This is a genomic window from Psychrobacter sp. LFX-11D, from assembly GCF_904846475.1.
GTDB lineage: Bacteria > Pseudomonadota > Gammaproteobacteria > Pseudomonadales > Moraxellaceae > Psychrobacter > Psychrobacter cryohalolentis.
Window position 1 is genome coordinate 57,672 of sequence record NZ_CAJHAV010000009.1, and the last position, 57,671, is coordinate 115,342.

At 42.8% G+C, this 57,671-nt stretch carries 51 protein-coding genes and 1 tRNA gene (2 of these 52 cut by a window edge); 18 read left to right on the top strand and 34 right to left on the bottom strand.

The genetic code is table 11. From position 1 onward, the window contains the following. The 14 genes from rpoC to JMX75_RS08220 form a co-directional block, all read right to left on the bottom strand. Nucleotides 1–544, bottom strand: the 5' end (the start) of a protein-coding gene (rpoC, locus tag JMX75_RS08155; protein ID WP_133104815.1) for a DNA-directed RNA polymerase subunit beta'. It extends 3,677 nt beyond the left edge of the window; 544 of the gene's 4,221 nt are visible here — the first part of the coding sequence; the start codon lies at nt 542–544; its stop codon lies beyond the left edge, outside the window. A 151-nt stretch (nt 545–695) separates the two neighbouring features. Then, nucleotides 696–4,814 (bottom strand): DNA-directed RNA polymerase subunit beta, encoded by a 4,119-nt coding sequence (gene rpoB / locus JMX75_RS08160; RefSeq protein WP_201531951.1) that lies wholly within the window; start codon nt 4,812–4,814, stop codon nt 696–698. Between the two features lie 752 nt (nt 4,815–5,566). Further along, entirely contained in the window at nt 5,567–5,938 is a 372-nt protein-coding gene (gene rplL / locus JMX75_RS08165) for a 50S ribosomal protein L7/L12 (RefSeq protein ID WP_011514491.1), read from the bottom strand. 126 nt (nt 5,939–6,064) lie between these two features. Continuing rightward, nucleotides 6,065–6,592, bottom strand: a complete 528-nt coding sequence (gene rplJ, locus JMX75_RS08170; protein WP_011514492.1) for a 50S ribosomal protein L10 — start codon at nt 6,590–6,592, stop codon at nt 6,065–6,067. 403 nt (nt 6,593–6,995) lie between these two features. Next, nucleotides 6,996–7,697, bottom strand: a complete 702-nt coding sequence (gene rplA / locus JMX75_RS08175) for a 50S ribosomal protein L1 (protein ID WP_011514493.1) — start codon at nt 7,695–7,697, stop codon at nt 6,996–6,998. Next, on the bottom strand, nt 7,698–8,129 hold the full coding sequence (gene rplK, locus JMX75_RS08180; protein ID WP_010201717.1) for a 50S ribosomal protein L11: 432 nt from the start codon (nt 8,127–8,129) through the stop codon (nt 7,698–7,700). 91 nt (nt 8,130–8,220) lie between these two features. Then, nucleotides 8,221–8,751: a transcription termination/antitermination protein NusG gene (gene nusG, locus JMX75_RS08185; protein WP_011514494.1), complete on the bottom strand. Its 531-nt coding sequence runs from the start codon at nt 8,749–8,751 to the stop codon at nt 8,221–8,223. Between the two features lie 71 nt (nt 8,752–8,822). Continuing rightward, nucleotides 8,823–9,311 carry a preprotein translocase subunit SecE gene (gene secE / locus JMX75_RS08190; protein ID WP_201531952.1) on the bottom strand — a complete coding sequence of 163 codons (489 nt, stop codon included), beginning with the start codon at nt 9,309–9,311 and terminating at the stop codon, nt 8,823–8,825. 51 nt (nt 9,312–9,362) lie between these two features. Next, nucleotides 9,363–9,438 (bottom strand) — tRNA-Trp (locus JMX75_RS08195). Between the two features lie 322 nt (nt 9,439–9,760). After that, on the bottom strand, nt 9,761–10,951 hold the full coding sequence (gene tuf, locus JMX75_RS08200) for an elongation factor Tu (RefSeq protein WP_011512793.1): 1,191 nt from the start codon (nt 10,949–10,951) through the stop codon (nt 9,761–9,763). 220 nt (nt 10,952–11,171) lie between these two features. Beyond that, the gene (gene fusA, locus JMX75_RS08205) at nt 11,172–13,298 is read right to left on the bottom strand and encodes an elongation factor G (protein ID WP_201531953.1); all 2,127 of its coding nucleotides are present in this window, start codon (nt 13,296–13,298) and stop codon (nt 11,172–11,174) included. Nucleotides 13,299–13,685: 387 nt separating this feature from the next. Next, complete coding sequence (gene rpsG, locus JMX75_RS08210) at nt 13,686–14,159, bottom strand: 30S ribosomal protein S7 (RefSeq protein ID WP_201531954.1); 474 nt, start codon at nt 14,157–14,159, stop codon at nt 13,686–13,688. A 208-nt stretch (nt 14,160–14,367) separates the two neighbouring features. Further along, entirely contained in the window at nt 14,368–14,742 is a 375-nt protein-coding gene (rpsL, locus tag JMX75_RS08215; RefSeq protein WP_011281154.1) for a 30S ribosomal protein S12, read from the bottom strand. A 440-nt stretch (nt 14,743–15,182) separates the two neighbouring features. After that, the gene (locus JMX75_RS08220) at nt 15,183–16,463 is read right to left on the bottom strand and encodes an EcsC family protein (RefSeq protein ID WP_201531955.1); all 1,281 of its coding nucleotides are present in this window, start codon (nt 16,461–16,463) and stop codon (nt 15,183–15,185) included. Nucleotides 16,464–17,097: 634 nt separating this feature from the next. Here JMX75_RS08220 and JMX75_RS08225 point away from each other — a divergent pair. Continuing rightward, nucleotides 17,098–18,333, top strand: coding sequence for a beta-ketoacyl-ACP synthase II (locus JMX75_RS08225; protein ID WP_201531956.1), 1,236 nt, complete (start codon nt 17,098–17,100; stop codon nt 18,331–18,333). Nucleotides 18,334–18,336: 3 nt separating this feature from the next. Next, complete coding sequence (locus tag JMX75_RS08230) at nt 18,337–20,028, top strand: anthranilate synthase component I family protein (protein ID WP_201531957.1); 1,692 nt, start codon at nt 18,337–18,339, stop codon at nt 20,026–20,028. 114 nt (nt 20,029–20,142) lie between these two features. Here JMX75_RS08230 and hisC read toward each other — a convergent pair whose 3' ends face one another. The 8 genes from hisC to JMX75_RS08270 all read right to left on the bottom strand — a co-directional run bounded on the left by hisC (nt 20,143) and on the right by JMX75_RS08270 (nt 28,352). Beyond that, on the bottom strand, nt 20,143–21,321 hold the full coding sequence (hisC, locus tag JMX75_RS08235; protein ID WP_201531958.1) for a histidinol-phosphate transaminase: 1,179 nt from the start codon (nt 21,319–21,321) through the stop codon (nt 20,143–20,145). Between the two features lie 72 nt (nt 21,322–21,393). Next, complete coding sequence (hisD, locus tag JMX75_RS08240; RefSeq protein WP_201531959.1) at nt 21,394–22,692, bottom strand: histidinol dehydrogenase; 1,299 nt, start codon at nt 22,690–22,692, stop codon at nt 21,394–21,396. 239 nt (nt 22,693–22,931) lie between these two features. Then, on the bottom strand, nt 22,932–23,627 hold the full coding sequence (gene hisG, locus JMX75_RS08245) for an ATP phosphoribosyltransferase (RefSeq protein WP_201531960.1): 696 nt from the start codon (nt 23,625–23,627) through the stop codon (nt 22,932–22,934). Between the two features lie 139 nt (nt 23,628–23,766). Continuing rightward, nucleotides 23,767–25,035: a UDP-N-acetylglucosamine 1-carboxyvinyltransferase gene (murA, locus tag JMX75_RS08250; RefSeq protein WP_020444326.1), complete on the bottom strand. Its 1,269-nt coding sequence runs from the start codon at nt 25,033–25,035 to the stop codon at nt 23,767–23,769. 117 nt (nt 25,036–25,152) lie between these two features. Next, nucleotides 25,153–25,404 (bottom strand): BolA family protein, encoded by a 252-nt coding sequence (locus JMX75_RS08255; protein ID WP_011514505.1) that lies wholly within the window; start codon nt 25,402–25,404, stop codon nt 25,153–25,155. A 161-nt stretch (nt 25,405–25,565) separates the two neighbouring features. Then, the gene (locus tag JMX75_RS08260) at nt 25,566–26,516 is read right to left on the bottom strand and encodes an alpha/beta hydrolase (RefSeq protein WP_020444327.1); all 951 of its coding nucleotides are present in this window, start codon (nt 26,514–26,516) and stop codon (nt 25,566–25,568) included. Between the two features lie 245 nt (nt 26,517–26,761). Further along, a complete protein-coding gene (locus tag JMX75_RS08265; RefSeq protein ID WP_149409999.1) occupies nt 26,762–27,607 on the bottom strand; it encodes a BON domain-containing protein in 846 nt (281 codons plus the stop codon). A 226-nt stretch (nt 27,608–27,833) separates the two neighbouring features. Beyond that, complete coding sequence (locus JMX75_RS08270) at nt 27,834–28,352, bottom strand: YraN family protein (RefSeq protein WP_201531961.1); 519 nt, start codon at nt 28,350–28,352, stop codon at nt 27,834–27,836. 166 nt (nt 28,353–28,518) lie between these two features. Between JMX75_RS08270 and rsmI the strand changes: the two genes are divergently transcribed. Together rsmI and JMX75_RS08280 are read left to right on the top strand one after the other, a co-directional pair. Next, a complete protein-coding gene (gene rsmI / locus JMX75_RS08275) occupies nt 28,519–29,478 on the top strand; it encodes a 16S rRNA (cytidine(1402)-2'-O)-methyltransferase (protein WP_201531962.1) in 960 nt (319 codons plus the stop codon). A 58-nt stretch (nt 29,479–29,536) separates the two neighbouring features. Then, a complete protein-coding gene (locus JMX75_RS08280; protein ID WP_201531963.1) occupies nt 29,537–30,556 on the top strand; it encodes an adenosine kinase in 1,020 nt (339 codons plus the stop codon). A 115-nt stretch (nt 30,557–30,671) separates the two neighbouring features. On the opposite strand, the gene JMX75_RS08285 is transcribed toward JMX75_RS08280, so the two are convergent. Beyond that, nucleotides 30,672–31,976, bottom strand: a complete 1,305-nt coding sequence (locus tag JMX75_RS08285) for an O-acetylhomoserine aminocarboxypropyltransferase/cysteine synthase family protein (protein WP_201531964.1) — start codon at nt 31,974–31,976, stop codon at nt 30,672–30,674. Between the two features lie 224 nt (nt 31,977–32,200). Further along, complete coding sequence (gene nfuA, locus JMX75_RS08290) at nt 32,201–32,884, bottom strand: Fe-S biogenesis protein NfuA (RefSeq protein ID WP_041753256.1); 684 nt, start codon at nt 32,882–32,884, stop codon at nt 32,201–32,203. Between the two features lie 366 nt (nt 32,885–33,250). On the opposite strand from nfuA, the gene JMX75_RS08295 reads away from it, so the two are divergent. The 4 genes from JMX75_RS08295 to JMX75_RS08310 all read left to right on the top strand — a co-directional run bounded on the left by JMX75_RS08295 (nt 33,251) and on the right by JMX75_RS08310 (nt 37,810). Continuing rightward, nucleotides 33,251–34,210, top strand: a complete 960-nt coding sequence (locus tag JMX75_RS08295; RefSeq protein ID WP_201531965.1) for an alpha/beta fold hydrolase — start codon at nt 33,251–33,253, stop codon at nt 34,208–34,210. A gap of 206 nt (nt 34,211–34,416) precedes the next feature. Further along, nucleotides 34,417–35,466, top strand: a complete 1,050-nt coding sequence (locus JMX75_RS08300) for a bifunctional nicotinamide-nucleotide adenylyltransferase/Nudix hydroxylase (protein WP_201531966.1) — start codon at nt 34,417–34,419, stop codon at nt 35,464–35,466. A 110-nt stretch (nt 35,467–35,576) separates the two neighbouring features. After that, nucleotides 35,577–36,974: a nicotinate phosphoribosyltransferase gene (locus tag JMX75_RS08305; protein ID WP_201531967.1), complete on the top strand. Its 1,398-nt coding sequence runs from the start codon at nt 35,577–35,579 to the stop codon at nt 36,972–36,974. Next, on the top strand, nt 36,968–37,810 hold the full coding sequence (locus tag JMX75_RS08310; protein WP_201531968.1) for an SGNH/GDSL hydrolase family protein: 843 nt from the start codon (nt 36,968–36,970) through the stop codon (nt 37,808–37,810). Before JMX75_RS08305 ends, JMX75_RS08310 begins: the two co-directional genes overlap by 7 nt. A 118-nt stretch (nt 37,811–37,928) precedes the next feature. Here the strand turns inward: JMX75_RS08310 and JMX75_RS08315 are convergent, their stop codons facing one another. Continuing rightward, nucleotides 37,929–38,210, bottom strand: a complete 282-nt coding sequence (locus JMX75_RS08315; RefSeq protein WP_011281173.1) for a type B 50S ribosomal protein L31 — start codon at nt 38,208–38,210, stop codon at nt 37,929–37,931. Between the two features lie 434 nt (nt 38,211–38,644). Between JMX75_RS08315 and JMX75_RS08320 the strand changes: the two genes are divergently transcribed. After that, entirely contained in the window at nt 38,645–39,268 is a 624-nt protein-coding gene (locus tag JMX75_RS08320; protein ID WP_201531969.1) for a YceI family protein, read from the top strand. Nucleotides 39,269–39,388: 120 nt separating this feature from the next. Here JMX75_RS08320 and JMX75_RS08325 read toward each other — a convergent pair whose 3' ends face one another. Continuing rightward, nucleotides 39,389–39,823 carry a hypothetical protein gene (locus JMX75_RS08325; protein WP_201531970.1) on the bottom strand — a complete coding sequence of 145 codons (435 nt, stop codon included), beginning with the start codon at nt 39,821–39,823 and terminating at the stop codon, nt 39,389–39,391. 625 nt (nt 39,824–40,448) lie between these two features. On the opposite strand from JMX75_RS08325, the gene JMX75_RS08330 reads away from it, so the two are divergent. Then, a complete protein-coding gene (locus JMX75_RS08330; protein WP_227673149.1) occupies nt 40,449–42,026 on the top strand; it encodes an FAD-dependent oxidoreductase in 1,578 nt (525 codons plus the stop codon). A gap of 94 nt (nt 42,027–42,120) precedes the next feature. Here JMX75_RS08330 and JMX75_RS08335 read toward each other — a convergent pair whose 3' ends face one another. Further along, nucleotides 42,121–42,798: a TIGR00730 family Rossman fold protein gene (locus JMX75_RS08335; protein ID WP_020444341.1), complete on the bottom strand. Its 678-nt coding sequence runs from the start codon at nt 42,796–42,798 to the stop codon at nt 42,121–42,123. A 343-nt stretch (nt 42,799–43,141) separates the two neighbouring features. On the opposite strand from JMX75_RS08335, the gene JMX75_RS08340 reads away from it, so the two are divergent. Continuing rightward, nucleotides 43,142–44,035 carry an alpha/beta fold hydrolase gene (locus tag JMX75_RS08340; protein WP_201531972.1) on the top strand — a complete coding sequence of 298 codons (894 nt, stop codon included), beginning with the start codon at nt 43,142–43,144 and terminating at the stop codon, nt 44,033–44,035. Between the two features lie 10 nt (nt 44,036–44,045). Here JMX75_RS08340 and JMX75_RS08345 read toward each other — a convergent pair whose 3' ends face one another. Further along, nucleotides 44,046–44,774, bottom strand: coding sequence for a putative quorum-sensing-regulated virulence factor (locus JMX75_RS08345; RefSeq protein WP_201531973.1), 729 nt, complete (start codon nt 44,772–44,774; stop codon nt 44,046–44,048). A gap of 336 nt (nt 44,775–45,110) precedes the next feature. Here JMX75_RS08345 and JMX75_RS08350 point away from each other — a divergent pair, with 336 nt between their 5' ends. Further along, complete coding sequence (locus JMX75_RS08350; protein WP_133104877.1) at nt 45,111–45,701, top strand: M23 family metallopeptidase; 591 nt, start codon at nt 45,111–45,113, stop codon at nt 45,699–45,701. 13 nt (nt 45,702–45,714) lie between these two features. Here the strand turns inward: JMX75_RS08350 and phoR are convergent, their stop codons facing one another. The 3 genes from phoR to dtd form a co-directional block, all read right to left on the bottom strand. Then, complete coding sequence (phoR, locus tag JMX75_RS08355) at nt 45,715–46,791, bottom strand: phosphate regulon sensor histidine kinase PhoR (RefSeq protein WP_201531974.1); 1,077 nt, start codon at nt 46,789–46,791, stop codon at nt 45,715–45,717. Nucleotides 46,792–46,896: 105 nt separating this feature from the next. Further along, complete coding sequence (phoB, locus tag JMX75_RS08360; RefSeq protein ID WP_011514526.1) at nt 46,897–47,601, bottom strand: phosphate regulon transcriptional regulator PhoB; 705 nt, start codon at nt 47,599–47,601, stop codon at nt 46,897–46,899. Nucleotides 47,602–47,748: 147 nt separating this feature from the next. Continuing rightward, the gene (gene dtd / locus JMX75_RS08365) at nt 47,749–48,204 is read right to left on the bottom strand and encodes a D-aminoacyl-tRNA deacylase (RefSeq protein ID WP_201531975.1); all 456 of its coding nucleotides are present in this window, start codon (nt 48,202–48,204) and stop codon (nt 47,749–47,751) included. Nucleotides 48,205–48,390: 186 nt separating this feature from the next. On the opposite strand from dtd, the gene asd reads away from it, so the two are divergent. The 6 genes from asd (at nt 48,391) to phoU (ending at nt 54,799) form a co-directional block, all read left to right on the top strand. Further along, entirely contained in the window at nt 48,391–49,224 is an 834-nt protein-coding gene (asd, locus tag JMX75_RS08370; protein WP_201531976.1) for an archaetidylserine decarboxylase, read from the top strand. Between the two features lie 300 nt (nt 49,225–49,524). After that, nucleotides 49,525–50,679: a phosphate ABC transporter substrate-binding protein PstS gene (pstS, locus tag JMX75_RS08375; protein ID WP_149409984.1), complete on the top strand. Its 1,155-nt coding sequence runs from the start codon at nt 49,525–49,527 to the stop codon at nt 50,677–50,679. 189 nt (nt 50,680–50,868) lie between these two features. After that, nucleotides 50,869–51,819, top strand: a complete 951-nt coding sequence (gene pstC / locus JMX75_RS08380; protein ID WP_011514530.1) for a phosphate ABC transporter permease subunit PstC — start codon at nt 50,869–50,871, stop codon at nt 51,817–51,819. 83 nt (nt 51,820–51,902) lie between these two features. Next, nucleotides 51,903–52,817 carry a phosphate ABC transporter permease PstA gene (gene pstA / locus JMX75_RS08385; protein WP_201531977.1) on the top strand — a complete coding sequence of 305 codons (915 nt, stop codon included), beginning with the start codon at nt 51,903–51,905 and terminating at the stop codon, nt 52,815–52,817. A 99-nt stretch (nt 52,818–52,916) separates the two neighbouring features. Then, complete coding sequence (gene pstB, locus JMX75_RS08390; RefSeq protein ID WP_201531978.1) at nt 52,917–53,852, top strand: phosphate ABC transporter ATP-binding protein PstB; 936 nt, start codon at nt 52,917–52,919, stop codon at nt 53,850–53,852. Between the two features lie 215 nt (nt 53,853–54,067). Next, nucleotides 54,068–54,799 carry a phosphate signaling complex protein PhoU gene (gene phoU, locus JMX75_RS08395; RefSeq protein ID WP_011514533.1) on the top strand — a complete coding sequence of 244 codons (732 nt, stop codon included), beginning with the start codon at nt 54,068–54,070 and terminating at the stop codon, nt 54,797–54,799. A gap of 104 nt (nt 54,800–54,903) precedes the next feature. Here phoU and JMX75_RS08400 read toward each other — a convergent pair whose 3' ends face one another. The 3 genes from JMX75_RS08400 to fadA form a co-directional block, all read right to left on the bottom strand. Then, on the bottom strand, nt 54,904–55,533 hold the full coding sequence (locus JMX75_RS08400; RefSeq protein WP_201531979.1) for an HD domain-containing protein: 630 nt from the start codon (nt 55,531–55,533) through the stop codon (nt 54,904–54,906). Nucleotides 55,534–55,718: 185 nt separating this feature from the next. Further along, complete coding sequence (locus tag JMX75_RS08405) at nt 55,719–56,294, bottom strand: isochorismatase family protein (RefSeq protein ID WP_011514535.1); 576 nt, start codon at nt 56,292–56,294, stop codon at nt 55,719–55,721. A 264-nt stretch (nt 56,295–56,558) separates the two neighbouring features. After that, nucleotides 56,559–57,671, bottom strand: partial view of an acetyl-CoA C-acyltransferase FadA gene (gene fadA / locus JMX75_RS08410; RefSeq protein WP_201531980.1) — the 3' portion only. The gene runs 60 nt beyond the window's last position; 1,113 of the gene's 1,173 nt are visible here — the last part of the coding sequence; its start codon lies off the right edge, out of view; the stop codon is at nt 56,559–56,561.

Below are 57,671 nucleotides of genomic sequence, written 5' to 3' on the forward strand. Positions count from 1 at the left end.
TTTTGGCAGTGAATTCATCGCCAAATTCTTCAAGGGCTTTATAATAATCTTCGTCATCAAGCAGCTGATACTTCTCCAAAGAAGTCAGACCTGGCTCAGTCACGATGTAGCTTTCAAAATACAAAACGCGTTCGATATCACGAAGTGTCATGTCTAGCAATAGACCGATGCGGCTTGGCAATGATTTTAAGAACCAAATATGCGCAACAGGGCTCGCTAAATCGATATGACCCATGCGGTCACGACGAACTTTAGCGGTCGTGACTTCAACGCCACATTTTTCACAGATAACGCCTTGGAACTTACGACGCTTGTATTTACCACATAAACATTCAAAATCTTTTACTGGACCAAAAATTTTGGCACAAAAAAGACCATCACGCTCAGGTTTGAACGTACGGTAGTTAATAGTTTCAGGTTTTTTTACTTCACCATGCGACCATGACTTAATAACGTCAGGCGATGCCAAGGTAATTTGGATGCTATCAAACTCATGGTTACCATTGCTGGTAGGGCTTTGCATGATATCGAGTAAATCTTTCAAGTTGCTTCTCCGTTATCTTTATAATCATCTGACAGCGTATTATGAGCGCGGCCACGATGAATGAAGGCAATGAATAGGGTTGAGACAAATTACTAAAAGCAGCAGCAATGAGCATACTGCCTTTAGTTGACAACTAAGTTAAACAACGGATTTAGTTGCTTTGTTTTAACTCAATATTGATACCCAGTGATTTGATTTCTTTGGTCAATACGTTAAACGATTCAGGCATACCTGGATCCATATATTGCTCACCATCGACGATGTTTTTGTACATACGCGTACGGCCTTCAACGTCATCCGACTTCACAGTCAGCATCTCTTGTAGCGTATATGTCGCGCCGTAAGCTTCTAGTGCCCAGACTTCCATCTCACCGAAGCGCTGACCACCAAACTGAGCTTTACCGCCCAATGGCTGCTGCGTCACTAGTGAGTAAGAACCTGTAGAACGCGCATGCATTTTGTCATCGACTAAATGGTTAAGTTTAAGCATATACATGTAGCCAACAGTTACTTTACGGTCAAATTTCTGACCAGTACGACCATCATACAACGTCTGTTGACCATCGCGATCCATACCAGCAAGCTCTAACAGATCTTTAACTTGGCTTTCTCTTGCGCCGTCAAATACTGCTGTGCCCATTGGTACACCAGCACGCAAGTTGTCTGCTAGCGCCATGATGTCGTCATCACTCAAGCTATCAAGATCAACTTGCTCACCGCCGACTTGGTTATAGATTTTGTCTAAGAAGTCACGTAAATCTTTGATCGCTGCTTGCGATTTGAGCATACCATCGATCTTCTCGCCCAAGCCTTTTGCCGCCATACCCAAATGCGTTTCTAGAACCTGACCGATATTCATACGAGATGGTACACCAAGCGGGTTCAAGACGATGTCAACGGTATTACCATTTTCATCATAAGGCATATCTTCGACTGGCATAATACGTGATACCACACCTTTATTACCATGACGACCAGCCATTTTATCACCAGGCTGAATACGACGCTTAACCGCTAGATATACCTTAACGATTTTTTGTACGCCATGTTGTAAGTCATCACCAGCGGTTAATTTGCGTTTTTTCTCAGCAAACTTCACATCGATGTCTTTTTGCTTATCAACTAAGTACTCAGCGATTTGCGTTAGACGCTCAGAGATTTCTTCTTCAACAGGCTGAATATCAAGCAAGGTCTCAAGGCTCATATCTTTCATATCAGCCAATGCCATCACTGTACCGGCTTTTAGACCTGAACCACCACTGACTTTTTGACCATCTAATAGATTACCAATACGACCACGAGCCGCTTCTTCAAAGATACGTAACTCTTCTTTTAAATCTTTACGATAGCTATCAAGCTGTGATTTTTCAATCGCTCTTGCACGTGCATCTTTTTCAACGCCGTCACGGGTAAAGACTTGAACGTCAATAACCGTGCCTTTGCTTGATGTTGGTACACGTAGCGACGTATCTTTAACATCAGCCGCTTTTTCACCAAAGATAGCCCGGAGTAGTTTCTCTTCTGGCGTTAGTTGTGTTTCACCTTTTGGCGTCACTTTACCAACTAAGATATCACCAGCATCAACTTCAGCACCGATATAAACGATACCAGCTTCATCGAGACTTGATAGAGCTGCTTCGCCAACGTTTGGAATATCCGCAGTAATCTCTTCGGTTCCAAGCTTCGTATCACGTGCCACACAAGTCAATTCTTGGATATGAATAGTAGTGAAACGATCTTCTTTAACTACTTTTTCAGACAGCAAGATTGAATCTTCAAAGTTGTAACCATTCCACGGCATAAATGCGATGCGGATGTTCTGACCCAATGCCAACTCACCAAGATCCGTCGACGGACCATCGGCCAAGATATCACCTACAGCAATAGCATCGCCTTGGTTAACGATAATACGTTGGTTGATACAAGTGTTTTGGTTAGAACGCGTATATTTAACGAGGTTATAGATATCAATACCGGCTTCACCAGCAATCATCTCATCTTCATTTACACGAACCACAACACGTGAGGCATCAACGTCTTCGATCACACCGCCGCGCTTAGCAATAACACAAACACCAGAGTCACGAGCAACGTGACGCTCCATACCGGTACCTACTAATGGCTTATCAGCACGTAGCGTAGGAACGGCCTGACGCTGCATATTTGAGCCCATCAAGGCACGGTTAGCATCATCATGCTCTAGGAATGGAATCAGACCAGCGGCTACAGATACAACCTGACTTGGCGACACATCCATATGCGTCACTTTTTCTGGCGGCATACGGACAAACTCACCATAGCTACGTACACTAACCATTTCATCAGATAACGCGCCATCGGCAGTTACTGGTGAATCAGCCTGTGCAATGACCGTACCTACTTCTTCAATCGCTGATAGATACTCAATAACGTCCGTTACTTTACCATCTACTACACGGCGATAAGGTGTTTCCAAAAAGCCAAAGCTGTTGGTTTTAGCAAAAGTTGCTAATGAGTTAATCAAACCAATGTTTGGACCTTCAGGAGTCTCAATCGGACATACGCGGCCATAATGGGTATCATGTACGTCACGTACTTCAAAGCCTGCACGCTCACGGGTCAGACCACCGGGTCCTAATGCAGACACACGGCGTTTATGCGTGACTTCAGACAATGGATTATTCTGATCCATAAACTGAGACAACTGGCTCGAGCCAAAGAATTCTTTAACCGCCGCAGCAACAGGTTTTGAGTTAATCAAATCTTGTGGCGATAAGTTATCAGATTCTGCTGAGCTTAAACGCTCTTTGACGGCACGTTCAACACGTACTAGACCAACACGGAATTGGTTTTCTGCCATCTCGCCTACTGAACGAATGCGGCGGTTACCTAAATGGTCAATATCATCGACTTCACCGCGACCATTACGAATCTCGATAAGCTCTTTTAGAACGTTAACGATATCGGCATTGGTCAATACGCTACGTTCACGCTGAATATCAGCGTCATCGGTATCTACAAAATCAAGACCTAAACGACGGTTAAACTTCATACGACCGACATTCGATAAGTCATAACGATCCGCGTTAAAGAACATGCTATCAAAAAGCTTCTCAGCAGTCTCAACCGTTGGTGGCTCACCTGGGCGCATGACTTTATAAATTTCAATCAAAGCTTCTTCACGGCTTGACGTGCTATCAGCACGTAGCGTATCGGCAATATAACTACCTTGGTCGATATCGTTAGTGAACAGAATGCTGAACTCTTTAATAGATTCACTGGCTTCAAACGCACTTAATTTAACCAATAATTCATGGTCAATCAGCGTGTTAGCACGAGCAATAACTTCATCATTAACGATGATGTCTTCAGCTAAAATACGCTCATATAAGTATTCATCAGGAATCGAGATTTTCGTCATACCTGCTTCTTCAAGCTGACGGATACGGCGAGCATTAATACGTTTGCCCTGCTCAACAACCACTTCGCCTGCAGGAGTAACGATATCGAACTGTGCCATCTCTCCACGTAAGCGATCAGCAACCAGATCAATCTCGAACTGCTCTTCGCCTTTATAAACTCTTACTTTATCAAAGAATAAATCTAAGATCTCAGAAGTGCTTAAGCCTAAAGCGCGTAAAATAATAGACGCCAATAACTTACGACGACGGTCAATACGAGCAAAAACCAAGTCTTTAGCATCGAACTCAAAATCTAACCATGAACCACGGTAAGGAATGATACGCGCGTTATAAAGCACCTTACCACTTGAGTGCGACTTACCTTTATCATGGTCAAAGAACACACCAGGTGAACGATGTAATTGAGATACAATTACACGCTCAGTACCGTTAATAATAAAGGTACCGTTAGCGGTCATTAATGGCATCTCGCCCATATAGACGCTTTGCTCACGGATATCTTTAATAGCCGCTTTGCTGTCTTTATCTTTGCTGTCTTTGTCTTTGATGATTAAGCGAATTTTGACACGCATAGGCGCAGCAAATGTCGAACCACGTAAGATACACTCACGCTCATCAAATTCAGGCGTACCTAAATAGTATTCAACGAATTGTAGCTCTGCGTTACCAGAGTGACTCTCAATTGGGAAAATAGAAGAGTATGCAGCTTGCAAGCCAGTATTCTCACGAGCTTTTGGCTTTTTATGCTCTTGCAAAAATTGCTCATAAGAATCTACTTGGATAGACAACAAATAGGGAATGTCCATCACAGTAGGCAATTCAGCAAAACTTTTGCGAATACGCTTTTTTTCAGTATAAGAATATGCCATCGAGAGTCCTTACAGTAAACGTGGAAACAAATTAAAATCGCGGCTGGCGTGCATAAATACTATGCAAACTAAGCGACGTAAACGATAATATAAAACAGGTGTTCTTTTTAAAGCACAGTTAATCTTTTTAGGGCGTTGTATCAATTACTATCTTAACAATCAGTGCTTGCTTTGCACTCTAAATACCATCTTGCTATCGTCATTTAAGTCAGCCTATATGACTGCTCAGAGCGAAAAATTCAATCTTAAAGTGTTGGCAATATGTCACTTTTAAAGCTTAAGTGACAGTTACTTTATCTAAATATAAATGCGACTAGCATTGTGTATAAACGATTTAACATCCAAACTGGTTACTGCCAAAATCAATATCGTCGCTGATATATACTGTCTACGAGCCTATATACTGACAGTAAAATCGCGCTAGAAAGCTTATTCAATAGTTTTTGATTAGTAATAAATAGGACAATTATAATGCTTATAAATAGTAATATTCAGAGTCAATATAAGTGATAATGTTAATAGAAAACGTGCAGACACAAAAAAATGCCAAACATCTATTGACGTTTAGCCACATTATCTGATTTCAATAACTACTAAGTGTGCTTGCATGTATATCGTCTGTCCTTTTGATGGGTATCCACCGTGTTGTTGCTTACGACTGTTGGCAGACACAAAAGGTCAAGCTAAGAATTATAGTAAAAAAAAGCTGATAATGCAAGGCATTACCAGCTTTTTTTCGTACTGCTGTTAAACTATTTTAGTTCAACAGTTGCACCAGCTTCTTCAAGTTTCTTTTTCAACTCTTCAGCTTCAGCTTTGTTAACGCCTTCTTTGATTGGAGCTGGAGCGCTTTCAACCAAATCTTTCGCTTCTTTCAGGCCAAGACCAGTAGCTTCACGTACGGCTTTAATTACGCCAACTTTCTTCTCGCCAAAGCTGGCAAGAACTACGTCAAACTCGTCTTTTTCTTCAGCAGCAGCAGCAGCAGGACCAGCAGCAGCAGGTGCAGCAGCAACAGCAGCTGTTACGCCGAATTTTTCTTCCATAGCGCTGATTAATTCAACGATATCCATTACTGACATTTCAGCGATTGCGTTTAACACGTCATCTTTAGATAGTGCCATGAGAACTCTCCGTTATCTGATAAAAATTAATTGATTTTAAAATCGCTTGGATTGCTTGCCAAATTTTCAAATAGTGTTGGCAATAAAGTGCAATCGGCGATGTCAAAGTTACGTTAAAACAAGCAATTAAGCAGCTTCTTTTGCGTCTTTGATTGCTGCAACAGTGCGAACGAACTTGCCAGGAACTGCGTTCATAGTCTGGACAAGCTTGGTCACTGGTGCATTCATAGTAGCCATCAAGATAGAGATTGCTTCGTCGCGAGTTGGTAGCTTCGATACGCGCTCTAGCTCTTCTGGACCATAAACAACACCACCAACTGATACCAATTTGGTCTCTAAAGCTTTGTGATCTTTGCTGAAGTCAAAAATGACTCGAGCGGCAGATCCCAAATCTTCCATAGAGAAAGCCAAAAGTAATGGACCAGTCATACGGTCTGACATGCTCTCAAATTTAGTGCCTTCAAACGCACGTTTTGCTAGGGTATTTTTTACCACTTTTAAAACGACGCCTTTTTCACGGGCTTGTTCGCGTAGCTTAGTAAGCTTTGCAACACCAATACCATGATATTCGGCAGCTACTGCTGAGTAAGCATTAGCAGCAACTTCAGACACTTCAGCCACAACTTGTTGTTTTTGCTCTAGCGTTAATGCCATAAGTTGACTCCTTTAATCTAATCAATCATCCTGTAATCTAAATTACAAACTAAGATTGACTTGATACGACACGTTACGAGTATATTTATTAAAAACAAATGTACTCATAACGACTGATTACGGCACCGTTATCAGAATGACATCAAGTGATAGGTTGCCCTATCGGCTCTTATCAACAACTGGGTGGGCCACCGTCTGCGTAGGACAATTAAGATTTTCATCTGTCATCGATTAACAACAGCAGCTCAATGTAATGAATTTTGATCTACAAGAGTCATAATCCATTTTACCAAACCGCTGTCTACCTACGGTCTTAGACAGCATAGCGTTTGCTACGCTGACCTAATTCTTTAAAATATTTTTTCCCATTATTCAAAATCGTTGAATAACAGATCATACTTAATTATTTCGCTGTGCGGTATGGCACTGGATCGATACTTAGACCAGGACCCATGGTGCTAGACAAGGTGATTTTCTTAATGAAAGTACCTTTAGAAGTAGCAGGCTTAGCACGTCTCAAATCTGAAATAAGTGCTTCAGCATTCTGGATTACTTGCTCAGCAGTAAAACCAACTTGACCGATAGTCGTGTGAATAATACCTGCTTTGTCTACACGATACTGTGCTTGACCCGCTTTAGCGTTAAGAACGGCTTCAGCAACGTTAGGCGTAACCGTACCGACTTTAGGGTTAGGCATTAGACCACGTGGGCCTAAGATAGTACCTAACTGACCAACAACACGCATTGCATCAGGAGCAGCGATAACCACGTCAAAGTCCATGTTACCGGCTTTGATTGATTCTGCTAGGTCTTCAAAACCAACGATGTCAGCACCAGCTTCTTTGGCGGCTTCAGCAGCAGCACCTTGAGCAAATACAGCAACGCGTTTGGTTTTACCAGTACCCGCAGGTAGATTGGTTGCGCCACGTACGACTTGATCAGATTTACGTGGGTCAACGCCCAAGTTTACAGCGATATCAATAGACTCTTTGAATTTAAGAGCTGGTAAATCGTTTAGGATTTGAACCGCTTCTTCGATCGTGTATTGTTTTTCGTGCTCAATACGGCTATTGATTTCTTTTTGACGCTTAGTAAGTTTACTCATTTACACACCCTCCACGGTAATGCCCATTGAACGTGCAGTACCAGCGATGGTACGAACAGCAGCGTCAAGATCAGCAGCAGTTAAATCTGCATCTTTAGTCTTAACGATGTCTTCTAACTGAGCACGGTCAACTTTACCGACTTTAGCGGTGTTAGGTGTACCAGAACCTTTAGCAATACCAGCAGCCTTACGCAAAAGGTAAGCAGCTGGTGGTGACTTCATGATGAAGGTAAAAGACTTATCGCTATATACAGTGATCTCAGTAGGAATCGGTAAACCCGGCTCTTGGTTTGAGGTCGCAGCGTTAAATTCTTTACAGAACGCCATAATGTTCACGCCTTTTTGACCCAATGCTGGACCAATCGGTGGTGAAGGATTTGCTTTGCCTGCAGGCACTTGCAGTTTGATGTAACCATCAATCTTCTTAGCCATGATACTCTCCTAAATGGGTAATAGCGCCAAATCAATGTGGTATAAACCTTATTGACTAACAGCTCCCCGGTTGATGAACTCTTTTGCTGATTTAATCTAGCTTCTCAACTTTACTAAACTCAAGCTCAACCTGAGTCGGTCGATTAAATACGTTTACAGTTAAATGTAATTTAGACTTTTCGTAATCCACTTTTTCAACCAACCCTTTAAAGTCAGTGAATGGACCATCGATAACCAACAACTCTTCGCCCGGCTCAAATAGAGTCTTAGGACGTGGGTCAGTTTCAGTCTGATTCAAACGGTTTAGAATACGATCAGCTTCTACTTCCGTAATCGGCGCAGGCGTCTCTGGCGTACCGCCAACGAAGCCCATAATACGTGGGCAATCTTTAACGATGTGCCAAGTATTGTCGTTCATATCCATCTGGATCAATACATAACCCGGAAAGAACTTACGCTCACTTTTACGTTTTTTGCCGTCTTTCATTTCGACGACTTCTTCAGTAGGTACCAATACATCGCCGAAAAACTCAGCGAATTCACTACGATTAATACGATCAGTTAATGAACGCTGTACTTGCTTTTCATATCCTGAAAATGCTTGGACAATATACCAACGCATATCACGCTCCTGATCATTATAAGTAAGTCGTTATCCATAAATCTTAGCTAAACAGTCGCTAATACGCGCCATTAACCAATAAATATGCCAACGAACCAATTAAAAAAGTTATCTAATAGCCAAACTAATAAACCAACAACCGCAATCATGACAATCGTTTGCCATGTATATTGGAAAGTTTCGTCTTTGCCAGGCCAAGTAACGCGGCGTAGTTCTACAGCAGCGTCTTTCAATAAAGTTTTAAATGCACGGCCCTGATTCGTCATTGCTAGACATAACAGCGCAAATACAAAAAGCGCAACGATAATACCAATACGTACCCAAAGGTCATTGGCAGGTTGCCAATAGCCGGGCAGATATTGATTAACTAACGTTGCACCAATTAAAACAACTGCGGCTAGTAGCCACAAAATCACATCTTTTACTGAACCCGTCTTAGCAATCTCAACAGCAGTCGTTTGATTACCTGCTGAAATATGCTTATCTTTGGACAGCATTCCACCAGTAACTGCCTTGGCATCAGATAACTTAGTCTCGAGGTTATCTTGATTCTTGCTCATAAAGAACTCACTTCGGAGATGGTGGGGTATGACAAAGATGTGATAAGAAGATGGCAGGCGATGTAGGACTCGAACCTACAACCCTCGGTTTTGGAGACCGATGCTCTACCAATTGAGCCAATCGCCTAGGGGTGTTAAGGCTGATAATTATACAAGGTTTTACTAAGAATGCAAGTTTTAAGACGATATTTTATTTGCTTAATACAATGAATCATTGCTTTAATGAAGAAAAGTCAGAAAATTCTGTTTAAAATCAAAAATAGAAGTCAAAATCTGAGATAGATTTATTGCTTTAAATTTTTAAACATACAGACCTTATTTTAATAAATACTAAATTGATTAGCACTTCTGCGATTTAGCAAACCATACCAAAAAAAAGCCACCCTCTTTCGAGGATGGCTTTTGACTAATTATTAACGACAATCAGATTACTCTGACAGCGTTAAGTATTAGTTCAATACGTTAGCAACAACACCAGCGCCTACCGTACGGCCGCCTTCACGAATAGCAAAGCGAAGACCTTTGTCCATAGCGATTGGGTGGATAAGCTCTACGCCCATCTCAACGTTATCACCAGGCATAACCATTTCAGTACCGTCTTGTAATTGGATTGCGCCAGTTACGTCAGTGGTACGGAAGTAGAACTGTGGACGATAGCCGTTTAGGAATGGTGTGTGACGACCACCCTCTTCTTTTGACAATACATACACTTCAGCGTCAAACTTAGTATGAGGAGTGATTGAACCTGGCTTAGCTAGTACTTGGCCACGTTGTACGTCTTCACGCTTAGTACCACGGAGTAGTACGCCACAGTTTTCGCCTGCACGACCTTCGTCAAGCAGTTTACGGAACATCTCTACACCAGTACAGGTGGTTTTTTGAGTGTCACGGATACCGACGATTTCGATTTCGTCGCCAACGCGTACGATACCAGATTCAACACGGCCAGTTACAACAGTACCACGACCTGAGATTGAGAATACGTCTTCGATTGGCATTAGGAATGCTTTGTCGATGTCACGCTCTGGCTCTGGGATGTAGGTGTCAAGAACGTTTAATAGTTCTACAACGGCTGGTTGACCATATTTTTCTTGTGAGCCTTTTAGGGCTTCAGTTGCAGAACCGTGGATGATTGGGGTGTCATCACCTGGGAAGTCATAGTCGCTTAATAATTCACGAACTTCCATTTCTACGAGTTCAAGCAATTCTTCGTCATCAACAACGTCGCACTTGTTCATGAATACGACGATGTACGGTACGCCAACCTGACGTGAAAGCAGGATGTGCTCACGGGTTTGTGGCATAGGGCCGTCAGTTGCAGATACAACTAGGATTGCGCCGTCCATCTGAGCGGCACCGGTGATCATGTTTTTAACATAATCGGCGTGACCTGGGCAATCAACGTGAGCGTAATGACGTGATGGGGTGTCATATTCTACGTGTGAGGTGTTGATGGTGATGCCACGTGCTTTTTCTTCTGGTGCTGAGTCAATAGACGCGTAGTCTTTGGCTTCGCCACCAGAGGTGATTGCAGCTACGGTTGCGATTGCAGCGGTAAGGGTGGTTTTACCGTGGTCAACGTGTCCGATGGTACCGACGTTAACATGTGGTTTTAGACGTTCAAACTTGGCCTTTGCCATGGGTATTTCCTCTTTTTTTAGGGTCAACTGCTTAATTTATATAAAGTAATTAAGTGAATACTGACCACATTAAGATAACTGTTAAAAGGGTGCACATACTAATGTGCAGATATTATAAGAAAATCACGAGCAATAACAAGTCTTTTAACCAATTATTGCTCGATTATCTACTGACAATATAGAGATATGTCCTATATTGCCATTATCGATAGATTTTTGCTTATTCGTCATCATCTTTATTGTTGAATTTAGAGATGATAGCTTCTGCAACTGATTTTGGAATTTCAGCGTACTTTTGGAATTCCATAGAGTAAGTTGCACGGCCCTGTGACATTGAACGCATTTGTGTGGCATAGCCAAACATTTCCGCTAATGGTACTTCAGCACGAATCTGCTTAGTGCCGCCAGGTAAGTCTTCCATACCTTGAACCATACCACGACGACGGTTAAGATCGCCCATGATATCGCCCATATAGTCTTCAGGTGTTTCAACTTCTACTTTCATCACTGGCTCAAGTAGCGTTGGGTTTGCAGCCATGAAGCCTTTACGGAATGCGATAGAACCAGCCATTTTAAATGATAACTCATCCGAGTCAACATCATGGTAAGAACCATCATACAAGGTCGCTTTTACGCCAACGATTGGGTAACCTGCAAGTACGCCGTTTTTCATGCGCTCTTGAATACCTTTATCAACCGCACCGTGGAATTCTTTTGGTACCGTACCACCAACAACTTCTTCTTTAAATTCATAAAGAACATCGCCAGCTGGATCCATAGGCTCAAGACGTAACCAAACGTGACCGAATTTACCACGACCACCAGTCTGACGTACGAATTTGCCTTCTTGCTCAACCGTGTTACGAATCGTTTCGCGATAAGCAACCTGAGGTGCGCCGATGTTAGCTTCAACACCAAACTCACGCTTCATACGGTCAACAAGAATCTCAAGATGCAGCTCACCCATACCACTGATGATAGTCTGACCAGATTCTTCGTCAGTATGTACACGGAACGATGGATCTTCTTTCGCCAAACGACCTAAAGCGATTGACATTTTTTCTTGGTCAGCTTTGGTTTTAGGTTCAACCGCTAGACTGATAACTGGATCTGGGAATTCCATACGCTCAAGCGTAATAACATTTTGCTCATCACACAACGTATCACCAGTGGTTACATCTTTCATGCCAACCAAGGCTGCGATATCACCAGTACGGATTTCTTGCAACTCTTCTTGAGAGTTTGCCATCATCTGTACGATACGGCCAACGCGCTCACGTTTCATTTTAACTGGGTTGTAAACGCTGCTACCTTGCTTTAGAACACCTGAATAAACACGAACGAAGGTTAAGTTACCAACGAACTTGTCATTCATGATTTTGAATGCTAAAGCTGAGAATGGTGCTTCGTCTGATGCTTCACGAGTACCTTCAGTTTCATCTTTGTCATCAAGGATACCTTTAATAGCAGGTACATCCATTGGTGCAGGAAGATACTGAATAACAGCGTCCAACATCTTCTGTACACCTTTGTTTTTAAAGGCAGTACCACAAAGAAGTGGAATGATTTCGTTATCAATAGTCAACTGGCGAATAGCAGAGTTAATTTGATCAACAGTTAATTCACCGTTCTCAAGATACTCATTCATCAATTCTTCAGTCGCTTCAGCAGCGCTTTCTACTAGATACTCACGATATTCTTCCGCTTTTTCTTGTAGTTCTGCTGGGATTTCGCGCTCTTCAAATTCCATGCCTTGAGACGCTTCATCCCAATACAATGCTTTCATCGTTACTAGATCAACAACGCCTTCAAAATCATCTTCTTTACCAATTGGGATAACCAATGGTACTGGCTTGCCGCCCAGACGAGTTTTGATCTGTTCTACTACGCGGTAAAAATCAGCACCAACGCGATCCATTTTGTTAATGAATGCAAGACGTGGCACTTTATATTTGTTTGCCTGACGCCATACGGTTTCAGACTGTGGCTGAACGCCGCCTACTGCACAGTAAACCATGCAAGCGCCATCAAGTACACGCATAGAACGTTCAACTTCAATCGTGAAGTCAACGTGACCTGGGGTGTCAATGATATTGATACGGTGTTCGTCAAACTGTTTTGCCATACCTGACCAAAAACAAGTTGTCGCCGCTGAGGTGATAGTAATACCACGCTCTTGTTCTTGCTCCATCCAGTCCATAGTGGCTGCGCCATCATGTACTTCGCCAAGCTTGTGGCTAACACCGGTATAGAACAAAACACGTTCAGTAGTGGTCGTTTTACCAGCATCAATGTGCGCAGAGATACCAATATTGCGATAGCGCTTTAGGGGAGTTTTACGAGCCATAGTGTTTTCCTAGGGAAATTCGTGTATATATTAATGTGTTGTGTCTCTACCTCTACTCTATGACAAAGCCATTCAGCCCTGCAATATTACTAATCATTGAACCTAATACGGGCAAAAAAGAGTAACTACTAAGAATAGTGCGGCATCAAACTCAGGAGACTTTCTTTACAGAATAGCATCCCTTTTCAGAACAGCATCTTGACAGATGTCCGCCATCTAAATGATCAATCTATTTATTATCTTACGATAACTATGTTCAAATCATTTACTAACAATGGCGACAATCAATAGAATAAATAAACTGTATTTGGATGACTGATATACACCAGTCATCCAAAACTACTTTTAAAAAGCTATATTTAAAAGAACAGCTTAATTAAGAGTAGCTTAGAAACGGTAATGAGAGAATGCTTTGTTCGCATCTGCCATGCGGTGAACTTCGTCACGCTTCTTCATAGCATTACCTTTACCATCAGCAGCATCATTCAATTCGCCTGCTAAACGTAAAGACATTGATTTCTCAGAACGCTTTGCAGCAGCTTCAGCTAACCAACGCATAGCCAAGGCGGTACGACGGGAGGGACGTACTTCCATTGGTACTTGGTAAGTGGCACCACCAACACGGCGAGCTTTTACTTCAACCATCGGGCGAACGTTTTCTAATACGTCTTCAAAGAAAGATACTGGATCTTCGATGTTACGTTTTTGTGCAACTGTCTCAAGTGCACCATAAACGATACGCTCAGCAGTAGACTTTTTACCATGGCTCATGACATGGTTGATGAATTTTGCAACAGTTTGGCTACCAAACTTAGGATCCGGTAGGATCTCACGGGTAGCAACGACGCGACGTCTTGGCATAATAAATATCCTTTTCTTCAGGAGTGTCTGACATTCACAATCTCGCACCAATTAATATTGGATGGCGTTATATCGAGTTGTCAGTCAGCCTTACTGCATGGCGCTATGTGATAAGGGTTAATGACTCATTTGGTCAAAAATTATTCACATTAGACCCATGCACAGTTAATGTTTGATACAAAGAAACTCAGTTAATAACGTTTGGTTATTAAACCTTAGGTTTCTTAGCACCATATTTAGAACGACCTTGCTTACGGTCTTTAACGCCTGCGCAATCTAGTGCACCACGAACGGTGTGATAACGTACACCTGGTAGATCTTTTACACGACCACCACGGATAAGAACAACACTGTGCTCTTGTAGGTTATGACCTTCGCCGCCGATGTAGCTTGATACTTCATAACCTGAAGTCAAACGTACACGACATACTTTACGCATGGCTGAGTTAGGTTTTTTAGGGGTAGTAGTATATACGCGAGTACATACACCACGGCGTTGTGGGCACGCTTCCAACGCAGGAACTTTTGACTTTTCCTTGATGGTTTTGCGACCTTTACGAATCAATTGGTTAGTTGTTGCCATGAGGCATCCTTCTCCCGTTTGGTAAAAAACAAAAAAATAGGGAAACGCACCATCCATCTGACTTTAACGACAGATTTTGGCACACCCATTTTTAGGACAGTGTATTATAAAGACTTGTTGCTGCTATTTCAACCACTTATGAGCAGTTGGACTTTACAGCAGCGGATAGATATGTATTCAGTCTACTACTATACCACTTTATCTGTTTTTAACGGCATAACCGAAAAAACAGCTAACTAAATACGGTATCAAAAGTAGATGCTTACATCATTTAGATAAGATATTTAGAGATAAAAAACAGTCATTTACCTGAGCTATATGGCGATATCGGTTTAATTTTCAATAGAAGTAAGCCGATATCGCCAACATTAAAGATAAATAGCAATTACGTAGATCTTCAATATTCTAAAACGAAATAATCAATAAACCTTAATAGCTTATTATTTACTCGACTTAGCAGCTGCTTTTTTTGTTTTGCTGTCAGAAGATTTATCTGCACTATTCTGCTTATCATTCTTAGTGCTGTCGACTTTCTTTTCACTAGTCTTCTTTTCGTCAGCTATAGCATCAACATCGTTTTCTTTATCGTCAGCTTTTTTCTGAGTATCTTTTGCATCCTCTTTTGCAGCATTGGCGTCTGACTTTATGTTTTTTGATGCTGCATCTTTTGATTCTTTTTCTTTAGATTCCTTCTCTAGTGATGCGGCATCTTGAGCTTTGTCTTCTTTCTGCTCAGTGCTGCCCGTTGCCTTACTAACCTTTACTTCGCTACTACTGTCATCCGTAATAGCGCGATTGGCAAGCTTAGCTTCTGGCGCAAAAGTTGCTTGAGCAACGCCAATGACCTCATCAATCAGCTGACTGTTATAGCGCATACCAACGATAACGGCAGTGGCTGGTAGGAATCGGCGTATCCATGTTAAGTTAATTTGATCCAAATCAACACCGACCTGACTGGCAATACTGTCCACTTGCTCTGCGTAAAAATTAACTTTTTTATTCTGCAAGCCTAAGTTTTTGAGCTCATTGTGCAAACCACTGCTTTGGGCACTATCCAGTAAACCTTTACCAATACCAATACCTGCCAGCAATGCTTGCTTCTCTTGCATTTTGCTGAGATCTGCATTGGCAAGTAACTCATATGCCATTTTGACGCCTTGCTTACCAGTTAACGGCTTATTATAAACAGCGCCCAATTGATAAACCGTGCGTAGAGAAACCAACAATAACCATAACGTATCCGCAAGCAAGCCCGGCAAACCTGCCAAACCTGTAACACCGCCAAGCGTCGCTAATGCACGGTTTTGATTGGCGATATCGGTCGCTAACGCGTAACGCTGCTCGTCGTCTAAGCTCACAATATTGGCAAAGCGATGCTGATTCGGTAAATCAATTTGACTCCAGTTGTCGGCAAGCTTAGCAATTTGAGCAAAAGCGCCATCAACGGTCGATTCAAAGAAGCTGTTCGGCACCACTTTTTTGGCATATTTACCATAAGCAGCAAAGCGTGTGCCCAATAGCTGCTGAGTGGCTTTTAACGTTTGCTCACGGAACAAATCTTGTTGGTAATCTTCATCGCCTAAGTTCACCGCTTTAAATTGACGCGGTTTGCCAGTTTTTGCATTCGCGCTATCAATCATGGCACCCATACGCTCTAAATTGCCACGCGTAAAAGAGCCAACCGTACTAATACCTTTCGATAAAGTGCTACGCTTTCCCATCTTGATATCCTTAATATGATGTTTGTTATAAAGTAATATGGTTAAAGTACTAAGTGTTAAATCACTATTGTTAAAATGCTGCTCTAACACTCTTTTTATAATAATACGCTGTTTGCCATTCTAGCGAACCCCTATTGTGAGTGTCAGTGCGAACAATGTTATCGCTATCAGCCCTTTTGTATCTAAAAGTGTCATTTATCGATGACAACTTAACCATCATAGTATATCTATTACATCAGCTCATATTAAAGAAGCTTTTACCATGGCATGCATCACCCTCATTGTTTGCTTCTTAATAACAAACTGCATAAAACTATAGAACAACCATTGTTGCTGATAAGCCCTATTTTATTATTATTTTGCATTTACTCAAACATTTTGCCACCTCGATACGGTATCATATGCCATAATTCAAAGTACACTTGTACCATTATTTACCTGCATTCTATTTCTCTCAACTCTCTATGAATCCATGATAACGTTAGCGTCCGCTGTTAGCACTTAAATGCCTTGGTATAACAACACCTTTGTTATCAAAAACAGATAGAGATGAAGTGATATGGTAGAAGTAGATATTTTAAAACGATGATTAAAAGTAATTATCAAAAAAATCGTTACTAATAAGGAATATTGTATGCGCCGCGTTGTTATCACTGGAGCAGGGATTGTATCTTGTATCGGACATGATTTGGCTACTGTCACAGAGGCTCTTAAACAAGGACGCTCTGGCATCACATTCAACGAATCTTATGCTGAGCACGAGTTCAAATCACACGTCAGCGGCAGTATTGATCACTCACAGCTTGATACCTCAGCTATTGACCGCAAACTAAAACGGTTTTTTAGTGACGCAAGCCTATATGCTTATGTCAGTGCGTTAAGTGCGATTGAGCACGCTGGACTCTCTTTAGAAACCATCAATAACAATCCGCGTGTGGGCGTGGTCGCAAGCTCTGGCGGCGCGTCAACAGAAAATATCGCCAATGCAATAGACGCCATGCGAGAAAAAGGGTTACGCGGCGTTGGTGCGATGGCTGTACCAAAAACAATGGGCAGCTCAGTATCGGCGGCGCTTGCTACTGGTCTAAAAATCCAAGGTATCTCATACTCATTAACCTCGGCTTGTGCCACGTCAACGCATTGTATCGGTCATGCTGCCGAGCTTATTCAATTGGGTAAAGCAGATGTGATACTCGCTGGTGGTAGTGAAGCAGAACATTGGACTCAGTCTTGTATGTTTGATGCCATGGGCGCTGTCAGCACTCAATACAACGGTACCCCAGAGCTTGCCTCAAGAGCTTATGACAAAGACCGTGATGGTTTTGTTATCGCGGCAGGTGGCGCGATGGTAGTCGTTGAAAGTCTTGAGCATGCCCAAGCACGCGGTGCCAATATTTTGGCTGAAATTGTCGGTTATGGTGCCAGCTCTGATGGCGCAGAAATGGTCGCGCCAAGCGGTGAAGGCGCAGTACGCTGTATGAAGCTAGCACTTGCTGAAGCGGGTTTAGAAAGCGTAGATTATATCAATAGCCATGGTACCAGTACGCCACTTGGTGACATCACTGAGCTAAAAGCCATTGCCAAAGTATTTGATAACGATATCAGTAAAGTGCCTGCCATTAGCTCAACCAAGTCTATGACAGGTCATAGCTTAGGTGCGGTTGGTGCACAAGAGCTGATTTATTGCTTACTGATGTTACAAGACAGCTTTATTGCACCAAGTATCAATATTACAGAATTAGATCCAGCTGCCAAAGGCTTTGATATCGTCACTGAAAAACGTGATGTTGAGCTTGAAACTCTTATGAGCAATAGCTTTGGCTTTGGCGGTACTAATGCAACACTGATCATCAAAAAGTTTGACGCTTAAACTATGGTTGTAATAGATACTCATACCACTGTGCAGACAGATTCTGCCCTACCGCCAGCTAGCAAAACTAGCTGGCGTTTTGGTGACTTATCTGCTGCCGAATTAATGCCGCACCTGCAACGACATTTGTTAGAACAAAATAGCAAAGCAAACTGGCAATTGGTTTGGCTCAATAATGATGGGCGACCTGTGATTGGCTTATTACCAAAGACGAGCTGGTGCGTTTATCCTGTGACTAATGACACGCTGCATGCTACTAAACAGGGAAACCTTTATAAAATCGAGAAAACACGGCGTGGGCATGTTCACCTTTATAGTAATTCCAGTGATAGTGCGGCTACAAGCTATATGAGTTATAGCGACTGGCAAGAGGAATTAATTACTTACAGTCGGGCTCATGAAATAGATGGCATTCACGGTAACGGCTCGTTCTCAACTAAAGACGTCGATCAACAACCAAGTTATCAGCACGGCTTAATAGGTTTTATCAGTTATGACATTAGCGCTCACGAACTCAGTCCAACCGTTAATATAGAGATGGCAGCACAGCCGTGCGCGTTATTGGGGCATTATGATATTTACTTAACCGCTGATTCAGACAGTCAAAGCAGTTGGCAGTTAAAGGTAAATAATGATAATAACCCTGACAGCAGCTCAGTCCAGCAGGATACAAATGCACTAATCAGAGTGCTAACATCTTATTTAAATAGTTTGGATAATCAACTATCGAATGAGAATGTCACTAAAAAATACTCCTGTAAAACGCCGCCTTTATTACTAGAAGCTCAGTGGAGCAAACGACACTATCAGCAGGCGTTCCATCAAACGCAAAATTATTTGCAACAAGGCGATTGTTATCAGATTAATTTAACCCAAGCATGGAGTGGCTATTTAAGCACTTATGAAGATAATTCAGTCACAAGCCTCATTGACTATTTACCTGCTTTGCACGCTAATACCCAAGCGCCTTTTGCAGGATATATAGCCATTGATAGCTATAATCATGAAAGTAAAGTAAATACATCAAACCATCAGTTTGAATTATTAAGCTGTTCGCCTGAATTATTTTTTACCTTTAGCAAAGATATTGAGACTGGCAAGCATCATATACGTACCAAGCCAATCAAAGGAACCATGCCGCGCGGCTTAACAATCGAAAAAGATAATGACTACAAGCAGCAGTTAATCAACAGCGAAAAAGACCGTGCAGAAAACGTTATGATTGTGGATTTGTTACGCAATGACTTGGGTAAATACGCCAAAATCGGTAGCGTAAAGGTACCACAGCTATTTGCGATTGAGAGCTTTAGTAATGTACATCATATGGTCAGCACCATTACCGCCGAGCTCAAGACAGATACCCATCCGTTAAGCGTCTTATTTGGCAGTTTGCCTGCAGGATCAATTACTGGCACGCCAAAGAAACGGGCAGTGGAGATTATCGCAGAATTAGAAGCTGAACCGCGTAGTGCTTATTGTGGCACCATGGGTTATATGAACTTTGATGGTAGCGGTCAGTGGAATGTACTGATTCGCACACTACAGACAACCAACACAACAGACAACCCTAAACAAGTCAGTTTATGGGCGGGCGGAGGTATTACCGTTGCCTCTGACTGCGATGCTGAATATCAGGAATGCCTAGATAAAGTCGGCAACCTATTATCTGTCCTTGTTAATACAGCTAACCACTGAGCTTTATATTGAAAAACAGCTTAAAGCGGCGCAAAAGAGCCTGCTAACATCATGTGAGCAGGCTCTTTTTATTACTTATGAAACATTGTTTTAGTACTATAGTTGAGCTAGGTATTAATTTGCCTCGACATCCGCTACAGCCTGTAACGCTTTTAACGCTTTTAACGCTTTTAACGCTTTTAACGCTTTTAACGCTTTTAACGCATCAATTAAACGCTCGTTCTGGGCAGCGGTGCCAATCGTAATGCGCAAATACTCATTAATACGCGGCTTATCAAAATGACGAACAATGATACCTTGCTCGCGTAATACTTCTGCTATTTGACTGGCAGCACCATCATGAGGACGCGCAAAGACAAAGTTGGCATGTGACGGCAGTACGTCATAACCTAAGACCGTCAACTCAACCGTCAACGATGTACGCAAATCAATGACCTGCTGGCGGGTTTTCTCAAAGTATTCAACATCTAAGACGCTAGCTGTTGCACCAGCTTGTGCCAACTTATCAAGTGGATAGCTATTAAAGCTGTTTTTCATACGCGTTAATGCTTCAATCAATGAGGCATTACCAAATGCCATACCGACACGCAATCCAGCAAGCGAGCGCGATTTTGAAAAAGTCTGGGTAACTAGCAAGTTATCAAATTCATCAATAAGGCTAACCGCTGATACTTCTACGTCTGGACTACTCTCTTCTAGCTGAGCAAAATCAATATACGCCTCATCAATCACAATCACTGAGTTTGAGTGCTCGCCTGCAAGCTTACGGATATCAGCAAGCGACAATAATAAACCGGTTGGCGCATTTGGATTGGCAATAACGATACCACTGCAAGGTCGACGATAGGCATCAGGACTGATACTAAAATCTGCTTCTAATGGGATTTGTACAAGCTCTATACCAAAGGTATTGGCATAAACGGGATAAAAGCTGTAGCTAATATCAGGCGCTAAAATTGGGCGCTCTTTTAAGAAGAAGCTGGCAAATACCAATGCCAATACTTCATCTGAGCCATTACCAACGAACACTTGATTGATATCAAGATCATAAAGCGTGGCCAATGCGCCGCGCAATTCTTCAGACTCAGGTGCAGGATACAAGCGCAAATCATCCGCTTGCTGCGCTAAGACTTTAATAATCGCCTCACCTACTTTTGGTGAAGGCGGAAATGGATTTTCATTGGTGTTCAACTTGCACAAGTCGTCATGCTGGGGCTGCTCGCCAGGAACATACGGCGATAAATTACGCGCTTTAGATGACCAAAGTCTGTTATCTATCTTTGATTCACTCATAAGTTATCCTACTATTAATCACAGAAATGGTTATTTCTAAAACTGTTATTCCAATAATTGTTTTTGAGAAAATTAGGACTGGTAACGATAACGGGCTGAAAGCGCATGGGCTTCTAAGTCCTCATGCTGCGCTAAAATATCTGCCGTCTCAGCCAAAGGCTTACTGCCCGCTTCACTACAATAAATAATAGATGACTTCTTTTGAAAATCATAGACGCCAAGCGGTGACGAAAAGCGTGCTGTACCCGATGTCGGTAGCACATGATTCGGTCCTGCACAGTAGTCACCGATTGCCTCTGGCGTATGACGTCCCATAAAGATAGCACCTGCATGACGAATACTACCAAGCAACGCATCTGGATTATCAACAGACAGCTCCAAATGCTCAGGCGCAACGCGATTGATAACTGCCATGCCTTCTGCACGGTCTTTAACCAAGATAAGCGCGCCACGATTTTTTAGCGAATCACGAGCGATATCTGCCTTGGGTAATTCAGCCAAGGCTTTTTCAATTTCAATGGCGACTTCTTTAAGCTGTTTTTCACTTGTGGTCACAAAAATCGCTTGGGCAATACGGTCATGCTCTGCCTGTGATAATAAATCCATCGCTAACCAATCAGCACAGTCTTTCGCCGTGCCTTCTGCATAAACCAGTACCTCAGAAGGTCCGGCAATCATATCGATACCGACTTGACCAAATACCGCGCGTTTGGCGGCTGCAACATATTTATTGCCCGGTCCAGTGATTTTATCTACTGCCGGAATCGTTTCAGTACCATATGCCAATGCCGCTACTGCTTGTGCACCGCCAATAGTAAAAACGCGATCAACTTGTGCCAAATGCGCCGCCGCTAATACCAAGGGATTGAGCACACCTTTTGGCGCTGGCACAACCATAATGACTTCTTTGACGCCAGCAACTTTGGCAGGGATGGCGTTCATTAATACTGAAGAAGGATAAGATGCCAGACCGCCCGGCACATAAATGCCGACACGGTCAAGCGGCGTGACCTTTTGACCTAAACGATTGCCGAACTCATCTTCATACTGCCATGACTCTTGTACTTGGCGCTCATGAAAGCTCTGCACGCGCGTCGCTGCTGTGGTCAGAGCGCTTTTCACGACATCATCAAGATTGGCAAATGCTTCAGCAAGTGCCTCTTTGGATAATTCTAAAGCCTTCATCGTCGTTGCTGGATGTTGATCAAACTGCTGCGTCAATTCTAGCACCACACTATCCCCGCCATGACGCACTTTACTAATAATGTCATCTACCGTTTTGAGTAAATCGGCATCATTAACGGTTTCAAAAGCAAGCAGTTCTGTCAACTGACTGTCAAAATCGGCGTCTTGCGTACTTAATTGGCGCATGGCTTTGTCCTATATTTGAGCATGAATACGGCGGTAAAAAGGATGATATGAGGGCTTAAATGCCAGCTTATTTATAACAATCACATTCAGACTATACAGTGCTTTTATTAGCTGACATGCAAATACAATAAAACCAGTTTAGCACGCTATGTTCTCCTTAGAGCGCTAAACTGGTTTGGAATTTTGTATAACCATACTTGATATTATCAATCTACGATACGCTTTTATCATGTACTGATTTATGAAGTACTGCTGATACTGTTTTTAAAACTATCTAATATCGGCTCAAGCAATGAAAACTTGCGCTTATAACTGACTTGGTTGACGATAAGACGGGAAGAGACATCACAGATATGATCGCGCGCTTCGAGTCCATTAGCACGTAAGGTATTGCCCGTATCAACCACGTCGACTATCAAATCACCTAAACCAACCAAGGGCGCAAGTTCCATCGAGCCGTACAGCTTGATCACATCAACTTGCTGTCCTTGACTTGCAAAATAAGCACGGGCAACATTCACGTATTTGGTGGCAATACGTAGGCGACGGTTTGGCAAAGGTGCATCCTTTACGCCAGCGGTCATGAGCTTACACTGAGCAATTTTTAGATCTAATAATTCATAAACATGATTGGCGCCATGCTCAAGCAACACATCTTTACCTGCCACACCAAAATCCGCTGCGCCGTGTTCAACATACGTTGGCACATCGCTTGCGCGTAAAATTAATACTCGGACATTGGGATTTGAGGTTGGAAAAATAAGCTTGCGTGAGGCTTCAGGATCTTCCAATAATTCAACGCCAGCGGCACGCAAAAGTGGCATCGTCTCTTCTAAGATACGACCCTTGGATAACGCCAGTGTTAAGCCTGAAAACTCATCATTTACTTCGTTCAATAAACCACTGGTTGGTAAGCTGTTGGTTACTTCAGTCATAGTGACGCTGGTCCGTGTGCTGATGGTGCTGAAAGTTGTCGCCGTCAAAGGGCATTTTTTAATATTACACTAGGCTTAAAATTTATTTTGATTATAACGCCAGTGTTAATACTAGCGTTATAACTTTTAGCAAGCTATATTAATCGTTGCTATTAATACGCTCGATATTGACACCAAGCGCACGCAATTTGTCTTCAACGTGCTCATAGCCCCGGTCGATATGGTAAATGCGGTCAATTAAGCTCTCGCCTTCTGCTGTTGCGGCTGCCATTACCAATGACATCGAAGCACGCAAATCAGTCGCCATCACAGGTGCGGCTGTAAAGCATTCAACCCCTTTTACCACAGCCGTATGACCGTCTACTTGGATAGAGGCACCCAAACGATTAAGTTCAGGGACGTGCATATAACGGTTCTCAAAGATATTTTCGATAAAAGTGCTGGTGCCATCAGCCAAACAAGCTATCGCCATCACCTGTGCCTGCATATCCGTTGGAAAACCTGGATGCGGCTGGGTACGAATATCGACCGCTTTTGGTCGACCTTTCATTTGTGCGCGAATCCAATCATCACCCGTAGTGATAATTGCACCCATGTCTTCAAACTTTTCTAGCACAGGTGTTAATAGTAGCGCAGAAGTATTCTTAGTCAATACATCACCGCGTGTCATCAAGGCACCGGCAAGGTAAGAGCCTGTTTCGATACGGTCTGGCACGACTGAATACTCACAGCCATGCAAACGCTCAACGCCTTCAATCGTCATGGTTGCTGTACCAATACCACTGATTTTAGCACCCATTGCGACCAGCATATTAGCCAAATCAACCACTTCTGGCTCAAGTGCACAGTTGCCCAAAACAGTCGTGCCTTTAGCAAGTGCTGCTGCCATGATGACGTTTTCAGTACCGCCTACCGTCACCATGTCAAATGAGAACTTACAACCTAACAGCTTACCGCCCTTTGGGGCTTGCGCAATTACATAGCCGTTTTCCACTGTAATACTAGCACCCATTGCTTCAAAGGCTTTAAGATGCTGATCAACGGGGCGCGAACCAATCGCACAACCACCCGGCAAGGATACTTCTGCCTCACCAAAACGTGCCAACAATGGACCCAGTACTAAGATTGAGGCGCGCATGGTTTTAACCAAATCATAAGGCGCATAAAAATTATCGATACTCTTGGTATCGCAAGTGACGGTATCACCCTGCTTTTGGATTTTGATACCCATGCCACCAATCAACTCAATCAAAGTGCGCACATCTTGTAGCGATGGCACATTGTGCAATGTCGTCGGCGTTTCAGCCAATATCATAGCCGCAAGCAACGGCAACGCGGCATTTTTAGCGCCTGAAATGGTGACTTCCCCTGCGATACGACTACTACCAGTGATTAAAAATTGATCCATAAAGGTGACAACCTAACGATAAGTATAAAAATAATGAAAAACCGAATCGGTTATTAGCGGCAAAAATACTTGCTCGTGATAAACAATCCAGTCGTAAATAAAAAGCTTTAACCTACTCTAGCCTTGCGATTGAACATCCCATTCAGCAGGCGTTAACGCTTGAATATTGAGCGCATGAATATCACCACTGGCGATTTTATCATTGACCAAAGCATAAACGGCTTGCTGACGCTGCACAGCGCGTTTGCCCTCAAAACTGGCATCAACCACACGCACATCAAACTTAGTTCCTTGATTGGCAGCTTGAATAAAGGCATCTGGAAAATGCGTTTGTAAAAATGCAATCAAATCGTCAGCGTTCATGCTCATAGAATATTCTGCCTTAAGGTTTTAGATAGGGTATAGAGGTAAAGTGACGACATTATAACAAGAGTTTGACCATCTTACAGCACTGTCTTACACAACGATGCTTAACCATTATTAGCCTAAAATAGAATCAATACCCATGTCGGAATTATTAATTGCAACCCTTATTTAAGGGTTTTATCCAAATAACTTAATACTTGTGCGCGTACATCATTGACCCAGCGCAGAGGTGGTGCCATCGCGCCAATACTGGTGGCATGACTGGCACCGGCAATTTCACTTGTCTGCACGGTAACACCTGCCGCTTTTAACGCCTGTGTCATTTTGATGGTATTGGTCGCATAAACAACTTTGTCTTTTTCAGCAGTCAATAATAAATACGGCGGCTGCTGCCCTTTGATCTGACGATCTGGCATTACCTCATCAGGTGTCGCGTCGGCAGCAAAAGCGGTGACGCTACTAAATTTACGAAAGTCATAACTATAAGGACCTGCAATACCAATCACTGCAGTGATATCTTTTGGCTTAATACCATAAGGCTTTAAAAAATCCTCATTGGCGACCGCAGCAACAGCGTTAAACGCTCCGGCAGAATGACCAACGACTGCAAAACGCTCTGGATTGGCATGGAAACGCTTGGCATTTTTGTAGCTCCACGCAATCGCTTGCGCCGTATCTTCGACATAATCAGGATAGACATGCTCAGGGGCTTTACGATAATTAATCACTGCAGTCACATAACCTGCTTGCGCCAAACTCTGCCCGACAAAAGCATATTCTTCCTTACTACCACTCTCCCAAGAGCCGCCATGGACGAATACCACCATCGGATAATCTTGTTTGATGGTGGTATTCGTTTTCATGGCCTGCGCTAAAGGTTTTGGATAGTAAATATCCAAATCTTGTAATGGCTCGTCACCATACAGGATATCTTTACTAACCCCAATGCCGCCATTTGAAGTAATACCATTAACGATAGCAAGCGCTGATAACGCTTGTGCTTGCTGCGTCGCTAGCGCAATACTGCCCACTGCCAACGCAGTAGTAACCCCTACACGTACTAGTTTGGACATTCCTACCTTAGGTCGCTGTACATCATTATTTAAAGCCTTCATAGCAGTATTCCTGTTATATGTCAGTCAGTTGTAGATTTATAATCTTACCTACACTGCATTAACTATATTTGCGATTAATATTTTTTGACTGTACATATTTTACGGAATAACAGGGGATTTATCGTGCTTCTACTGTTATGGGTATTTAGTGTTCTTGTGAGTGATATTTGGGCTACTTTAAGATAAAACTAGCATTAGATAACAATATCTTATCAAGATTAATCACTCATCTAATTCACTTCAATCTATGGGTTTCGATACAGGTCAATGTAAGGGCTGGATGAAGGCTCGGTAACTGGCGAGCCATCCTCAGTCACTATAATAGGTGTGGCACTGATAGTCGCATCCGCTGCGACAGAACCACTGGTATTAGGTATTGCTCTGTTATTCACGACTGCAACTCTGGTTGGATGAGCTGAATTTGTAGCATTGGCCTCATACATGATGTCATCGTTACCTAGCTTTACGCCTCGATCATCGACGACAGTAGTCAGTAGTACCAATTCTGTAACACCAACCGTGCTATTGGCAATATCAATCAGGTGGCTTTGCTGCGTCGGTGTCATACGACCCATGATATAAACCACGCCATTATTGGTCACTGCTCTAATTTGTGACGCTTTTACCCCATCAGCAGCGGCTGTTTTTGCCATCAGCTTTGAGGTTATATAACCGTCATGGACAGTTTGGCTATAGCCTTTTGAAGCACCAACTGTCAGCTCATTGTAGACTTGACGAACATCTGGCATAGAGCCTACGACTTTACTGACTTCTGCCTTAATTGTTTCAGTCGGCACTTCACCGGTCAGTAATACAATACTATTAAAGCTATCAATACTCATGCGACTGGTTTGCTGCAAATTTTCCTGCAAACCATAAACGTTAATCTTGACGGTATGCTCAATACTACGATCAAGCAGACGCTGCGGAATAGTGCGCTCAGTCATGGGCACGCCATAAGTACCTTCTGTACTATTGGTCAAATAATTGGTGGTACAGCCAGTCGTGACAATGCTCGACATTAATATGATGCCTATCGCGTTACGGCGCGGTGAGCCAAAAATAGCAGTGCGCAGATTCATCTGTGTCATGATTTACCTCTTTAGTACATGAGTATTCATAATAAATAATAGCAACAGTCAATGGTTGTAATTTTAACAAATATGACAAAAACCTGATTTAATAAAATTATTTTAGTGCCGCTACTCTACTGAATTTTTACTGCTTACAGTTAGGCTTTTGGTAACGACAACTTCATTTAATTTGCTTTGACATTATAAAATTAGCCACGCTTAAATAAATCATGAACAAGTTTTATTACCAAGCTGACGCGATAAATGCGCCTTGCAGCCATTCAGGCTGATTAATTTTTAACCGTTGATTTGGTTGATTGTCTAACATGATATTGGCTTCATTTTTATTTTTTTTATTCATTGTATTATAAGCAATCACATCAAACCGGCATTCATATTTATGATATTGAGGATTTTGCTGTAAAAAATGACGCGCTGCTTTGATAATTTTACGTTGCTTGGCTGCTGTGACGCTGAGTGCCGCATCACCAAAATGTGATTGCTGTCTTTGCCGTACTTCCACAAATACCAGTGTAGACCATGCTTGTCCTTTTTCTAACATCACTAAATCAAGCTCGCCAACTTTAGGCTGCTGCCAGTTTTGCGCAACCAAAATCAACCCTCGCTCTTGCAAAAACTCACACGCTTGCTGCTCAAAATAACTACCTTGGCGCTGTTTTGGAGAGGTTAGCATTAAAGGTTTATCATTTGCCATGACGTCTATCAGTCTGCTCAACATTTCAGAATTATCATAGCACATCATGCTAAACTAACCACTTTCGCGTGCAGATACTGGTGTGGTTTTTTAGGCTGTGCTTAAACTTTATTTGATAAGGCAGTTTTGCCTTTAATGTTGAATGTTGTTAGCCAGTTTTATCAGTCAGTGCGCCATATCCCTTTATTTATTATCTTAATGACCCGAGGTTTTCATGTCTAGCCCTACCGCGATGCCAGCTTGTCTATATATCGTTGCCACGCCGATTGGCAATCTGAGCGACATGACACCGCATGCGATTGATGTCTTAAAGCAAGTCGCTATCATCGCCTGTGAAGATACGCGCACTTCAGGTAAGCTGTTATCACATTTTGGCATCAACACCAAAGGCAGTAAGGATGATGATACTGAAGAGGTAACAGTACACAATAATAAGAATGATGGCGAAAACGACTCTGATAGCACGGCTAAACAAAAAGGTCATAATAAGCTTTGGGCTTATCATGAGCACAATAGCGCCATTCAAACACCCAAAATTATTGAAATGATTGAGCAAGGTCATTCTGTTGCGTTGATTAGTGATGCTGGCACGCCACTTATTAGTGACCCAGGTTATCAATTGGTACAAGCAGCACATGCTGCTGGCGTTCGTGTATCCCCTATTATTGGCGCCTCTGCTGCTATTGCCGCACTGTCTGTTGCAGGATTGCCCTCAGACCGCTTTAGCTTTATTGGTTTTCTACCAGCAAAAACACATGGTCGTCAAAAGCAGCTGGCAGCATTGCACTCTCGCACTGAAACCTTAATATTTTACGAAGCGCCGCACCGTATTATTGCCAGTTTAGAAGATATGGCGACTGTATTTGGTGCTGAGCGCGAAGTAACGTTTTGCCGTGAATTGACCAAAACCTTTGAGACCGTAAATAAAAGTACGCTTGGCGAATTGATTGAATTTGTTAAAGCGGATGACAATCAGCAGCGCGGCGAAATAGTGGTGGTGGTCGCTGGAGCCAATGTTGCGCAAGACGATGATGACATCAGTATTCATGATAAATTACTGCAACGGCTACTAGAGGATTTGTCAGTTAAAAAAGCTGCCGCTTTAGGTGCTGATATTACCGGTGTTAAAAAGAATGCGCTCTATCAGCGCTTACTTGAGCTACAAACTCAATAATTTTTAGACATTCCAACCGAATAGACGCAGTTATAAATTCTTTGAGGAGAGATAAGCAATGTACGATGTGATGGCGATAGGTAATGCCTTGGTTGACCACGAATATCTGTTATCAGATGCTGCACTAGAAGAAACTGACCTGACTAAAGGTAATATGACGCTGGCAGGTATTGAAGAACAACAGCAATTATTGGCATATTTTAAGCTGGCAGAAATAGAACCATCAAAACAAGCGGGTGGCGGTTCAGCTGCCAATGCCATGTATGCGTTTTCAAGTTTGGGCGGTAAACCTTTTTATGCCTGCCGCGTCGGCGACGATAAGCAAGGTGAATTTTATTTAAAAGACTTACATGAAGCAGGTGTTGTCACCTCACCTCAGTCCATTCATATAGGCGGTGTAACCGGCTCATGTGTGGTTGCAGTAACTGAAGATGGCGAGCGTACTATGCAGACGTTCCTAGGTACTTCAAGCGATATAACCGCTGATAACGTTGACTTTAACGCGTTAACTCAAGCTGAGTGGTTGTATTTGGAAGGCTACCTTGCGATGTCTGCAGGTATTCAGCCAGCGATGGATCAATTGCGTCAGCAAGCGACTGTAAACGGTGCCAAGATTGCCGTTAGCTTTGCTGATCCAGCCGTTGTGAAATTCGCTAAAGAGGGTTTGCTAAATATGCTCGGCAATAAAGTTGCGGTGATATTCTGCAATAGTGAAGAGGCACGTTTATTTACAGATGAAAAAGAATACAAGTCAGCGGCGCGTGCGCTACTTGAATACTGCCAAATTGCAGTAGTCACTGATGGTGCTAATGGTGCAGTGATTGCACATCAGCCAAATGATGAGTCCAACATTGAAATTCATGATATCCCTACGCCAGCAGTCGATAGTGTCATCGATACCAATGGTGCCGGTGATAACTATGCGGGCGCATTTCTATATGCTTTGTCACAGCAATATAGTTTGCCAGAATGTGGTCGTCTTGCCAGCGCAGTTGCCGCGCAAGTGATTCAACAGCTCGGTCCACGTTTAGCGTCAGAAGATTATCAGAATATTGCCAAACGTGTACTGACTGCTTAAAAAATGAAGCCTAATACTTAGCAGTGTTTAGATAGCTTAGAAAATATAGTTTAGAGAATATAAAAAGCCCATATCGATTTGATACGGGCTTTCTGCTTTATAAGCTATTATTTAATTAAGCCGCAGCCAATGCTTGCTCTAAATCGGCTTTGATATCTTCGATATGCTCAATACCAATTGATAAACGAACCATATCAATGCTGACGCCTGCCTTTTCGAGCTCTTGCTCATTGAGCTGGCGATGGGTGGTCGTTGCTGGATGACAAGCTAGTGATTTGGCATCACCGATATTCACCAAGCGTGTAATCAGCTTCAAAGCATCAATAAAGCGCGAGCCTGCTTCAAGCCCACCTTTTACCCCAAAAGTCAAAATAGCAGATGGCGTCCCTTTCATGTATTTTTTGGCAAGTTCATGCTCAGGATGGTCAGGCAGACCAGCATATTTTACCCAAGCAACTTTATCATGGTCACGTAGATACTCTGCAACCGCTTGCGCGTTTTGAACATGACGCTCCATACGTAAACCTAGCGTCTGTAAACCTTGTAAAATACTAAAGGCATTGAGCGGGCTAAGTGCTGCGCCAGTATTTCGCAGCGGTGCTACACGAGCACGGGCGATAAATGCTGCAGCGCCAACGTCTTTGACGAAGTTTACGCCATGATAGCTGGCATCTGGGGTATTTAATAATGGAAAACGTTCAGGATAATCGCCCCAAGGGAAAGTACCACTATCGACAATAGCGCCACCAATCGAGGTACCGGTACCGCTCATATATTTGGTCAATGAATGAATGACAATATCCGCACCAAACTCAAATGGACGACATAATGCAGGTGTCGCAACGGTGCTATCAATCACGACTGGCACGCCATATTCATGCGCGATATCACTGAGTGCTTGGATATCAATAATATTGCCGAGTGGATTGCCGATACTTTCCGCAAAGACCATCTTGGTCTTATCATCGATTAAATCACGAATCGCTTCAGGGTTTTTGTGGTCAAAAAAGCGCACCTCGATACCTTGGCGTGGTAATGCATGAGCGAATAAGTTATAAGTACCACCATATAGTGTCGATACCGCAACGATATTGTCGCCTGCTTCACAAATGGTTTGAATCGCATAAGTGATGGCAGCCATACCAGAAGCCACAGCAAGCGCGCCGATACCACCCTCAAGTGCAGCAACGCGCTCTTCTAATACCGCATTGGTCGGGTTCATGATACGGGTATAAATATTGCCAGCGACTTTTAAATCAAATAAGTCTGCACCATGCTGGGTATTATCAAACGCATATGAGCTGGTATGATAAATGGGCACGGCGACCGCTTTGGTGGTCGGCTCTACAGTATATCCGGCATGAATCGTCAAGGTTTCAAGGCGTTGATTATTTTGCTTAGCTGGTTGTCCGTCACTCATGTTGTGCTCCTATATATTTATTCGCTATCAAAAAATACTTGTTGATTAAAATAGCTATCGCTAAACGATAGGCATAAAAAAAGCTGAGTTAATCATAACTCAACTTCTTTATGAAAAGAATAGCAAATTATCCATCACTTAATGACAAAAACGCATAAGCAATAAAAAACAAGCATCCTGTTCGTACTTATAATCACCGATTAGTTTTATTAATCAAAGCATTCTTATTTATAATAGGCGTTTTCAGTACGAGTATGATCGGTCTCATCAATCACTTGAGTCAGCTCGGGTATTTGCTGTTTCAGCTGCACTTCAACGCCTTGACGCAAGGTCATATCAACCGCTGAACAGCCTTGGCAACCACCACCAAATTTCAATACGGCAGTCAAGCCAACGCCTTCTTCATCAATCAATTCAAGCAATTGCACATCACCACCATGCGCCGCTAGGCTTGGATTGATCTCAGACTGCAACACATAGTTGATACGCTCTTCCACACTGGCATCAGCGCCCACTTTTGGCACTTTAGAGTTTGGTGCACGGAAGGTCAACTGACCACCAAAACGGTCTTTATTATAGTCAATTACCGCATCTTCTAAATAAGGTACTGACGCCGCTTCAATAAAAGCAGAGAAATTATCGTAGCTGAATTTCAGGTCAGCACTATCCTCTTCGCCTGGCTGATTGTAAGCCATACAGCACTCAGCGCGCGGTGTACCCGGATGTTCAACAAAAATACGTACGCCAATACCATCGGTGTCTTGCTTAGATAACAAATCCGCTAAGTAACCTTGCGCCGCTTCCGTGATGGTAATATTGCTTTTAGCCTCAGTTTGCTCAGTATCAAGCGCTGACTCGTAATCGGCAGCAGGTTCTACTTGAGTATCCGTTGGGTTATGTTCACTCATAATGCGTCCTATCTGTGTTATGACACCAGCGTGCTGTGTACCCGCTTCTTGTGTCGTCAATGCAAGGGAATATGTGTCAGTGACTATCATGCTTATCGCTTGTTGCTTTGACCATGACAGCTATCTATTTATACGGCTCATTATAGCGCACTTAGTCGACTATTCCGACTGCAGCGGTGTGAATTAGCAGTGGCTATCTGTAATGATCCTCACTTATAGTGAGCTGACCGTATCTTCATTGTATATAAAGACAGTAAGCTGACTTATCAAGTCTATGATGCATTCAGTGTAGTTAAAAGCTGTTACAAGCAATGAGAGCAGCTAAAGAAATTTGCTCAGAAAACTTAAGTCTTAAGAGAGCCCTGTATGTTGACTGAAAATCTAAAATTTGTGAGCACAAAAGATAATGTACAAATCGCTATTTGGCATATTTTTGATAGTAAAAAACAGCAATATTTATCTAACAACTCTACTTATAGAGCCCAAAATATCTTTTTAACTCATGGTACATTTTCAGACAAAAAAACCTGCTTAAGAATCGCTGAATACTTAGCAATACTCGGACATCATTGTTATATCATGGAATGGCGCGGTCATGGTGCAAGCTTAGCATCAAAAGATAAATTTAACTTCGAAACCATTGCCACTTATGATTTTGCTGCGACGTTTGACTATTTATGTCATCAATTAGACCTCGATAATCTGCACTGCGTCACTCATAGCGGCGGCGGTATCGGCTTAACCATGTTTCTCATTCAAAACCCAGACTATATCGACAAAATAAACAGTATCAGCCTATTTGCCTGCCAAGCCTATGGCGCCGCCTTGCACCCTATTAACCGTGTCAAAATATTTATCGCCAAATATCTCAATCGCTTATCGGGCTATATTCCTGCGCAAAAACTCAAACTGGGTCCTGTCAATGAAAGCTACCATACAATGAAGCAGTGGTATGACTGGAACTTACAGCAAAACTTTCACAGTAGTTTTATCAAGCAAGGCGATACGAATAAAAGCGACATGAATAATAATGGGGTGCCACATATAATTTCTGATACTAGGCCTTTTGATTACCGACAGCATATGCCAAAGATTACCATACCCATATATGCTATTAGCGCCAAAGGTGACCAGTTTATTTCCCCCACTTTGGGTTGTCGCGCACTGTTTAATGATTTTAATAATCATGCGAATACCTTTCGTGAGTACTCGTTTAGCAATGGCAATTTAGACGACTATACGCATAGCCGCATTTTAAATAGCCGTCATGCTGCCAGAGAGGTTTGGCCAACAGTTGCGGCGTGGATTGACAAGCATAGCGACTAACTTTATATATTTACCTCTAGCTTGATTGCTCAATAATATAGATACAGCCTTAAACATCTTTACACTTGCCAGCCAGTTGCAGCCTGTGTCAGTATTGATGTCTTTAAATTATTTTGAATTGATAATATTTTGAATCCTAGTTAACAACCAATAATTAAAAAATCCCCATTAATAATTGATAGCAGTACGGCAGGAGCTGGGCGTTTATGAGTGAAGCATCAGAGCAAACTTCAAATAAAAACAATACACACTATCGCTATTTGGTATTTATCGGGCGTTTTCAGCCCTTTCATTGTGGTCATAAAGCAGTTATTGATGAGGCACTCAAGCGTGCTGACAATGTGATTATGCTCATCGGTTCTGCTAATCTGCCACGTAGTTTGCGAAATCCTTTTAGTGTTGCTGAGCGCGCGGCTATGATTAAGGGCGCCTATTCAGCAGAGAAAGCTGCGCGTATCCACTGCGTTGGACTCGATGATGCACTCTACAATGACACGCGTTGGCTACAATATGTACAAGCTGGCGTCAAATCCGTCACTGGTGACTTGCAGACTGATATCGGTCTGATTGGTCACTCAAAAGACAGCTCATCGTATTATTTATCTTTGTTCCCCAACTGGGCATCTGTCTCCGTACCCAATTATCATAACTTATCCGCAACGCCTATACGTGACAGCTATTTGATGGGTGCTACACCAACGCCTGAGCGCACCCCTGAGTCAACGCGCAACGTATTGGATGAATTCAAGAAAACAAGCGAATATCAACAACTGCACGATGAAGCCGATTTTGTTGATAAGTATAAAAGACAATGGGAGTCTGCTCCTTATCCGCCAACCTTTATGACCGCCGATGCCTTAGTCGTACAGTCAGGACATATCTTGCTGGTTGAGCGCCGTAGTATGCCGGGGCAAGGATTGTGGGCATTGCCGGGTGGATTTTTAAACCCAAAAGAGACACTATTTGACGCCTGTATCCGTGAGCTCCGTGAGGAGACTCGCCTCAAAGTCCCTGAGCCCGTATTGCGTGGCTCTTGTCATAGTCAGCATACCTTTGATGATCCTTACCGCTCAGCGCGTGGGCGTACGATTACTCAAGCATTTTATTTTCAGCTCAAAAATGACCCAAAAGGCTTGCCAAAAGTAAAAGGCGGCGATGACGCAACCACAGCGTTTTGGTTGCCGCTCGCCGAGCTTGATGCCAAAATGATGTTTGAAGATCATTATGCGATTATCACCAAAATGGTCGGCTTATAATATTTTGTCAGACGGCTATGCGATCCTTTATTAATAATTTCCTAAACCGATAGACGGTAAAGGCTTCGCGCCGCCATCGTTGCGGCATCTCAAAGCAGAGGAGTTCTGTGATGTACACCAGTAATTTAAATAATTTAATCCTAAATAGCGACAGCTACAAAACCTCACATTGGGTGCAATATCCAAGCGGTAGTGAATATCTATCGAGCTATATTGAGGCACGTAAAGGCGACTACGATGTGGTGTTCTTTGGCTTGCAAGCCTTTATCAAAGAATATCTAAGCACGCCAATCACTCATCGAGACATTGATGAAGCCGAAATGGTCATTCAAGCACATGGCTTAACCTTTAACCGTGCTGGCTGGGAGCGCTTGGTTGATAAACATGGTGGTTATTTACCACTACGTATCGAAGCCATACCTGAAGGTAGTATCGTGCCTGTATCCAATGTCGTCTGCCAAATCATAAATACCGACCCTGAGTTTTATTGGCTACCAAGCTATATCGAAACGGCGCTACTGCGCGCAATTTGGTATCCATCAACGGTCGCTAGTGTCTCGCACTATTGTAAAAACATCATTCGTCAAGCACTAGAGAAGTCTGCGGACAATACAGAATCGCTAACCTTTCGTTTGCATGATTTCGGCTCACGCGGGGCTTCTAGCCAAGAGTCTGTCGCCCTCGGTAGTCTTGCACATTTAGTCAATTTTGCCGGTACCGATTCGATGACGGCTTTGGTGGCTGCCAGCCGCTGGTATCAGATGGATAAAGACATGCCAGCATTTTCTATCCCTGCCGCTGAGCATAGCACGATGACGGCATGGGGACGCGACGGTGAAACTGCTGCCTTTGCCAATATGATTGAACAGTTTGGCGGGGCAGGTAAAAGCTTTTCTGTTGTCTCTGACAGCTATGACTTATGGAATGCCATTGACAATATTTGGGGCGGCAGCCTAAAAAACGATGTAAAAAATATGGGCGGTACCTTAGTTATCAGACCAGACAGTGGCGACCCGGCCAAAGTCGTACGCGAAGCCTTGGAGCGTCTGGCAGTAAAGTTTGGTACGACAGTCAACAGTAAAGGCTACAAAGTCCTGCCCGATTATGTGCGTGTTATTCAAGGTGATGGCATCAGTCCACAAAGCTTGAGTAAGATTATCGATGTGGTCATGAAAGCAGGCTTTAGCGCTGATAACGTGACTTTCGGTATGGGTGGTGGACTGCTACAACAAGTCAATCGCGATACCATGAGCTGGGCAATGAAAGCCAGTGCTATCTCTATCAATGGTATATGGAAAGACATCTATAAAGACCCGATCACCAGTCGTTCAAAGCGCTCGAAAAAAGGGCGTTTGGCATTAATCAAACACAGTAATGGACAGCTAAAAACGATTAAGGCTGAAGACCTATCTGCAGACGCAGATAACCTACTACGTGATATTTATGTTGATGGAAAATTACTTATAGACGAGAGTCTAACTATTATTAGAGAGCGTGCAGGATGGTAGCTACTAGCAAAATACAGAATAAAATAGCCGCTGCTGCAAAGGATGTTTTATTTGCTCCTGTATACCTTTATCAAGGTCGAAAAATCAAACGAGATACGGTCCGTTTGCCTGAGCCAAATGGAGAAAGACATGGGTCTGTGCAACTGGATCATGCCAGTAACGAGTCAGCCGCTCAGAATAAACCCGCACTACATATCATGATCGTTGGTGATTCAGCAGCCGCTGGGGTCGGTAGTGAAACGCAGCAAGAAGCGCTCGTTGGTAAGCTCATTCCAATCTTGCAGCAGCAGCCCACTATTAATGAGCAGTTTGCGGTATTGAACTGGTCACTGCAAGCGACAACGGGGCACACCAGTTTTGATATTCTACGCAGGCTATATATTATGCCAGCACCAAACGAGCCTATCGATGTGATGATACTAAGTGTTGGGGTCAATGATACGACATCGAGTGTTGCTGTAAACAAGTGGCAACAGCAAATCAAAGATATTATTGCCATCGCTCAGCGTAAGTTCGGCGTGCGCAAGTTGGTTTTTTTAAGTCTACCGCCTATGGCACAAATGCCAGCAATACCTGCTCCGCTAAATAACTTTGTTGGCGCAAAAGCGTCTATTCTTGACGGAATATTGCAGCAAATCTGCAGGGCTCATAAAAACGTCACTTATATGGCAACGGATTTCCCACGCATGATCGCTGAGCACTCTAACGGTACGCCGATCGATATCAAGGTAATGTTTGCGAGCGATGGCTTTCATCCAAGTAGCCTGATGTATGGCTATTGGGCGCAGCAATTGTCGGAGCTGATTGTAGATTTACTTGATTCATCAACCCATTAGCCAAAAGCTAGCACAAAAAAACCGCTGAATAGTCAGCGGTTTTTTATATTCTTAATACCATCACTGTGCATGCTTGAGAGAACACATGCTCAAAATAATATCACACAATACGTGTGAATTATTCTGCAGCGTCAGTATCAGCAGCTTTCTTACGGCCACCAAACGCACCAAAACGTTTGTTGAAGCTTGCAACACGACCTTCAGTAGAAGTTTTACGTTGCTCACCAGTATAGAATGGATGCGACGCACTTGAGATATCAAGTGGGTAGTATGGATATTCTGAACCTTCGTATTCACGAGTGGTTTTGGTTTTAACAGTTGAACGAGTCAAGAAGAACACGTCAGCGTTAGTGTCGTGGAATAAAACTTCTTGGTAATTAGGATGGATATCTTTACGCATAATAAACTCTCTATGTCCGATGTATGTATAACGACTTTGCAAAACAGCATTTTTAACAATGCGTTCAGCAAACGATGACATACGTAACTGAGGCACTAAGGACATTGATAAGTATGGCAGCTGCGTCACTGGCTTATTCCAGCACCCAACACCATTCCTCTGCTCGCTTAGCCTTTCCCCAGCGGGAAAATCAAACCGCGATTTTACCGGTTTTTGGGGTTTGATGCAAGCAGCAGTTGTGAGGGTTATCAGTGCTAATTTGTCACTGCAGCATCAATAGTATTGAGGCAGATAGACAAGCTGCGTATAATGATGCGTTAGATAATATAATCAATAACTATTAATTTTTAAGATTAATTTAATAATATTCAATTAGTATTGGTGATTTAATTATCAATACTAATTGAATACTAACATTTAATGAGGATAAGACAATGAAAAATACAATAGCGAAAAACAGTATAAAAGCTGTTCTATTTGGCTCAGCAATTGCTATAACAACGCTGGCAAGTGCGGCGCTACCAACTCAATGGCAGCTAGATGATGCACATACCCGTGTCGGATTTTCAGTCAATCACTTAGGGTTTTCGACCACCATGGGTCACTTTAATGATGTCAAAGGTATGGTCAATTACGATATCAAAACACCCAATAAAGCCAATATGAATTTCACCATTGCCACTGACAGCATTGATACCAATTGGGATGCTCGCGATGCTCATTTGAAAAAAGATGAGTTTTTTAATGTGGCAAAATATCCAACCATGACTTTTAAATCGACTAACATCACCTTTAAGAATCCACAACAAGCCACAGTCACAGGTGACTTCACTCTACTGGGTCAAACCAAGCCACTGACCCTAGATGTGACTTTGAATAAAATAGCCAATAGCCCGATGACCAAAGAGCCAGTTATTGGTTTTCGTGCCACCGGTGTGATTGACCGAGCTGCTTATGGCATGACCGCTTTTGCAAGTGGTATTACGACTGAAGTACCCATTCAAATAGACGGTGAGCTGGTTGAGAAAAAAGCGACTACGAAGAATAAAGCAAAATAGCTTTATACATATCAATGTTATACTTTTATGAAGTAAATTTGCAGTTAAAAATATTGCAATAAAAAGCAGCCATTAGATGGCTGCTTTTTTATGGTAAAACTTAGTCTTTATATTCAGACCTTACTTGGTTCTAACGATATGCCAAACACCAAGTTTATTGTCGCCATCTTTATCCCCAACATTGGTGTCATTGGCATAGAAATACAGCGGCTTGCCGTTCATGGCCCATTGATACTTGCCGTCTTCACGTTGGAAGGCAGCAAACTGCCCTGAAGCTTTGGCATTGCTAGGTGCCATAAATGCCGGCCAAACTAGCATACAAGCGCTGCCACACTCTGATCTATTCATCGAATCCTTATCAAAAGTATACAAAGTCATATGGTTACGAGAATCAACCAGCATGCCGTTTTTACTCATGACAGGCGCAGTATTTTTATTGGTTGCTTGCACGTCATGCATACCAGAGTCGTCATTACCGACCATATTGTTTAGCGTGGAACAACCGCTAAGAGCCAACACACCACTAAGAGTGGATAAAACTAAAATATGTTTCATAATAACTTCCTTGTCATTGTCATCATAGATTGTTAATTGTTATTAGATCGTTCTTATCACTCTAGGATTTAAGCCATAATAAATTGCAAGCGAATATCTTAAACCCATTATTGAGATTTTAAATATAGCATAGGATTTATAGCTGTTATTCTTGTCCTCATATAAATTTACAAAAGCCCATAAACATTACAATTTCGCCAAACAAAAATACTTAATACCATCAGTAATTAGCGGTTTTAGGAGAAAGTAAATCTGCTCGTCCCTATGGTAACAATAGGATGACGCTTTTAAATTGAATTAAAGATATTATCTTGATTGCGTAAGTTTATGGCCAATAGAATTTTGGGTTAAACGTTGACAAAAATCATGTATGCACTTACCAATTTGCCGTTCTATTCCCCAACGTTTTTTGTAGAATAGCGCTATAGAAATTAAGCATGACTACACAATGGCGAATGTGACCATTGAGATTTATGATCACTGTTGAACTTGACTGCCTCTGCACGCATATCAATATCCATAAGCCGCCTCATGCCTATGCCAAGTACGCCTTTAAGTACTGATTTAAGTACCACTTGATGCAAATGCTATTAAGGATATAACCTCGACAATGACTCACTCTCTCATGAATAATCAAGTAATTGCTACTCAACGTGTCGGTATCCTCGGTGGTGGTACGGCGGGGGCAACCATTGCCATTCGATTGGCAGCGTTAGGGCTTGAAACTTACGTGTTCGAAAAAAACAAATCGCTGATTGATGGTCCGCCTATGTGCCATTTGCATGCCGGTGGCAATCTCTACCGCGAAATCCCTGACGAGGACTGCGTCGCCCTTCTCAAACAGTGCATCGATATTTTACGTCTTTATCCTTATACCATTGATGTACGCCCAACGGTATTTGCGGTGCCGACTCGTGATGACGGCATGCCGGAAGACTTGCTACCGCGGCTTGAGATATTGACCGATGCCTATCGTGAGCTGATTGCTCAAGATGCCAATAACAAAGTACTGGGTGAACCGGAAGATTATTATCAGCTCTACAGTCATGAACAACTGATTGCATTGTCTGAGCGTGAGCAAGTGACTGTGCCAACTACCGTTGATGAATGGATGATACCGGTTGCTAAGTATTTAGATTTAAATAAAGTTAAATTTCCGCTGATTGTGGTACAAGAATATGGCTGGAATATCTTTCGCTTGGCAGCATCGGCGCAATTGGCATTAGATGGTTATGAGCATGCGCATGTCTTTACTGATACTCAAGTAAAGCAGGTCATGCCAGTTGATTGTGAAAACTGCTCAAATGCTGATCATCATGTGACCAAATGGCGTATTGATTATCAGCAAGGCGCTGGTTTAGATCCTGAAGCGCAATCTAATAGCAAAATCGAGTCCATCGAAGTTGATTACCTCGTCAATGCCTGTGGTTTTCGTACAGGGGTGATTGATGATATGGTCGGTGTCAAAGTCACGCGTATGGTAGAGTTTAAATCCTCTTATATTACTCATTGGGAAGATACTGGTGGACAGATACCAGAGATTATTGTCTATGGTAATCGCGGTACACCTGAAGGGATGGCACAACTAACCCCTTATCCAGGTGGTTATTTTCAGATACATGGCATGAGTAATTTTATCACGCTATTTAATGATGGTTTGGTGGCTTCAAGTAAAGACAGCGCCCAACCAAAATTGCCGCCGCAATATGTGCACTATATCGAAGATGGTTGGGACAAAGCACCGCTACAAGCGCGTAGCCAACAAGCGATTGATTATGTGGCAGAATTTGTACCGACCTTCCATAGTGCCCGTACTGTCGGCAATGCTTTATACGGTGGGCAGCAAATTCCTGGTGAGGATGATACACTCCGGGTCGCTGATGTGAGCTTATACTCTAATATTCGCTATGCCCGTGCTGAAAACGTCAAAGCATCTTCAACTCTAATTGCGGCAGATCAAATCGTTGATGAATTGAGTGAGCTTGGTTTGATTGAACTTGATACGCCCGTGAACCGCAATCGCTATTCTCATGAGTGGGCGTATCTGGCGCACAACGACAGTCTGGCTATTGAGACAGTCGCCCGTGATTTGGCAAAAGAGCGTGGCTTTCCGCAGGCAATGGCAGGCGTCAATCGTGGTATTCGCGAAAAAGCGTTAGAGGATTTAAATATTAATAATAGTTCAGATAATTATAGAACTTAAGAAAGATATTTTTAGTTAGCGGACAAAAAAAGGGAAAGAATTGCTTTTCTTAGCCATTCTTTCCCTTTTTTCATATTTGCTTATATATCTGCTTTTAGTTGCCAGCCATCTTTTCTGTATCGACAGCAGCATCTATTTTGACCATCGTCTGCAGTAAATCAATAGCATCACCAATCGTGTTACATACTACTAAGCGCTCAAGATCTTCTTGCTTCATAAACCCTTGCTCAGTGGTATATTTTAAATGCTCAATCATACGATCATAAAAACCATTAATATTCAGAATAATCATTGGCTTTTCATGTTGATATAGCTGGCGCCATGTGGCGATTTCCATGATTTCCTCTAAAGTACCAAGCCCACCCGGTAAAGTAATAAAGGCATCAGCATATTCTGCCATCACTGTTTTACGCGTGTGCATGGTATCTGTGAGATGTAAACGGGTCAGCTGCTCATGAGCAATTTCGTGTTTGAGCATAAAGGTTGGAATCACACCGACTGCTTCTGCACCACCTCGAATCACTTCATCAGCGACTGCGCCCATCAGCCCGATACTCGCGCCACCGTATACTAAACCCATGCCATTGTCTGCTAATGCCACACCAAGCTCTCGTGCGGCTTGCTCATATATGACATCATTACCCAAACGCGACCCACAATAGACCGCAACTAGCGGCATAGTTAACGCTGATTTATCCACGGCTTTTTCGATATTAGTAATATCTTGACTGGTAATCACTTCATACGTGTCATTGTTAATTTTCATTTGCATATAGCTTCCTTAACTTTTATATCAATTGTTTTTATTAAGAACTTGTTTGTTAAAGCATTTTTATCCGTGCATGTTGAATAGTCAAGATAGTTATTCAGTTCAGTCTTAATGGATCATATCATGCAAGATAAATTGGGATAGAACTTAGAAGTCATATTTGAGCGCCTTCCCTACTGAGATTTATTTTAACATAAGCAATGTTATCACGCGGTCACAACCATTTATCACTACGCAATTACTACATTTTTAAGGTTACACATTGGCAGCTTATTGCAAATTAACGCCCTCTCTTTGCTAACAAAGCTCATTCATAAAAATGACTACAATATGTTAAGGTTTAACCATGGAAAACAGCCCTACTATTACTCAAACAGAGGCTTATTCATTAAGCATTATGACCGATCGCAATCAGGCATTAGCAGCAACTGTCTATCGTCCCAAAACGCCTGTAAAGACGGCCATCATGATAGCACCAGCAACAGGTATCAAACGCCAGTTTTATCATAACTTTGCCACTCACTTAGCCGAGCATGGCTTTGGCATACTGACATTCGATAATGAAGGTATCGGTGAGTCACTCTCAACTGACTTGGCAAAATGTGATGCATCTTTAATCAGCTGGGGTCGCCACGACATGCCAGCCGTCCTTGAGGCCTTGCAAGATGAATTTACCGATGCCACTTATCATTTGATTGGTCATAGCGCTGGCGGTCAGCTCATTGGTTTGATGCCAAATTACCAGTCTATTGCTTCAATATTTAATGTCGCTTGCTCATCGGGTCGCATCAAAAACATGGACCTGCCTTATAAGCTTAAGGCCATAGGTTTTATGGAAGCATTTATTCCTCTCACTAATCTGACGTTAGGCTACACGCCATCGGATAAAATCGGCATGGGCGAGCCGCTGCCGCGCGGCGTCGCTCGTCAATGGCGTGAGTGGTGTAATGGCGCAGGCTATATCAAGACCGCCTTTGGGAAAAGTATACACACGCATTTTTATGATGAGATCGATATGCCAGCGTTATGGCTAGGGTTTAGTGATGATGAGATTGCCAATAGCAAAAATATGGATGATATGATTCGCGTTTTTACCAAAATGCCAGCAGAAAAACGCTTTTTAGATCCCAAAGATTTTGGTGTTAGTAGCATCGGTCACATGCGTTATTTTAGTAGCAGAACCAATGCTAAAGCGCCTAAGCTGTGGCAAATGGCTATTGATTGGTTACATAATCAATAGACTTCAGAGCCTATTTAATTACGGATTCGTCTACTGATTCTTTTGCGTTTTCTGCCGCTTCTGCCTTGATGCGTTTGGTCAATGCAGAATAAAGCGACGGCTGCAGATTATGGATATTACCCAGCATCCATTTTACATAATCGATAGGCACCTCTTTAATCACTTTCCCTTTATATTTACCAAAGGGCATTTTACTAACTGGATTGGCTTTATTGGCAATAGCATGCGCTGCTGCAAAATCAGTTGGTGCAATTGCTAAGCGCTCGCAGCAAGCCTGATACAGTAGATAACACATACGAGCATCGCCGAGCGCATCATGAGCGGCAATCGTCATCCTACTAGATTCACCCTTGCCCAATAACTGCTCGATACACTTGGACTGACCATAGGCGCTCCATTCAGGAAAGGCGACGCGTGCCAGCCTAACGGTGCAAATTAGCTTAGCGGAAGGACTACCAATTACCCGCCAATCAAAGCGTACATTATGCCCAATAAGATACTCAGGCAATGTAAACTGCTCAAGCTCAAAACGCTCAAGCCCAGCCACATCGTCATCGGTAATGCCATGGACTCTAATCACAACTGGCGATATTGAGCGACCACTATTAAAGTATTTCATCCACTCAAAGCCCGTAGCTACGTTAATCGTTGCCACTTGGATAGGTCGTGGATCACGACCTTGATCGGTTTCGGTATCGATAATCAGCGCAGTATCGACCATGTTAAAAGCAGCAGCCATAAAAATTTAACCATAGCAAGTTGGACATAAATGACAGATAGTTTTGCTCGTTTAAAAGGAGCATTATGATTAATCTACTTTTGAAGGAGCACAACACTACTGGGGTTAATTATTCGCAGCTTCTGTCAGCTAGCTACAGCAAGCAAAATTAATCCCAGTAGTGATTGATAACATTTGTACTTCTTTTATTCAGGACCAACTACATAATAGATGCAATTAGATTCAGTAGCTTTTCATTTATGGGGATAAAAGTCAGATATAACAATGCTATACGAAGAGCCAAAGGTAATATCTATATAATATTAGTGAAAGCAATAACAAGACAAAGAGATGTCGATGCGACCAGATGGCAATCACGAACAACCAAATCCTACGTTTATCAGCCGTGCAATTAGCGTACTTATCAAGGCCGCAGTATTGCTGATGCTATTATTCGTATTTGACAGATTATTACCGAGTATCAGCCAACAAACTCAATCATTTTTCATAGCAAAATGGCAGCAGCTTAGCCTATTGCAACACCCGCTACCAACAGAGAATAGCCTGCCAAATCCGCTACCCAAGCAGCATCTGACTGATACATGGGGCGCTGCTCGTAGTCAAGGTCGCTCACATGAAGGGATTGATATTTTTGCAGCGCGCGGCACGCCGATTCAAGCGACGACCCAAGGTATCGTCAGCAAGGTAGGCGAAAATGCGTTAGGCGGTCGCGTCGTTATGATAGTGGGACCAGGCGGCGCAGGACACTATTATGCGCATTTGGAAGACTATGCTGACATTTCTCCCAATGACTGGGTAAATGCTGGTGATACCATTGGTTACGTGGGCGATAGCGGCAATGCTAAAGGCACACCGCCGCATGTTCATTATGGAATTTATATTAATGGTAATGCGGTAAATCCTTATCCACTTTTGCAAAAGGATTAAAGTATATTAAGCATTAATTCATTGCGGCAGATCGTACATGGTTATTTGGAAACACGGCACTAAATGTCGAGCCAATGCCTTCTACAGACTCAATTTGCAAGCTCGCTTCGTGCTGATATAAGACATGTTTTACAATCGCCAGTCCAAGCCCCGTACCACCTGTTGCTCGGCTGCGCCCGCTGTCAACGCGATAAAAACGCTCAGTTAAACGGGCAAGATGCTTTGGTGCGATACCGATACCATTATCTTCAACAGCAAATCTGCAGCCTTCAGCAGTCTTAGTCCAACTAATAGAGATATTGCCACCTTTTGGTGTGTATTTAATCGCGTTAATCACTAGATTGGACAGTGCGCTATTTAGGTACATCTCTGAGCCATATAGCCCGTCATAGGTATCAATATGCAAGTGAATCGTATGCTTATATTCTTGATTATACGCCTGTGCATCATCATAGACATGAGTGAGCAGCTTGGTCATATCGATTTCATTAAACGCATGGGTTTCTTCGATTTCGATACGAGACAGTAGTAATAAGTCATTGACCACCCTATTCATGCGTGCCGTTTGCTGAGTCATCAGCTCAAAACCGCGACGCCAATTCGCAGGCATATCTGGCTGATCAGAAAAATTCTCCAGATATCCCATCAAGACCGTCAATGGTGTACGTAGCTCATGCGAGACATTGGCCACAAAGTCGCGGCGCATCGCTTCTAAATGCTGCAAGCGGGTCACATCATAAATGATCAGTAGTTTTTCATCGCCAAATGGCGTCAGCTCACACTTTAAATAACGATTTGGGTCTTGCCAAGAGACGATATGCACACTCTCGTCGGCATCGGCATCGGCATCGATATTAATCATTGTTGCTTCCTGATAATACTTAATAAATTCAGGCACTTTAATGAATTCAAAAATACGCCTGCCTTTATCTGAGGATTGCAACAATAATAAATCCTGCGCCGCTTGGTTCCACCATTCAAGTCCATCATCGTCATTGAGCAAAATCACAGCATCACGTAATGCTCGTAAAGCACTTCTGATTTTTTTAAGTTGATTTGTGGCACCTTGCTCATTATCTTGGATAGGCATTTTTATTTATCCATTATTTTTTATAATTTTTCTACTATTGGCCGCTCCCGATAAAAGGCGACACTATTAAAAGGTGACACTATACAATATTCATATTACTAGCGATTACCCTTTTTCGATACGGCTAGAAAATCGATAACCTGTACCGCGTACCGTTTGTATCAATGTATCACAATCATGTGGACGTAGTAATGTGCGCAAACGCTTTACGTGAACATCAATGGTTCTATCTTCGATGTAGACGTTACCGCCCCATACTTGATCGAGCAGCTGAGCACGGGTATAAGCGCGCTCAGGATGGCTCATAAAAAACGCCAATAAGCGATATTCTGTCGGACCCATATCGATAATGTCATCACCCACCATAAAGCGTTGGCTTTTGGCATCTAAAGTTAGCCTGCCTATATTAATAGGTTTGTCGCCGCTTAGCGCGTTACTACGTCGCAATACCGCTTTGATTCTTGAGATAAGCTCACGGGTCGAGAACGGCTTGGTCATATAATCATCAGCGCCTGCATCAAGACCATGCACTTTACTGTCTTCTTCACTTTTGGCGGTCAACATAATAACCGGTATCTCGGCGAGCAGGGTATCGCTTTTTAGCATACGGCAAAAATCGATACCACTTTTATCACCGGGTAACATCCAGTCCAATAAAATCAGCGCTGGACGATGATCGACCACTTGTTGGTGCGCCTCTGACACATCCGCTGCCTGCAAACTATCAAAGCCTGCCATCTCTAGGGTCATGACGACCATTTCCCGAATGGCGTCTTCATCTTCAACAATCAAAATTTGCTCTTTAGACATAATGTATTCTTAATGTTAGAGGACAAAATAGCGTTTATAAAAGCAGTAACAAACGCAAATAAGCGTTTCTTTATTAAAGGGCTTAATTATGACAGCTTAATGACATTTACTCTTAAATTTATAATACTTAGTAGCCATGCTAATGACTTAATGCACTTCTAATAAAAAGTTTAATGGTCCATCATTGACACTCAACACTTGCATATCAGCGCCAAACTGACCCGTTGCAACCGTTAAATACTGCGTCTTTGCGTAATCAACCAATTGTGCAAATAAAGCTTGTGCCATATCAGGAGCCATTGCGCTACCAAAGTCAGGGCGGCGACCTTTATCCGTCTTTGCCATCAGAGTAAATTGTGAGACCAATAATAGCCCACCACCGACTTGCTGGATATTTTTATCGAGTTTACCGTATTTGGCTGGATCGTCATCATTTTCAAAGAGTCGATAAGTCAAGATTTTATCAATCATCCGCTGGGCGCTTTGTAGGTTATCATCGTGGCCCAAGCCGATATATGCCAGCACACCTTGCTCAATAGCACCAACCTCCTGCCCATCAACGCTGACGCTGGCATATTTGACTCGCTGAATAAGAGCTCTCATTGCTTACTTCCTTTAACGATTATGGTCATACAGTCTGCTGCGGACCATGGTAAAATACAATTATCAGTGCAGGTACTTATGATTATGTTTATAAATAAATCTAGCTATAAAACTGCCTATCTATGATTTTTTAATACAACTTTTTATTTTAATAACTATTTCTAATCCCTACTTTGGTCATCTATTATGAATGTATTTACTACCTTACAGCAATTTGTCCCGCAGCAAAAAATCAGTAAAGTCGCAGGGCGCTTAGCTGCCAGTCGCCACCCTTGGGTTAAGCGTACGTTTATCCGCAGTTTTGCCAAAGCGTATGATGTTAGCTTAGATGAATATGAGCGTCAAAGCCTAAACGCTTATGAGAGCTTTAATGATTTCTTTACTCGTGAGCTCCAAGACAATGCCCGTATTATCGATGCCAGTATCAATGGTATTGTTAGTCCTGCGGATGGCATGATTTCGCAGCTTGGGCAGATTCATGACCATAAGCTACTGCAAGCCAAAGGTCGTGACTATGATATCGGTCAGCTCTTAGCTGATAGCGCAGATGGCGATTATTTTGCGGATGGTAGTTTTGCTACGGTCTATCTTGCTCCAAGCAACTATCACCGTGTGCATATGCCATTTGACGGTATATTAACCAAGACCCGCTATGTACCTGGTACACTATTTTCGGTCAATAATACCACGGCTGCTAATGTACCGGATTTGTTTGCTCGTAACGAGCGCCTCGTCTGTCTGTTTGATACCGCCTATGGTAAAGCGGCGGTAGTGATGGTCGGTGCAATGATTGTCGCTGGGATTGAGACGGTCGCGACGGGTAAAATTAGCCGTACCGATGATATTCAAGAAGTAGGCCATGATATGAGCTTTAAAAAAGGTGACGAGCTTGGTCGTTTTTATTTAGGTTCAACCGCAATTGTAGTACTGCCAAAAGCAGCAAAAACGGATTGGCAAGATACCATGCAGCATGGCTCAATCGTTCAAATGGGGCAACTGTTGGGTAGCGCTAAAACCTAATACCATTTATCTAAGTAAAAAACTTGTGTAATAAGTAATATTGAAAAAAATGAGCATAGACAGTAATCAGAATACTGCCTATGCTTTTTTTGTGCCCACTCCTTTCTTATGTTTTTTTAACACTGTCTTTTTTCAGTCGTTTTTTGTGATAGTAAGGCTTTATGTCATCAAACTGTCATATTTATTTGGCACAATCTCCTTATTAACCGCAGAGCATCATTTCAGCAAACCCCAGAAAACCATTGTCATTGTTATTTATAAATGCTTGATACTCAAAATTGATTAATTTTAGGAGAAATAATGCGTTATTCATTCATGGCAGTAGCAATCGCTAGCACTTTGACATTAGCCGCTTGTAACCAAACGACTAGCAACAACGAGAGCGATAAAACCGACGAAGCAGCCACAACAGCACCATCAAACACTGCTGTGAGTAGCGACGCTAGTGCTAGCTCAGCTGAAAGTGCATCGATGAGTATTACCGGTGCTGGTGCTTCTTTTCCACAGCCTATCTATGCTAAGTGGTCAGATGCCTACAATAAAGCCACAGGTGGTCAAGTGAACTATCAGTCTATTGGCTCATCGGGTGGTATCAAGCAAATCGTTGCTAAGACCGTAGATTTTGGGGCATCTGATGCGCCGATGACACCAGAAGAGTTGAACGAAGCCGGTCTGATACAGTTCCCAAGCGTCATCGGTGGCGTGGTCCCTATTGTTAATATCGATGGTATTGAGCCCGGTCAGTTAAAGCTCGATGGCAAAATGCTTGCTGATATTTATCTGGGTAAAATTAGTAAATGGAACGACCCTGCAATCGCGGCTATGAATCCTGAGCTTAAATTACCAGACGCTGCCATTACCACAGTGTTTCGCTCAGATGGTTCTGGTACAACCTTTAACTTCACTGATTATCTAGCCAAAGTGTCAAGCGATTGGAATGACAGTGTAGGCGTCGATAAGACCGTTAAATGGCCAACGTCGGCTACCGGTGCGGGTGGTAAAGGTAATGAAGGTGTGTCGAGCTATGTCACGCGTATGAAAAACTCTATCGGCTATGTTGAATACGCTTACGCTAAGCAAAACGGTATGGCACACGTTGCCCTGAAAAATGCTGCGGGCAATGTCGTACAACCTTCTGCCAAAACCTTTGCAGCAGCAGGTGACATCGATTGGTCACAGCAAGAAGGCTTTTATAAAGTCATTACCAACTCTGAAACAGCGCAAGCTTGGCCAATCGCCGCAGCCACTTTTATCTTAGTACATAAGCAGCCACAAGATGCCAAACAAGTCGCTGGTGTATTGAAGTTCTTTGACTGGGCTTATGCGCAAGGTGATGACGACGCTATGGCGCTTGATTACGTACCGTTCTCTGATACTGCGGTTGCCTTATTTAAAGCAAAATGGAGTGAGGTCAAAGGCAGCGACGGCCAACCTGTCTATAAGCCTGCACAGTAACCTGTTTATCCTAGTGATTGCATAATCACTGTCGAGCCAACCTCTCAAACCACTATTCTCCGGTAGGGGTTTGAGAGGTTTTATCACAGAAAATTTAAAGATTTTTTTAAGTTTGTTGTGATAAAACCTCTTTTACTATTTTGACTCTTTTACTATTTTGACTTGATTCTATTCAACGCTGAGACACTTATGAATGATTTAAGGTCCCAACTGGCTAAACAAAAACGTTACGATGCTATCTTTGTCAATGCGACTAAAGCATTTGCAATCTTGGTGCTATTGTCACTTGGTGGCATCCTGCTCTCATTAATCGTGGGCGCTTGGCCCAGTATCACTGAATTTGGACTGGGATTTTATACCAGCAATAACTGGGATACAGTGAACGATCAATACGGGGCGCTTGCACCTATTTACGGTACGATTGTCACCTCCCTTATTGCAATCGCTATTGCTGTGCCAGTGAGCTTTGGTATTGCTATCTTTTTGACCGAACTGTGCCCTAACTTCTTAAAAAAGCCATTGGGCATCGCCATTGAGCTGTTGGCAGGTATTCCTTCTATTATTTATGGCATGTGGGGTTTGTTTGTCTTTGCGCCGTATTTTAGCGAACACATTCAGCCATGGTTGATTGAAAACATCGGTCCTCTGCCTATTATCGGGCAAGTATTCACTGGTGCACCGATGGGGCTTGGCATGTTTACCGCCTCCTTGGTACTGGCAATTATGATTATTCCTTTTATTGCCGCCACCATGCGGGATGTTTTTTCTGTAGTGCCTGATTTATTAAAAGAATCTGCGTATGGCATGGGTGCGACGACGTGGGAAGTGATGTTCAAAATTATCTTACCTTATACTAAAGCTGGCGTGGTCGGTGGCGTGATTTTAGGGCTTGGACGCGCATTGGGCGAGACGATGGCTGTGACTTTCTTAATCGGTAATGCCTTTAATATCAGCCCAAGTCTGTTTACTTCCGGGGTAACGATTACCTCTGCGCTCGCTAATGAATTTGCCGAAGCATCAAGTGAATTGCATTTGGCATCCCTACTACATTTGGGTTTAATCCTATTTGTTATTACTTTTATTGTCTTGTCCATCTCTAAGCTAATGCTTATGCGTATCGACCAAAAAGCCGGTCACTAAGTAGCGCCAATATCCCGTTATAAAGCAAGCATGTTAATCAACCACTTAACCCAATCCTTCGACCAACAAAGGACAAACGCCTAATGACTTTAGCGACTGTCACGACTAATAACGACCAAACCAGCCAGCCGACTTCACGCTTTGAAGACCGCTACAACAAGCGTTTATATCATAAGCGTCGCCTGATCAATAGATTGGGGCTTGGTTTTGCCATCTCAGCCATCGCTTTTGGTTTGTTCTGGCTGACATGGATTTTGCTGACGCTTTTTGTTGAGGGTTTTCAAGGGTTAATCGAGATGCCGGTATTTATGGCAGATACACCACCGCCTATGGGCGACGGCGGTTTGCGTAACGCTATTATTGGTTCATTGATGATCGCCTTGTTAGGTCTCGCGATTGGTACGCCGATTGGAATGATGGCGGGCATCTATTTAGCGGAGTTCTCACAAGGCAGCTTGTTGGGTAAAGTTACTCGCTTTTTAAACGATATCTTGCTGTCAGCGCCCTCTATCGTGATTGGTCTTTTTGTTTATGCATTGATGGTGAAAGGTCAAAGCTTCTCCGGCTGGGCTGGTGCAGTTGCGCTTGCTTTGATTGTGATTCCAATTGTCGTGCGCACCACTGAGAATATGCTCAATCTGGTACCAAATACTTTACGTGAAGCGGCGTATGCACTCGGTACGCCAAAGTGGAAGCTGATCAGCACGGTCACGCTTAAAGCGGCTAAAGCAGGTCTGACTACAGGGGTGCTATTGGCATTTGCCCGTATCACTGGCGAGACCGCGCCGTTACTATTTACTGCGTTAAATAATCAGTATTTTAGTACCGATATGAGCCAACCGATGGCAAACTTACCGAACACTATTTATCAGTTTGCCATGAGCCCTTATGACAACTGGCATGCATTGGCATGGGCGGCAGCATTACTGATTACCATGACAGTACTGATAGTCAATATTCTCGCGCGCTTTATTGGCGGTAAAGATCATACAAGATAGCTGATTTAAGAATTGACTAAGCAGCCAATTTATAGCGCACGTTTAGCACTTATGTTCAGCACCTATATTGACAACATTCTAAAATAATTGGATATGATGATGACAGACTTACTAGAAAGAAAAGCGGTTAAACAAGAGAATAAGCAAAACGTCAGCCAACGTGGTTTATTTGGTCAATCATTTTCCAATATAGATCAAGGAAGTCAGAAGCATCAAGGGCAGCAGCCTGACAGTGCCTTTTTGACTCAGCAAACAGTAGCCGATATCCCTCAGCATATGCCGCCTGCCAAGATGAGTATTCGAGATCTCAATTTCTATTATGGTGACTTTCAAGCGCTAAAAAATATTAATATTGATATTCCAGACAAAAAAGTGACTGCCTTTATCGGGCCTTCAGGTTGCGGTAAATCCACACTATTACGTACGTTTAATCGTATGTATGATCTATATCCCGGTATGCGTGCAGAAGGTAATATCAACCTCGATGGCAAAAATATCTTGGGCAAAGACATCGATGTGAACTTGCTACGCGCACAAGTCGGCATGGTCTTTCAAAAACCGACGCCATTTCCAATGTCCATCTATGACAACGTGGCATTTGGCGTACGCCTCTACGAGAAGCTAAGCAAAGCTGAGATGGATAATCGTGTCGAATGGGCACTCAAAAAGGCGGCTTTATGGGTTGAGGTAAAGGACAAACTTCGTGCATCAGGATTGTCGTTATCCGGTGGTCAACAACAACGTCTTTGTATCGCTCGCGGTGTGGCGACAAAACCTGAAGTACTGCTCCTAGATGAGCCAACCTCAGCGCTCGACCCTATCTCGACAGGCGCAATTGAAGAGCTCATTACCGATTTAAAAAACGACTATACGATTGCTATCGTTACCCACAATATGCAGCAAGCGGCACGCGTCTCTGACTATACCGCCTATATGTATTTGGGCGATATGGTAGAGATGGGTGAGACGGATCAGATATTTACCAACCCCGCTCAAAAGGCGACTGAAGACTATATTACTGGTCGCTATGGTTAAAACAGTTTGTATAAATATAGTCAGTCCTAAATACAATAAGTACAAATATTATAACGCGCTACTAGGATAAATTTTTCTTGCTTGCTGTGCCTACGCAGACAGAGGCGGCGCAAAACTTATCCCAGTAGCACTGTGTTTGATTTGTAGTGGATTGACTATAGATGTATTTTTTATGCTTATATCCTATTTAAATCTACAAGAATAAGGAAGCCGCCATGCTAATAACGCAAAAACATTTATCAAAGGGTTTTGATAATGACTTACATGATGTGATTGAGCTGTTTATGCAAATGGGTTACATGGCAGCAGAGCAAGTCATGGTTGCAACCCGCGCTTTGATAGCTGCAGATGAAGCGACCGCGAAAAAAGTGATTGCAGACGACCAGCTGATTAATCAGCTAGATATTAAAATCGATGAGCAAATCATTTTGTTAGTCACCAAGCGCCAACCCGCAGCAAATGACTTGCGTTTAGTGATGGCGGTTAGCAAAGGTATTGTTGACTTTGAACGTGTGGGTGATGAAGCCGAAAAAATCGCTCGTATGGCCTGCAAATTAATTAAAGACGGCGCTTCTCCAAGAGGATATTCAGAGGTTCAGCATTTATCCAATAAGGTGCACGTGATGCTACTTGATGCGATTGACGCCTTCTCGCATATGAATCCTCAGCAGGCATTTTCGGTATTGCAAAGTGATGTGGCGGTTAATGAAGAGTATCAATCTGCCACTCGAGCCTTGCTGACCTATATTATGGAAGACAGCCGCCACGTGTCCAGAGTGATGAATATACTTTGGGTATTGCGCGCCCTAGAACGTGTGGGCGATCATGCTAAAAACATTGCTGAGCTGGTTATTTTTTGCACCAGCGGCAAAGATGTGCGGCATACAAATTTTATGCAAGTAGAAAAAATCGTCCAGCAAACCACGGATGCTGGTAGTAATAAATGACATTTTAAATAGCATTTTCTTTATCGCACACGATGGTCCGTTTAAAACATAGTCCATTCAAAATAAAAAATACACGCTTTTAGTAATGCGATACTGCTATAAATTTAACCATCAATCAACCAGCCCTGCGCGGTGGCAAATTCAATCTGCCGTGCCTGCCACTCATAAATACTCGGAAAGCTGTCTTTAATAAAGGCATGCGCGCCAGCTACTTGCGAGCGCGTAACGCTAGACTCAAGCCACGTTTTTCCGTTGGTATTTAAATTAAGCAAAAACGGCAACAAGCGATCAACCACTTTCAGCAGCTGGGTTTCTTTGCTGCTGCCAGTTTCCTGTTCTTCCCAAATCTCATTTAAATCTTTAATGCCATTACCATGCTCAGCTTGTAAGCGCGCAATGCCAGCTCGCTCTTCAACGTGCGCATCAGTGCGTGTATCGGCATATAAAAAAGTATCACCGGCATCAATCTCGCCTAAGTCATGTACTAGCGCCAGCTTTAGTAACTTTTCATGATTGACATCAAGTTCAAACAATTCAGCGATTGACCAACATGCCATAGCGAGATGCCAAGAATGTTCGGCTGAGTTTTCTAGACGAGTCGTACCTGTCACGTAACTGCGGCGATTTACCCGTTTAAGCGCATCCAGCTCTAACAGATAATGAGTGACATGATCTATATCAATGTTTGAGGCAAGCGTTGGGTTAGTAAATGACATGGAATTAGCTGATGACATAAATATTCTCTTAATTTTTCTACTAATGTATAGCGCTTCATTTTACCTTTACGCATAAGCAATTATTATACATTTTATAAACGCTATAAAAGAAGACGTTAACCTATCGTTAATTAGCGTTACCATAAAAATAAAATAACGCTTATGTTAGTAAGCGCTATTTTATTTTAAATCGAGTGAAAAGACTATTTAATCAAGTTACTAATGGTTTTAAAAGCAGGGTCTTTGCTACTGCGGCAAAGCTCAAACAGAATGGTTTCAACCGTGGTAATCACCCCGCCAGCACGGCGAATACGGCGAATTGCTTGCTTTTTATCATACGGAAAACGCGAACCGACGGCATCACCAATGATGACGGGCTGCATGCCATTATCTAGCAAATCAAGCGCGGTTTGTAGCACGCAGACATGTGCTTCTACGCCGAATAATAAAATGATGCTTCGATTCTGCTGTGCAAGATGATTCCATGAATCGTCATTGTCGCAGGCACTAAAGGTGACTTTTTCAAAACCTTTGGCATTATCGCCTTCTAATAACTCACAAATTTCAGGCAATGTTTCGCCTAAGCCCTTTTTATATTGCTCATTAAGCATAATGGGAACGTCAAGCGCTTGCAGACCTTTAATCAAAGTCGTTATTTTTTTGAGAATATTTTCATGATCATAGATATGCGGAGTCAGACGTTCTTGGACGTCGATTATCATCGCTTGGGTATTTTCACGGTCAATACGGTAGGTACGATCAGTAATCATGGTGGACATAGTACACTCCTTGTACGGCTGAAGCTGACGGCTCTAAACTGATTTAGAATGAATATCAGACTTAAAATTATAATGATTAATTACTCTCTTATTTAGTCACAGTTTAGCGAATGCGTCAATGGAGATAAGCGATAGTAACAACTTATGACCTTTTTATTCTAAGTAAACCACTATGATCTATAAATACAAAAACCCCCAGTTATGATAACTAGGGGTTCATATTAAAGCGCTTAACTATTTTAAAATTATTGCAATACTATAGGCTTAAACACGCTCAATAATAGTCGCGATACCTTGACCAAGACCGATACACATCGTTGCTAGACCGATTTCAGTATCTGATTGCTCCATCGCATTTAGCAAAGTTACCGTGATACGAGCACCAGAACAGCCTAGTGGATGTCCTAGCGCAATTGCGCCACCATTGATGTTGACGATGTCTTGCTTATCAGTCAGGTTCAATGCTTTTAATACTGATAGACCTTGCGCTGCGAACGCTTCATTTAGCTCGATGGTTTGCATATCATCGATGCTCATGCCAGCACGCTTAAGTGCTTTTTGCGTTGCAGGTACTGGACCGTAGCCCATGATAGCGGCATCACAACCAGCAATTGCCATGCTACGAATGCGAGCACGTGGCTTTAGACCTAGTTCTTTGGCTTTTTGCGCGCTCATAATTAGCATCGCTGACGCACCATCAGATAATGCAGATGAGGTAGCAGCAGTCACCGTACCGCCTACTGGATCAAAGGCTGGACGTAGCTTTTGCATTTGCTCCATCGTGGCATCAGGGCGAATCACTTCATCAACAGTACATAGTTGCAAGCGACCCGCTTCGTCATGACCTTCGATACCGATGATTTCATTGTCAAAACGACCTTCGGTGGTCGCAGCCCATGCACGGCGATGCGACTCAAGACCAAAGGCATCTTGCTCTTCACGGGTGATGTTGTTCATACGACCTAGCATTTCAGCGGTCAAGCCCATCATGTTTGAGGCTTTTGCATAGTGCTTTGATGCTTCAGGATTCAGATCAACGCCATGCATCATGCCGACGTGACCCATGTGCTCAACACCACCGATGATGAATACATCACCTTGACCGGTCATGATTTGAGCAGCGGCAGTGTGTAGCGCCTGCATAGAAGAACCACATAGACGGTTAACGGTTTGACCGCCCGCAGTCTTTGGGATACCAGCCAGCAGACCGATGTTACGACCGATGTTTAAACCTTGCTCTAGAGTCTGATTGACACAACCCCAGATGATGTCTTCGACGTCACGTGGATCGAAATCGTTACGCTCAACCAATGCACGTACCAATTCAGCAGACATGCTATCAGCACGGACATGACGGAACATACCGTTTTTAGTTTT

Excerpts from the sequence above, each read along its gene's own strand:
- rpoB (WP_201531951.1), bottom strand. The coding sequence starts at position 4,814 with ATGGCATATTCTTATACTGAAAAAAAGCGTATTCGCAAAAGTTTTGCT.
- rplL (WP_011514491.1), bottom strand. The coding sequence starts at position 5,938 with ATGGCACTATCTAAAGATGACGTGTTAAACGCAATCGCTGAAATGTCA.
- rplJ (WP_011514492.1), bottom strand. The coding sequence starts at position 6,592 with ATGGCATTAACGCTAGAGCAAAAACAACAAGTTGTGGCTGAAGTGTCT.
- rplA (WP_011514493.1), bottom strand. The coding sequence starts at position 7,697 with ATGAGTAAACTTACTAAGCGTCAAAAAGAAATCAATAGCCGTATTGAG.
- rplK (WP_010201717.1), bottom strand. The coding sequence starts at position 8,129 with ATGGCTAAGAAGATTGATGGTTACATCAAACTGCAAGTGCCTGCAGGC.
- nusG (WP_011514494.1), bottom strand. The coding sequence starts at position 8,751 with ATGCGTTGGTATATTGTCCAAGCATTTTCAGGATATGAAAAGCAAGTA.
- secE (WP_201531952.1), bottom strand. The coding sequence starts at position 9,311 with ATGAGCAAGAATCAAGATAACCTCGAGACTAAGTTATCTGATGCCAAG.
- tuf (WP_011512793.1), bottom strand. The coding sequence starts at position 10,951 with ATGGCAAAGGCCAAGTTTGAACGTCTAAAACCACATGTTAACGTCGGT.
- fusA (WP_201531953.1), bottom strand. The coding sequence starts at position 13,298 with ATGGCTCGTAAAACTCCCCTAAAGCGCTATCGCAATATTGGTATCTCT.
- rpsG (WP_201531954.1), bottom strand. The coding sequence starts at position 14,159 with ATGCCAAGACGTCGCGTCGTTGCTACCCGTGAGATCCTACCGGATCCT.
- rpsL (WP_011281154.1), bottom strand. The coding sequence starts at position 14,742 with ATGGCAACAACTAACCAATTGATTCGTAAAGGTCGCAAAACCATCAAG.
- JMX75_RS08220 (WP_201531955.1), bottom strand. The coding sequence starts at position 16,463 with ATGGGAAAGCGTAGCACTTTATCGAAAGGTATTAGTACGGTTGGCTCT.
- JMX75_RS08225 (WP_201531956.1), top strand. The coding sequence starts at position 17,098 with ATGCGCCGCGTTGTTATCACTGGAGCAGGGATTGTATCTTGTATCGGA.
- JMX75_RS08230 (WP_201531957.1), top strand. The coding sequence starts at position 18,337 with ATGGTTGTAATAGATACTCATACCACTGTGCAGACAGATTCTGCCCTA.
- hisC (WP_201531958.1), bottom strand. The coding sequence starts at position 21,321 with ATGAGTGAATCAAAGATAGATAACAGACTTTGGTCATCTAAAGCGCGT.
- hisD (WP_201531959.1), bottom strand. The coding sequence starts at position 22,692 with ATGCGCCAATTAAGTACGCAAGACGCCGATTTTGACAGTCAGTTGACA.
- hisG (WP_201531960.1), bottom strand. The coding sequence starts at position 23,627 with ATGACTGAAGTAACCAACAGCTTACCAACCAGTGGTTTATTGAACGAA.
- murA (WP_020444326.1), bottom strand. The coding sequence starts at position 25,035 with ATGGATCAATTTTTAATCACTGGTAGTAGTCGTATCGCAGGGGAAGTC.
- JMX75_RS08255 (WP_011514505.1), bottom strand. The coding sequence starts at position 25,404 with ATGAGCATGAACGCTGACGATTTGATTGCATTTTTACAAACGCATTTT.
- JMX75_RS08260 (WP_020444327.1), bottom strand. The coding sequence starts at position 26,516 with ATGAAGGCTTTAAATAATGATGTACAGCGACCTAAGGTAGGAATGTCC.
- JMX75_RS08265 (WP_149409999.1), bottom strand. The coding sequence starts at position 27,607 with ATGACACAGATGAATCTGCGCACTGCTATTTTTGGCTCACCGCGCCGT.
- JMX75_RS08270 (WP_201531961.1), bottom strand. The coding sequence starts at position 28,352 with ATGATGTGCTATGATAATTCTGAAATGTTGAGCAGACTGATAGACGTC.
- rsmI (WP_201531962.1), top strand. The coding sequence starts at position 28,519 with ATGTCTAGCCCTACCGCGATGCCAGCTTGTCTATATATCGTTGCCACG.
- JMX75_RS08280 (WP_201531963.1), top strand. The coding sequence starts at position 29,537 with ATGTACGATGTGATGGCGATAGGTAATGCCTTGGTTGACCACGAATAT.
- JMX75_RS08285 (WP_201531964.1), bottom strand. The coding sequence starts at position 31,976 with ATGAGTGACGGACAACCAGCTAAGCAAAATAATCAACGCCTTGAAACC.
- nfuA (WP_041753256.1), bottom strand. The coding sequence starts at position 32,884 with ATGAGTGAACATAACCCAACGGATACTCAAGTAGAACCTGCTGCCGAT.
- JMX75_RS08295 (WP_201531965.1), top strand. The coding sequence starts at position 33,251 with ATGTTGACTGAAAATCTAAAATTTGTGAGCACAAAAGATAATGTACAA.
- JMX75_RS08300 (WP_201531966.1), top strand. The coding sequence starts at position 34,417 with ATGAGTGAAGCATCAGAGCAAACTTCAAATAAAAACAATACACACTAT.
- JMX75_RS08305 (WP_201531967.1), top strand. The coding sequence starts at position 35,577 with ATGTACACCAGTAATTTAAATAATTTAATCCTAAATAGCGACAGCTAC.
- JMX75_RS08310 (WP_201531968.1), top strand. The coding sequence starts at position 36,968 with ATGGTAGCTACTAGCAAAATACAGAATAAAATAGCCGCTGCTGCAAAG.
- JMX75_RS08315 (WP_011281173.1), bottom strand. The coding sequence starts at position 38,210 with ATGCGTAAAGATATCCATCCTAATTACCAAGAAGTTTTATTCCACGAC.
- JMX75_RS08320 (WP_201531969.1), top strand. The coding sequence starts at position 38,645 with ATGAAAAATACAATAGCGAAAAACAGTATAAAAGCTGTTCTATTTGGC.
- JMX75_RS08325 (WP_201531970.1), bottom strand. The coding sequence starts at position 39,823 with ATGAAACATATTTTAGTTTTATCCACTCTTAGTGGTGTGTTGGCTCTT.
- JMX75_RS08330 (WP_227673149.1), top strand. The coding sequence starts at position 40,449 with ATGAATAATCAAGTAATTGCTACTCAACGTGTCGGTATCCTCGGTGGT.
- JMX75_RS08335 (WP_020444341.1), bottom strand. The coding sequence starts at position 42,798 with ATGCAAATGAAAATTAACAATGACACGTATGAAGTGATTACCAGTCAA.
- JMX75_RS08340 (WP_201531972.1), top strand. The coding sequence starts at position 43,142 with ATGGAAAACAGCCCTACTATTACTCAAACAGAGGCTTATTCATTAAGC.
- JMX75_RS08345 (WP_201531973.1), bottom strand. The coding sequence starts at position 44,774 with ATGGCTGCTGCTTTTAACATGGTCGATACTGCGCTGATTATCGATACC.
- JMX75_RS08350 (WP_133104877.1), top strand. The coding sequence starts at position 45,111 with ATGCGACCAGATGGCAATCACGAACAACCAAATCCTACGTTTATCAGC.
- phoR (WP_201531974.1), bottom strand. The coding sequence starts at position 46,791 with ATGCCTATCCAAGATAATGAGCAAGGTGCCACAAATCAACTTAAAAAA.
- phoB (WP_011514526.1), bottom strand. The coding sequence starts at position 47,601 with ATGTCTAAAGAGCAAATTTTGATTGTTGAAGATGAAGACGCCATTCGG.
- dtd (WP_201531975.1), bottom strand. The coding sequence starts at position 48,204 with ATGAGAGCTCTTATTCAGCGAGTCAAATATGCCAGCGTCAGCGTTGAT.
- asd (WP_201531976.1), top strand. The coding sequence starts at position 48,391 with ATGAATGTATTTACTACCTTACAGCAATTTGTCCCGCAGCAAAAAATC.
- pstS (WP_149409984.1), top strand. The coding sequence starts at position 49,525 with ATGCGTTATTCATTCATGGCAGTAGCAATCGCTAGCACTTTGACATTA.
- pstC (WP_011514530.1), top strand. The coding sequence starts at position 50,869 with ATGAATGATTTAAGGTCCCAACTGGCTAAACAAAAACGTTACGATGCT.
- pstA (WP_201531977.1), top strand. The coding sequence starts at position 51,903 with ATGACTTTAGCGACTGTCACGACTAATAACGACCAAACCAGCCAGCCG.
- pstB (WP_201531978.1), top strand. The coding sequence starts at position 52,917 with ATGACAGACTTACTAGAAAGAAAAGCGGTTAAACAAGAGAATAAGCAA.
- phoU (WP_011514533.1), top strand. The coding sequence starts at position 54,068 with ATGCTAATAACGCAAAAACATTTATCAAAGGGTTTTGATAATGACTTA.
- JMX75_RS08400 (WP_201531979.1), bottom strand. The coding sequence starts at position 55,533 with ATGTCATCAGCTAATTCCATGTCATTTACTAACCCAACGCTTGCCTCA.
- JMX75_RS08405 (WP_011514535.1), bottom strand. The coding sequence starts at position 56,294 with ATGTCCACCATGATTACTGATCGTACCTACCGTATTGACCGTGAAAAT.